At 51.4% G+C, this 46,057-nt stretch carries 45 protein-coding genes and 1 riboswitch (1 of these 46 running past the window's edge); of the genes, 14 read left to right on the top strand and 31 right to left on the bottom strand.

What is annotated here, in order from left to right; all coding sequences use genetic code 11:
* Positions 1-503 precede the first annotated feature (503 nt).
* Positions 504-953, top strand: a complete 450-nt coding sequence (locus L4D79_RS26485; RefSeq protein ID WP_428656135.1) for an RNA recognition motif domain-containing protein — start codon at positions 504-506, stop codon at positions 951-953.
* On the opposite strand, the gene murI is transcribed toward L4D79_RS26485, so the two are convergent.
* The 3 genes from murI to L4D79_RS26470 form a co-directional block, all read right to left on the bottom strand.
* Positions 925-1,716, bottom strand: a complete 792-nt coding sequence (murI, locus tag L4D79_RS26480; RefSeq protein WP_428656133.1) for a glutamate racemase — start codon at positions 1,714-1,716, stop codon at positions 925-927. The genes L4D79_RS26485 and murI overlap by 29 nt on opposite strands.
* A gap of 75 nt (positions 1,717-1,791) precedes the next feature.
* Complete coding sequence (locus L4D79_RS26475) at positions 1,792-2,454, bottom strand: Dph6-related ATP pyrophosphatase (protein WP_428656131.1); 663 nt, start codon at positions 2,452-2,454, stop codon at positions 1,792-1,794.
* Between the two features lie 50 nt (positions 2,455-2,504).
* Complete coding sequence (locus tag L4D79_RS26470) at positions 2,505-4,352, bottom strand: TonB-dependent receptor domain-containing protein (RefSeq protein WP_428656129.1); 1,848 nt, start codon at positions 4,350-4,352, stop codon at positions 2,505-2,507.
* Positions 4,353-4,391: 39 nt separating this feature from the next.
* Positions 4,392-4,617, bottom strand: a riboswitch (cobalamin riboswitch).
* 146 nt (positions 4,618-4,763) lie between these two features.
* Here L4D79_RS26470 and trmA point away from each other — a divergent pair.
* Entirely contained in the window at positions 4,764-5,870 is a 1,107-nt protein-coding gene (gene trmA, locus L4D79_RS26465) for a tRNA (uridine(54)-C5)-methyltransferase TrmA (RefSeq protein WP_428656127.1), read from the top strand.
* A gap of 64 nt (positions 5,871-5,934) precedes the next feature.
* On the opposite strand, the gene L4D79_RS26460 is transcribed toward trmA, so the two are convergent.
* Entirely contained in the window at positions 5,935-6,306 is a 372-nt protein-coding gene (locus L4D79_RS26460) for a YijD family membrane protein (protein WP_428656125.1), read from the bottom strand.
* A gap of 23 nt (positions 6,307-6,329) precedes the next feature.
* Positions 6,330-6,962, bottom strand: a complete 633-nt coding sequence (fabR, locus tag L4D79_RS26455; protein ID WP_428656123.1) for an HTH-type transcriptional repressor FabR — start codon at positions 6,960-6,962, stop codon at positions 6,330-6,332.
* A gap of 317 nt (positions 6,963-7,279) precedes the next feature.
* On the opposite strand from fabR, the gene sthA reads away from it, so the two are divergent.
* Positions 7,280-8,695, top strand: a complete 1,416-nt coding sequence (gene sthA / locus L4D79_RS26450; RefSeq protein WP_428656121.1) for a Si-specific NAD(P)(+) transhydrogenase — start codon at positions 7,280-7,282, stop codon at positions 8,693-8,695.
* 50 nt (positions 8,696-8,745) lie between these two features.
* On the opposite strand, the gene cysQ is transcribed toward sthA, so the two are convergent.
* The 14 genes from cysQ to gspC form a co-directional block, all read right to left on the bottom strand.
* On the bottom strand, positions 8,746-9,582 hold the full coding sequence (cysQ, locus tag L4D79_RS26445; protein WP_428656119.1) for a 3'(2'),5'-bisphosphate nucleotidase CysQ: 837 nt from the start codon (positions 9,580-9,582) through the stop codon (positions 8,746-8,748).
* 8 nt (positions 9,583-9,590) lie between these two features.
* The gene (nudE, locus tag L4D79_RS26440) at positions 9,591-10,142 is read right to left on the bottom strand and encodes an ADP compounds hydrolase NudE (RefSeq protein ID WP_428656117.1); all 552 of its coding nucleotides are present in this window, start codon (positions 10,140-10,142) and stop codon (positions 9,591-9,593) included.
* Positions 10,143-10,286: 144 nt separating this feature from the next.
* Positions 10,287-11,045, bottom strand: coding sequence for a type II secretion system protein N (locus L4D79_RS26435; RefSeq protein WP_428656115.1), 759 nt, complete (start codon positions 11,043-11,045; stop codon positions 10,287-10,289).
* Between the two features lie 2 nt (positions 11,046-11,047).
* Positions 11,048-11,524 carry a type II secretion system protein M gene (locus L4D79_RS26430; protein WP_428656113.1) on the bottom strand — a complete coding sequence of 159 codons (477 nt, stop codon included), beginning with the start codon at positions 11,522-11,524 and terminating at the stop codon, positions 11,048-11,050.
* Positions 11,521-12,807: a type II secretion system protein GspL gene (gspL, locus tag L4D79_RS26425; protein ID WP_428656111.1), complete on the bottom strand. Its 1,287-nt coding sequence runs from the start codon at positions 12,805-12,807 to the stop codon at positions 11,521-11,523. Before gspL ends, L4D79_RS26430 begins: the two co-directional genes overlap by 4 nt.
* Positions 12,776-13,801 carry a type II secretion system minor pseudopilin GspK gene (gspK, locus tag L4D79_RS26420; protein WP_428656109.1) on the bottom strand — a complete coding sequence of 342 codons (1,026 nt, stop codon included), beginning with the start codon at positions 13,799-13,801 and terminating at the stop codon, positions 12,776-12,778. The genes gspL and gspK overlap by 32 nt, the downstream gene beginning before the upstream one ends.
* A complete protein-coding gene (gene gspJ / locus L4D79_RS26415) occupies positions 13,794-14,465 on the bottom strand; it encodes a type II secretion system minor pseudopilin GspJ (protein WP_428656107.1) in 672 nt (223 codons plus the stop codon). Before gspJ ends, gspK begins: the two co-directional genes overlap by 8 nt.
* Positions 14,452-14,829: a type II secretion system minor pseudopilin GspI gene (gene gspI / locus L4D79_RS26410; RefSeq protein WP_428656104.1), complete on the bottom strand. Its 378-nt coding sequence runs from the start codon at positions 14,827-14,829 to the stop codon at positions 14,452-14,454. Before gspI ends, gspJ begins: the two co-directional genes overlap by 14 nt.
* Positions 14,829-15,416, bottom strand: coding sequence for a type II secretion system minor pseudopilin GspH (gene gspH, locus L4D79_RS26405; RefSeq protein ID WP_428656147.1), 588 nt, complete (start codon positions 15,414-15,416; stop codon positions 14,829-14,831). The genes gspI and gspH overlap by 1 nt, the downstream gene beginning before the upstream one ends.
* 9 nt (positions 15,417-15,425) lie before the next feature.
* Entirely contained in the window at positions 15,426-15,860 is a 435-nt protein-coding gene (gspG, locus tag L4D79_RS26400) for a type II secretion system major pseudopilin GspG (RefSeq protein WP_255041650.1), read from the bottom strand.
* 18 nt (positions 15,861-15,878) lie between these two features.
* Positions 15,879-17,099, bottom strand: a complete 1,221-nt coding sequence (gene gspF, locus L4D79_RS26395) for a type II secretion system inner membrane protein GspF (RefSeq protein WP_428656100.1) — start codon at positions 17,097-17,099, stop codon at positions 15,879-15,881.
* A gap of 3 nt (positions 17,100-17,102) precedes the next feature.
* A complete protein-coding gene (gene gspE / locus L4D79_RS26390) occupies positions 17,103-18,596 on the bottom strand; it encodes a type II secretion system ATPase GspE (RefSeq protein WP_428656097.1) in 1,494 nt (497 codons plus the stop codon).
* An 8-nt stretch (positions 18,597-18,604) separates the two neighbouring features.
* On the bottom strand, positions 18,605-20,626 hold the full coding sequence (gspD, locus tag L4D79_RS26385) for a type II secretion system secretin GspD (protein WP_428656094.1): 2,022 nt from the start codon (positions 20,624-20,626) through the stop codon (positions 18,605-18,607).
* A gap of 38 nt (positions 20,627-20,664) precedes the next feature.
* On the bottom strand, positions 20,665-21,570 hold the full coding sequence (gene gspC, locus L4D79_RS26380; protein ID WP_428656092.1) for a type II secretion system protein GspC: 906 nt from the start codon (positions 21,568-21,570) through the stop codon (positions 20,665-20,667).
* A gap of 280 nt (positions 21,571-21,850) precedes the next feature.
* On the opposite strand from gspC, the gene hslR reads away from it, so the two are divergent.
* The 4 genes from hslR to L4D79_RS26360 all read left to right on the top strand — a co-directional run bounded on the left by hslR (position 21,851) and on the right by L4D79_RS26360 (position 27,373).
* Positions 21,851-22,261 carry a ribosome-associated heat shock protein Hsp15 gene (gene hslR, locus L4D79_RS26375; protein WP_428656089.1) on the top strand — a complete coding sequence of 137 codons (411 nt, stop codon included), beginning with the start codon at positions 21,851-21,853 and terminating at the stop codon, positions 22,259-22,261.
* A 94-nt stretch (positions 22,262-22,355) separates the two neighbouring features.
* Positions 22,356-23,234, top strand: coding sequence for an Hsp33 family molecular chaperone HslO (gene hslO / locus L4D79_RS26370; RefSeq protein WP_428656087.1), 879 nt, complete (start codon positions 22,356-22,358; stop codon positions 23,232-23,234).
* 320 nt (positions 23,235-23,554) lie between these two features.
* Complete coding sequence (pckA, locus tag L4D79_RS26365; RefSeq protein WP_428656085.1) at positions 23,555-25,186, top strand: phosphoenolpyruvate carboxykinase (ATP); 1,632 nt, start codon at positions 23,555-23,557, stop codon at positions 25,184-25,186.
* 171 nt (positions 25,187-25,357) lie between these two features.
* Positions 25,358-27,373 carry an AsmA family protein gene (locus tag L4D79_RS26360; RefSeq protein WP_428656083.1) on the top strand — a complete coding sequence of 672 codons (2,016 nt, stop codon included), beginning with the start codon at positions 25,358-25,360 and terminating at the stop codon, positions 27,371-27,373.
* Here the strand turns inward: L4D79_RS26360 and L4D79_RS26355 are convergent.
* Genes L4D79_RS26355 through L4D79_RS26345 form a run of 3 tightly spaced genes read right to left on the bottom strand, consistent with a single transcriptional unit; the run spans position 27,328 to position 29,646 of the window.
* Positions 27,328-28,248 (bottom strand): bifunctional GNAT family N-acetyltransferase/hotdog fold thioesterase, encoded by a 921-nt coding sequence (locus tag L4D79_RS26355; protein WP_428656081.1) that lies wholly within the window; start codon positions 28,246-28,248, stop codon positions 27,328-27,330. The genes L4D79_RS26360 and L4D79_RS26355 overlap by 46 nt on opposite strands.
* Before the next feature lie 43 nt (positions 28,249-28,291).
* Positions 28,292-28,729 carry a D-aminoacyl-tRNA deacylase gene (dtd, locus tag L4D79_RS26350; RefSeq protein WP_428656079.1) on the bottom strand — a complete coding sequence of 146 codons (438 nt, stop codon included), beginning with the start codon at positions 28,727-28,729 and terminating at the stop codon, positions 28,292-28,294.
* Positions 28,726-29,646, bottom strand: a complete 921-nt coding sequence (locus L4D79_RS26345; protein WP_428656077.1) for a virulence factor BrkB family protein — start codon at positions 29,644-29,646, stop codon at positions 28,726-28,728. Before L4D79_RS26345 ends, dtd begins: the two co-directional genes overlap by 4 nt.
* Positions 29,647-29,768: 122 nt before the next feature.
* Between L4D79_RS26345 and L4D79_RS26340 the strand changes: the two genes are divergently transcribed.
* Positions 29,769-30,410: a DUF2959 domain-containing protein gene (locus tag L4D79_RS26340; RefSeq protein WP_428656075.1), complete on the top strand. Its 642-nt coding sequence runs from the start codon at positions 29,769-29,771 to the stop codon at positions 30,408-30,410.
* Here the strand turns inward: L4D79_RS26340 and L4D79_RS26335 are convergent.
* Both L4D79_RS26335 and typA read right to left on the bottom strand, forming a co-directional pair.
* Entirely contained in the window at positions 30,407-30,958 is a 552-nt protein-coding gene (locus tag L4D79_RS26335) for an AAA family ATPase (RefSeq protein ID WP_428656072.1), read from the bottom strand. The genes L4D79_RS26340 and L4D79_RS26335 overlap by 4 nt on opposite strands.
* A gap of 91 nt (positions 30,959-31,049) precedes the next feature.
* Positions 31,050-32,879: a translational GTPase TypA gene (gene typA, locus L4D79_RS26330; protein WP_428656069.1), complete on the bottom strand. Its 1,830-nt coding sequence runs from the start codon at positions 32,877-32,879 to the stop codon at positions 31,050-31,052.
* A gap of 484 nt (positions 32,880-33,363) precedes the next feature.
* Here typA and glnA point away from each other — a divergent pair, with 484 nt between their 5' ends.
* From glnA to L4D79_RS26305, 5 genes are all read left to right on the top strand, one after another.
* Positions 33,364-34,773 carry a glutamate--ammonia ligase gene (gene glnA, locus L4D79_RS26325; RefSeq protein WP_428656067.1) on the top strand — a complete coding sequence of 470 codons (1,410 nt, stop codon included), beginning with the start codon at positions 33,364-33,366 and terminating at the stop codon, positions 34,771-34,773.
* Between the two features lie 122 nt (positions 34,774-34,895).
* Entirely contained in the window at positions 34,896-35,444 is a 549-nt protein-coding gene (locus L4D79_RS26320) for a DUF4124 domain-containing protein (RefSeq protein WP_428656064.1), read from the top strand.
* Positions 35,445-35,563: 119 nt separating this feature from the next.
* Positions 35,564-36,613, top strand: coding sequence for a nitrogen regulation protein NR(II) (gene glnL / locus L4D79_RS26315; RefSeq protein WP_428656062.1), 1,050 nt, complete (start codon positions 35,564-35,566; stop codon positions 36,611-36,613).
* Positions 36,614-36,623: 10 nt separating this feature from the next.
* Positions 36,624-38,039 (top strand): nitrogen regulation protein NR(I), encoded by a 1,416-nt coding sequence (gene glnG, locus L4D79_RS26310; protein ID WP_428656060.1) that lies wholly within the window; start codon positions 36,624-36,626, stop codon positions 38,037-38,039.
* 374 nt (positions 38,040-38,413) lie between these two features.
* Positions 38,414-38,542, top strand: a complete 129-nt coding sequence (locus tag L4D79_RS26305) for a hypothetical protein (RefSeq protein ID WP_428656058.1) — start codon at positions 38,414-38,416, stop codon at positions 38,540-38,542.
* An 88-nt stretch (positions 38,543-38,630) separates the two neighbouring features.
* Here L4D79_RS26305 and hemN read toward each other — a convergent pair whose 3' ends face one another.
* From hemN to L4D79_RS26280, 5 genes are all read right to left on the bottom strand, one after another.
* The gene (hemN, locus tag L4D79_RS26300) at positions 38,631-40,004 is read right to left on the bottom strand and encodes an oxygen-independent coproporphyrinogen III oxidase (RefSeq protein ID WP_428656056.1); all 1,374 of its coding nucleotides are present in this window, start codon (positions 40,002-40,004) and stop codon (positions 38,631-38,633) included.
* Positions 40,005-40,154: 150 nt separating this feature from the next.
* Positions 40,155-40,640: a DUF2489 domain-containing protein gene (locus tag L4D79_RS26295; RefSeq protein ID WP_428656053.1), complete on the bottom strand. Its 486-nt coding sequence runs from the start codon at positions 40,638-40,640 to the stop codon at positions 40,155-40,157.
* 3 nt (positions 40,641-40,643) lie between these two features.
* Complete coding sequence (gene yihI, locus L4D79_RS26290; protein WP_428656051.1) at positions 40,644-41,183, bottom strand: Der GTPase-activating protein YihI; 540 nt, start codon at positions 41,181-41,183, stop codon at positions 40,644-40,646.
* A complete protein-coding gene (locus L4D79_RS26285) occupies positions 41,183-41,824 on the bottom strand; it encodes a class I SAM-dependent methyltransferase (protein ID WP_428656145.1) in 642 nt (213 codons plus the stop codon). The genes yihI and L4D79_RS26285 overlap by 1 nt, the downstream gene beginning before the upstream one ends.
* A gap of 877 nt (positions 41,825-42,701) precedes the next feature.
* The gene (locus L4D79_RS26280) at positions 42,702-43,319 is read right to left on the bottom strand and encodes a c-type cytochrome (protein ID WP_428656049.1); all 618 of its coding nucleotides are present in this window, start codon (positions 43,317-43,319) and stop codon (positions 42,702-42,704) included.
* 158 nt (positions 43,320-43,477) lie between these two features.
* On the opposite strand from L4D79_RS26280, the gene yihA reads away from it, so the two are divergent.
* The gene (gene yihA / locus L4D79_RS26275) at positions 43,478-44,134 is read left to right on the top strand and encodes a ribosome biogenesis GTP-binding protein YihA/YsxC (RefSeq protein WP_428656046.1); all 657 of its coding nucleotides are present in this window, start codon (positions 43,478-43,480) and stop codon (positions 44,132-44,134) included.
* Positions 44,135-44,859: 725 nt separating this feature from the next.
* Here the strand turns inward: yihA and spfP are convergent.
* Positions 44,860-44,907: a small protein SpfP gene (gene spfP, locus L4D79_RS29930; RefSeq protein WP_438616993.1), complete on the bottom strand. Its 48-nt coding sequence runs from the start codon at positions 44,905-44,907 to the stop codon at positions 44,860-44,862.
* 187 nt (positions 44,908-45,094) lie between these two features.
* On the bottom strand, positions 45,095-46,057 hold the end of the coding sequence (polA, locus tag L4D79_RS26270) for a DNA polymerase I (RefSeq protein WP_428656043.1). Its footprint extends 1,809 nt past the window's final position; the window shows 963 of its 2,772 coding nt (coding positions 1,810-2,772); the start codon falls outside the window, past its right edge — the gene reads right to left on this strand; the stop codon is at positions 45,095-45,097.

Raw genomic sequence — 46,057 nt, 5'->3', positions numbered from 1 at the left:
GGCCTGCCGCCAGCGTTCAATCTGAGCCATGATCAAACTCTTCAATTAAAGTTTTGGCTCAATGAAATACTGTTAAACCATTACCGAAGTAATGATTGAATTGACTGTGCCAAATAATAAGTAAACTTACTATTTGTATTGGTCACTCAGTTTCATTGATAATTCTTTTGTTGACTATCATTTCACGAGTGCCCACACAGATTGCATGGTCAAATTGTTAAAGAACAATACTGACTGGTTAGCGGCTTAAGTTGCCGTTCTCCGTGTCAGTGAGGCGGCATTATAGAGACTTGAATCACTCTGACAAGGGTTTTCTTTAAAAAAAATTCCACCCGGCGATTATTTCTACTAATGTGAGATAAACGCCTCTAATTTCAACATTAGAGGGCCGTCACACTCGCTAGCTAGCAATTACAAGTCAATGAAAGTAATATCAATGTGACTTTGTTGTTAAAATAACCATAACGCCTTCTTCTTTTTTCTTATGACGATGTAGTTAACTTATGAAATTATCCAATCAATCTCTAAAACCGATTCTCGCAATCGCCATTGTTGGGGGCTTAGTATTTAGTTTTCTCCCCATCTACCCCGGTATTGCCTTTGCACTTGGAGCGATTTGTACTGCTTTTATCCTGCCACTTATCCCAACTCAATCCTCATCTGCAGAACCAAACACAGCCCACGCCAGTAAAACGCTTTACGTTGGCAACCTGCCTTATCGGGCTAATGAAAGTGAAGTAAAGAAGTTATTCTCTGAACATGGTGAAGTCTTTGCTGTTCGCTTAATGAAAGATAAACGAACAGGAAAAAGGCGTGGATTTGGCTTTGTTGTTATGAGCAGCAACGATGCTGACAATGCGATTGCCCAGTTAAATGATAAAGAATATGGCCAACGCACCTTGAAAGTCCGTGAAGCCAATGAGCCTAAGGCCGGGGATACTGAAGAGTCCTAACTGGCGCTAGTTTCATTTCCGCCAAACTTTTATTGAGTGCCGCTGTGTTATTACCAGCGGCACTATTGTATGTCAGGTTAGGCCCATTACTGATTACTGTTACTTCCCCCAGCAAGTCCTTCACTCTATTTGCTATCGCCCGCCCAGAGTCAACAATAATCACATCTCCTTTGATGGCTTCAATGATTTCATCTTTAATTAACGGAAAATGGGTGCATCCCAATACCACACAATCCACCTTCCCTCGCCATAGTGACAAAATGCCTTCAAGCTCGGTCATAGAAATCGGCTGGCCACGAAGTTTTTGTTCCGCCATTTCAACCAAACGTGTTGATCCCATTCTTAACACTTCACAATGACTGGCAAACTGGCTAATGAGCAGGTCGGTATATTCGCGCTGCACCGTCGCTGGCGTTGCCAGTAAACCAATCACCTTTCGCTGGCTAAGCATTGCCGCCGGCTTTATTGCTGGAACCACACCAACAACTGGGATAGATAAGCAATCACGTAATGTGGGGAGCACAATCGTACTGGCGGTATTACAGGCAACCACGACTAAATCGATAAAATGACGCTCGACTAACAGAGAGACAATATGGCGGGTTCGCTCTATAAGCTCTTCTTCAGGCAATTCGCCATAGGGAAAAGCTGCATCATCGAATGCATAGATATATTGCACGTTAGGCAGTTGTGCGTATATTTCCTGATATACGGAAAGTCCACCAACACCGGAATCAAAAATCAGTACCCGCTTCACTCTCATTCTCTGTCGTGTCACTCACAAGGGGCATCATCATACTGCGAATTTAAGGCTTCACCAAAATAACCACGGTTATTTTTAAGTTAGACAATAGCGCTGGTAATGAAAGCGGCTCTGTTTGTCTATCTCCGTTAACCCAATGTTCAATACCCCACTAAAGCATGGAGCCTCAATCACTAAAGTGTGAAACTCACCATCTTCACCGCACGGGTCAACCCCTGCAGGTAGCGAATCAATAAGGGCATGGCTATACCACTGACCGCAGAAGCGCCCATCAAGCTGACTGGTATCAATCGTGGTTAGCAGTGTTCGGATACCCCGCTGAAGTATTTCGTTAGCCAGCGCGGAGCTTGCTTCTCCCATCAACGGGAAGACACATTGCCAACCCGCAGGTTCGATATAACTGCGGCGATAATCGGCAATGCCATTGCAGAACATATCACCAAAGGCCACAGCCTCTACCCCTAAACAGCTCTTGCGTAATCCTTCAATGACCAACGATTGGTATACATCATTCGCAGGAAACACCTCTGGCAAGGGGATTTCCACCAATGGTAGGCCGGTTAAGGCAGCCTGAGCACGAACCACCTCTAATGGGGTGGCTTGGAAAGGGACTTCATCTTTAACATAGGTGGTATAGAGACCCACTACGTCATAGCGGGGATCTTCCAGCAGGCGAATAAGCGTGAGGGTTGAGTCTTTACCGGAAGACCAGCTAACAATTGTTTTCAATGGACTCATGAGAGTACGGCTCCATAAAAAAAGCCACCAGCAGGTGGCTTTGGGTATAGTTAGAACTGGTAGGTCACAGTTGCGTAGTAGCTACGCTCTTGGACGTTATAAGTTTCTTTCGCGACATAATCTTCGTCGAACAAATTAGCGACTCGTCCACGTAGGATTAGGTTGTCGTTCCAGTAATAGCTTGCTGCCAAATCAACCAAGGTATAAGCATCCAAACTTTTAGTATTGGCTGCATCATCGTAGCTCTCACCTTTGTATAGCGCACTGACATCAAACTGCCATTGGTCAAGCAAATAGGAGACATTCCATTTCGCGTTATGCTTAGAACGGCGGATCAATTGTTTTTTGGTGCTGCTATCTTCAGCATCCAAATAGTCATAACTAATATCGTGGTAGAGCGGCCCCGTATTGAATCCTGCGGTTAGCTCAAGTCCCTTGATCTGCGCTTCATCCACATTCATCGGGATCCAGTCGCTAAATGGGTTATCGGGATCAATCGGCGCCCATGCAATGAGCTGATCGATGTCAGATTGATAAGCAGTAACTCGCCAGTCTAACAACTGATGTGAGCCAGACAATGACACCTCATAGTTGGTCGACTCTTCTGGCTGAAGGTCCGGGTTACCGGAGTCAGGCCAATACAGATCATTGAATGTTGGTGCCTTAAATGCGGTGCCAACATTGGCCGAAATCTGATAGTTTTTCAGGAAAGAATAAGCGGCTGCGGCCTGCCAGGTATTATTACGACCATAACTGTCATTATCATCAGTCCTGACGCTACCCTCTAGCTGCAAACCCGCCTCGTTACGGTAAATAGAGGTAAAATACAGCGCAGTATTGTCACGCTCATCTTGCGAGAGAACAGTCGTACTATTGGATACCGAATCGCGATACCACTCAACGCCACCGCCGAATTCCAGCTCAGAGTTCAATTGGTAGTAGTTTTGCCAATTTACTACATCGCGCTTGGTTTTGATCTTACTGCCTGCACTTATATCACTGAAGTTACGTGCTTCATCTTGGTTCTGCGCAACAGTTAACTCACTGATGAAGTTATCATTGGTGTAACCCGCCTTGGCAGCCACGTTATACAATGATGACTCCGTTTGAGCATTAGGGGTTGAAATGAAGTCTCCCGTTGCAAAGTCGAAATAGCCATCATCGTATTCACTTTCACCGTCATGATAGTAACCTTGAAGACTGAGTTTCCAGTTGTCATTTAGCTGGGTACCAATTTCAGCCACGATGTTACTGTTCTTGAAACCGTCATCATCTTGCTCATACGGATCCTGACGGGCAGAAAATCCGTCAGCCTTTTCACCCTTGAGGGCAATTTTACCCCAACTATTTTGACCTAGCGCCCCAGCAACTGAGCCTCCTAACTGGTAATAGCCATCACTGCCCGCTCCAGCATTAACCTCTGCCAACGTCTCGCCCGGTTGATAAGCCGTAATAATATTCAGTACGCCACCTACCGCATCAGAACCATAAAGTGCCGCTCTTGAACCTCGGATAAACTCGATACGTTCAATCCCCGTCAAAGGGATTTGGCTAAAGTCAGCACTACCCAGCGTCGCACTGCCAATTCGAACACCATTGATCATCACTAATAGATGACGTGAGGTCGTACCGCGAACATACACTTCTGTATTTTGACCATAACCTCCAGATACCACCTGCACACCCGGCAAGCGGCGAAGTACCTCAGCCATGGACTTGGCTTGAATGGCATCAATCTCTTCTTTGGTAACAACAGAGACAGGGGCAATCACATTTTTGACAGATTGCTCAAATCGGTTGGCGGTCACGACCATCACTTCATCAGAAGAAGTCTCGGCGAAAACCATAGACGGCAGGCACAGAGGTGCCAACGCCACTGCTAAAAGCGTTTTTTTCATTATTTAGATACCTTAAGTCGCGTTCATTCCTGAGCCACTGCTTGGCTCGGTACACTGGTCGGTCTTCGGACTTAAGAGCTTGGCCGGACGGCCACCTAGGCAACAACTTCCCACTTCAGGCATCTGCATTGCACAGATTGTAGAAGCAGTGTTCGGAACTTAACGTCCATGTGCTTTCGTTCTCTATCACCGCTGCGCGTCAGTCACGGAATTTCACCGTGTTCCCCAGCCTGCAAGCAGGCTAACCAGCGCAATTGCATGCTAATTATCCTACATCTTAATGTCTAGTTGTTATTGCTTTGAGCGCAAAATAACGGTTGATTCACGATTTTATCCGGTACAACACTGGACATCGGGCAACAATACAATAAAATCTGGCGCTCTTATTTTGAGCAGTTTGAGGCAACCTCTATGGCATCCACCACTATCAATCCAGCTGAGTACCAACCACAGCTAGATGAAAAAGCAGCGCGTATTCAAAATATCTTTGCCGATTTTGATACACCTGAGCTTGAGGTGTTTGCCTCTCCTGCCGAACACTACCGTATGCGTGCCGAGTTCCGTGTCTGGCATGAAGGTGAAGATCTTTACTACGTCATGTTCAACCAAGAGACACGAGAGAAGTATCGCGTAGATCAGTTCCCGGCAGCCAGCCGTCTGATCAACGATCTTATGCCGCTTTTGGTTGATGCACTAAAACCGGTGAAAGCCCTACGCCACAAGCTATTCCAAGTCGATTTCCTATCTACCCTTAGCGGCGAGATTCTGGTTTCCTTGCTATACCATCGCCAGCTAGATGCCGAGTGGGAGAAAGAAGCCGCAGCACTGAAGCAACGCCTGAATGACGAAGGCTTCAAGCTGAACTTTATCGGCCGTGCGCGCAAGCAGAAGGTTGTGCTAGACCAAGAGTTTGTTATCGAGAAGCTGCAGGTTAACGACCGCGTACTAACGTACAAGCAAGTGGAAAACAGCTTTACCCAGCCGAATGGTGAAGTGGCCCAGAAAATGCTTGAATGGGCGGTTGACTGTACCCAAGAAAGCCAAGGCGATCTGCTTGAGCTGTACTGTGGCAACGGTAACTTTTCACTGGCCCTTGCCCAGAACTTCGAACGCGTATTGGCCACTGAGCTAGCCAAGCCTTCTGTTGATTCTGCCCAGTACAATATTGCCGTGAACAATATCGACAATGTCCAGATCATCCGTATGTCAGCCGAAGACTTTACCGATGCAATGGAAGGGCGTCGTGAGTTCCGTCGCCTGAAAGATCAAAATATCGACCTGCAGAGTTACAACTGCAACACAATTTTCGTCGATCCACCTCGTTCAGGTATGGATGAAGGCACCTGCCGCATGGTGCAGGGTTACGACCGTATCATGTACATCTCATGTAACCCGGATACGCTGAAAGAGAACCTAGATATCTTATCAGAGACACACCGCATCACCCGGTTTGCCCTGTTTGACCAATTCCCGTATACCCACCATATGGAAGCCGGTGTACTGCTAGAGCGAAAATAACCTCAATCAAAAACTAAAAAAGGCGCCAATCGGCGCCTTTTTCTTTATGTCACATCAGCAGCAGTTATGCTTCCGTTTGTGCTTTTGGTGTCATGATACCTAACTTGTAAGCAACCCAGAACAGAAGGCCCAACGCTAGGATCAGAGGCAGGAAGTTTGAACCCATATCCGGCACCTGAGCGCGGACAAATGCTGAATAGCCAAATGCGCCCACGAGGAAACAGGCGAATGCAATCGCAGGGGTGCCTTCGGCCATAGGCTTGCTCAAGTACTCCTGATACAAGCAGTACAGCGCCATAGCAAATGCAATCACAGGGAAGATAGAAAACGCCACCGCGCTTGAGGTAAACACTGCCAGTGTGGCGTTACCACATAGGCCAGCCAGCAATGACAACACCAGCGTTTTGCGTTCAGCTTTAGTTTGTTCCTTGTTCATATCCTTTCACCAACATAATAAAGTTAGAGTTTTTGCCTGAGCTCTCTGCGCTCACGCTCTTTGCGGTACCAATAAGCACCCTTTGCAATCATTCTCAATTGCAGAATCAATCTTTCTGCATGCTCTGCGCGAGCATGGTTGTCCAAATCCAGCGCCTCTGCGCCCGAACTGAAGACCAGAGTCACCGACGCTTCTGCCTGGGTAAATGCTTCTTCATGGGTCACACCGGTTTTGGCCACGAGATATTCAGTAAGTTCCGCGACAAAATGCTGGATCTCTCGGGCAACGGCGGCACGAAATGCTGGCGAGGTGCCCGAGCGCTCACGCAGTAACAAACGGAATACGTTCGGACTGCTCTCGATAAACTCCATAAAGGTTTCCACCGAGGTACGGATCACACTGCCCTCTTCAGCAATACGCTGACGAGCCTGGCGCATCAGCTGGCGAAGAATCAAACCGCCTTCATCGACCATTGTCAGGCCAAGCTCATCCATATCTTTAAAGTGGCGATAAAACGAGGTCGGTGCAATACCAGCCTCTCTGGCCACTTCCCGCAAGCTTAAATTAGAAAAGCTACGTTCAGCACTTAGCTGATTGAAGGCAGCATCAATCAGTGAACGGCGGGTTTTCTCTTTCTGCTGAGCCCTGATTCCCATGGGGTTTTTGTTTCTCTTTGAATTATCTTGCGTCACATTGATAGTCACTATACGCGCTTTTTCACTGCCATCAAAACATAGTAAATCCTGACTGGCGCTTAATCAAAGCCGTTCTTGCCAGTTTTTCTAGTAGCTCACAAACTCCACCACCAACAAGGGGACAACCAAAACCGCCACCGACCTCCAAGTTTTACTGAAAAGTTATCCCGGCAACGTGATCCTCCGCTCCCTATCGCAGAACGTTAATTCTACCTTGCTTTAGAAGAAGTTAAAATAACGCGATAGCAATGTTGCCAGGATGATAAACAAGGCCAAACATGACGAAAAGCAAACACTCTTCAACCCAACACTTTGATGCCATCATCATTGGCAGTGGTCCAGGTGGCGAAGGGGCGGCCATGGGGCTGACCAAAGCCGGTTTCAATGTCGCCATCATTGAACGTGAAGACAGTGTTGGTGGCGGTTGTACCCACTGGGGAACCATTCCTTCCAAAGCGCTACGCCATGCTGTCAGCCGGATCATCGAATACAACCAAAATCCACTCTACTGCAAGAACAACTCAACCTTGCACAGCACCTTCAGCCAGATCCTTGGCCATGCCGAGGAAGTGGTCAACAAGCAGACCCGAATGCGCCAGGGCTTTTACGATCGTAATCAGTGCTCCATCATTTTCGGCGAAGCCTGTTTCACCGGCAGCCATAGCGTGATGGTGAAAAAGCCCGATGGTAGCCGAGAGCATTACAGTGCCGACAAGTTTGTCATCGCTACCGGTTCACGCCCTTATCAGCCGAGCGATGTCGATTTCACCCACAACCGGATCTACGACAGCGATTCCATCTTGCAGCTCAAACATGATCCCCGCCATATCATTATCTATGGTGCCGGCGTCATCGGCAGCGAATACGCCTCGATATTTCGCGGGCTGGGTGTCAAAGTCGATCTGATCAACACCCGGGATCGGCTGCTGGAATTTCTCGACAACGAAATTTCCGATTCTCTGTCCTACCACTTCTGGAATAGCGGAGTGATGATCCGCAATGGCGAAGTCTTCGACCAGATAGAAGGCACAGAGGATGGGGTAATACTGCACCTGAAATCCGGCAAGAAAATGCGCGCCGACTGCTTACTCTATGCCAACGGGCGTACCGGCAATACCGACAAACTCAGCTTGGACAAAGTCGGCCTGACGCCGGACTCCCGTGGCCAATTGAAGGTTAACCAAAACTACTGTACCGATATCGAGCATATCTATGCCGTGGGTGATGTGATTGGTTACCCAAGCCTTGCCAGTGCTGCCTATGACCAAGGCCGTTTTGTTGCCCAGGCGATTGCCAACGGTGCGGCAGAAGGCCAGCTCATCGACCATATTCCAACGGGGATCTACACCATTCCGGAAATCAGCTCGGTGGGTAAAACAGAGCAGGAGTTGACGGCCGAAAAAGTCCCTTACGAGGTGGGTCGATCGCAATTCAAACACTTGGCCCGGGCACAGATCGCCGGGACCGAAGTAGGCAGCTTGAAGATCCTATTCCACCGCGAAACAAAAGAGATCCTCGGGATCCACTGCTTCGGTGAACGTGCCGCCGAGATCATCCACATCGGCCAGGCGATCATGGAGCAAAAAGGGGAAGGGAATAATATCAACTACTTCGTCAATACCACTTTCAACTACCCGACCATGGCCGAAGCCTTCCGGGTTGCAGCACTCAACGGCCTCAATCGCCTGTTTTGAGCGAGAGTTCATTGAACGAAAAACGGAGCCGTAGGCTCCGTTTTTGTTTACTAGTCACTGATATCCATCAGCCGGTTATCCGGAGTCAGAATCGATGACCACGGCAAACTCTCATCACCGAGGGTAATAAAGTTTGGGTTTTCCAGCGTATCACGCTCATTGTAAGACAAGGGGGTCAAGTGGGTATTTAGGATCCGCCCACCGGCCTCTTCGACAATACACTGGGTTGCCGCCGTATCCCACTCGCCGGTTGGGCCAAGGCGCAGATAGCAGTCGACCGCTCCTTCCGCAACCAGACACGACTTAAGCGCCGCTGAGCCAAGTGGCACCAAATCATAATTCAGCGCCGGATCTAACCGGCTGGTGATCGCACCGATGTCTTGGCGACGGCTGATCGCAACGGCAATCGACTGGGTAGGTAGTTCATGCTTATGGGTAGAAATACGTACCGTTTCGCCTTCCGGGGTGGTTTTCCACGCCCCTTTACCGTGATAGGCGTAATACACCACACCCGATACCGGCGCGTACACCACGCCCATGATCGGGGTGTTGTTATCCACTAGCGCTATAATCGTAGCAAAATCTCCGCTACCGGCAATGAACTCCTGCGTGCCATCCAGCGGATCCACTAGCCAGTAACGCTGCCACTCGGCACGCTCTGTCAGCGGAACATCCGCATCTTCTTCCGACAGCACCGGTATATCCGGGGTAAGCTCAGATAAACGCTGGACCACCAGCTTATGTGCTGCCAAGTCGGCACTGGTTACCGGCGTATTGTCACTCTTAATTTGCTTTTCAAACTGGCCGCGCTGATAGATATCCAGGATCACCTGACCCGACGATCGGGCAATATCGATAACTTGTGGCAACAGGTTAGATAAATCCATATGCGCTCCTATTTTCCAAGTTGTTTGAGGGCAAGGAACAGGGCCGTAATGCTTCTCGCCTCGGCAAAGTCCAAATGATGCAGCAGTTCTTCAGCTTGGCTAAGCGGCCAGCGGACGATCTGCAATGGCTCAGGCTCATCACCTTCGAGCTTTTCCGGATAAAGCCCCTGGGCCAAGAACAAGGTCATCTTACTGGAGAAGTACGACGGTGCCAGCACCACTTCCTTGAGCGGTTGCAAGTCATTCGCCCCGAAGCCTATCTCTTCTTTCAGCTCACGGTTTGCCGCTTCAGAAGCCGATTCACCTTGATCAATCAAACCCTTGGGGAACCCCAGCTCATAGCGCTCGGTCCCTGCGGAATATTCCCGGATCAACAGTAAATCACCTTGCTCTGACACAGGCACAACCAGCACTGCGTGACGTCCCGAGGGTTTCATTCGTTCATAAGTGCGCTCTACGCCATTGGAAAACCGTAGATCAAGTGACTCAATCTTGAACAGTCGGGATTGGGCAACGACTTCTGTTGCCAAAATTTCGGGTTTGTTGTGTTCCGCAGCCATGTAATGTCCTATTCCTGGGAAAGCGGATTACCGCAAACGACGCGGCAACCAAGACAATAACTGCTATTTAATGGCATGCCGCGAAGGAAATAAAGTAATTTGTGAGGAAAACGTTAACCCGACTAACAAAGTCGGGTATGACGTTTAGAGCCGTCCGTTGTAGGAAATTTTGTACTGCCCCTTAGGATCGGGGTTGCCCAGCCACTTGAGCTGCTGACCGAGTTGAGGAGGGAACTGAGCCCCCGGCTTGAACCAACCCGACAACGAATAGTTGTTACCTGGAGCAAGGGATACCTGCCACTCACTGGCTACATCATCAGAAGACTGGGAGACATCAGCCACCAACTTACCTTGCTCACAGGCTAAATCGGCAATGACCGGACCGGGATCTAACGATCCTAGAGGTGAAGACACCTGCGCCGCCGACCACGCCAGCGCGCCGTCTAACTGGGCACAGTATGGCGCTTCAAACCGGTAATCCCGCAACGTCAGCTCGAGGTTGCCATTGACCAATACCGGCAAGGCGGTCGGTGAGAACTTGATCACTTCGCTGGCAGGCATCGAAACCAACAGGTTCTCGGCAAACGGCCCGCTACTGGCATAGCCCACTAGCCCCCGTCCCTGCAGGTTCATCTCACTGCCCTGACCGAACCGGACATCCAACTTCAGCTTGCCGGTCAGCAGGGAGAATATTTGCATATCCCACTGCACCCGGCCGTAATTCTTACCCTGCCAGCGGATCTGGCTGGCCGATCCCTGCCAAGGCGTTCCCCGGATCCCCGAAATATCCAGCCCCTGGACATTCGGTGCTTGCTGCCATACCCAGCTTGCCGGAATATGTGCCACCAGGCTGCCCACCAATACCGCGCCAAACGAGGCACCCAGTAATAACTTATACTTCACACTTACCCCCGCCCTAACTGCAAGCGGTTAACTTCGACCACACCAGTACGATCGGCTTTCGACACATCCAAGAATTGGGCATCAATACCGTGCTCATCACGCAGGAATGCCAGCCAGTTGATCAGGGTATTAAAAGGCAACGGCTGCACCCACACCTGAACAGATTCACTACGCGGCTGCATCCGGATCAATTCAATATTGAACTGGCGAGTCGTTTCATTGACCACCTGGTTCAACCCTTTATCGCTCACCGAGCCTGTCGAACCGCTAGTACCACGCAACGACAGGATTTCATCAGCCTTGGTTTTAACCCAGCTTAGTAGCTGGCGTTCACTCTGCAGGCGACGCTCGGTATTATCCGCGGACGTTGCCATCGGTTGCCATATTCCCCAGTAGAGAACGGCAACGACCAGGGCTGCTCCCCCGCCCAAGACCAATTTCTGCTCCCGCTGGCTCAACCCTTTCCACCACGCGTTCATGACTTTCTCCTTAGCACGATGGCACCGGTTACCTGGTTCCCCTCACGGTTCAACTGGCCGAGTTCTACCTCGAAGTCATCATCCAGCATGGTTCTCAGCTGCTCGAAATGCTGGAATTCAGAGGCTACCGCCTGAAAGCGCATTTCATTGCGGTTCTGATCATAGCGGAAGTTCTGAACCGATAACTGCGAGACCTTGGCCAATGATGGTTGTAGTTCCGCCAACCAATATAAGATGCCTTCCGTACTGCCTCCGCCACCCAGCCGGGTCAACTCACTGTTCATTTGTCGTTTGAGGTAGCTCTGCGACGGCACACGCTGGAACTGAGGCAGTACCTGGCGGAAAATACGCTCACTCTCGGCTTTGTAGGTCAGCGCTTGCTGCTCCATCGCCTGCACCGAAATAACATGCTCTGCCACCATCACAGCCATCAGTAGTCCAGCGGCAATAGCCACCTTGCGCCATGGCTTGATGTACTTACGCCACGCCGGCTGTTGCTTGTATTGACCTGAGAGCAAATTCACCTTGCTCTCGGCGGCTCCCTGTGCCAGCAGCTGCATCACCAACTCAGGCGTTTCCGCTACCCATTGGCCCGGCATATTTTCAGGGGCCGGGGTATAATAATGCACCACAAGCTCATCACTTGACGCTGTTTCACCCGACTCAGGCTTGTCTTCCGCCTCTACCGTATCAGTCTCTGTGCTATCCGCATCCACGTCTGGCTCGCCCGTAACTCTTTGTGACTCAAGCCAGGGGGCTAACCAAGCACGTTCAGCCCCAATCCCCAAGGATTCCGACTGGCGGATCAACCACATGCCATCGATCTCAGCGGCGGTAAAGCTATGGTCAAACAACGGCAGACACAAGCAGTCAGGGAGCAATGCTTTGATTTCAATACCGGCATCTTCCAGCGCCGCCTGCCATAGTGCGACTTTCTTATGCTCAACCACCGCCACCTGGGCTAGATCACCGCTTTTCTGAAGAAGGTGAACATGCAAGCTGTCCACATCCTGTGCCAGATCTTCTTCCAGCAGGAACGGCAGTACTGCAGACAGCTGTCGGCTACTACCAGCCGGAATGGAGACCTCGGTCAGCAGCACATCACCCGCTGGCATCAACGCATAGACAACGCGCTGACTGGCATAATCGGCAATCTCGCTCAGCTGGCTGATCGCCTCAAGCTGGCCCGATGCAATAACTTCTTTTTGTTGTGGCGACCAGACAAGCCATTGCACCGGCTGATCAGCACGGCTACTTAGCCTGATTGTCAGACATTCGCTCACTAATTCCTCCATAACGGCGACGCACTACCGTCACCGTGTCTTCACTATCTCGTTTGAGCAAGGCCACGAGCCTCACCCTAGACCGATCGACCAATACCTCGGTATCCATCTGAAAATAATCACTGCTGATCGCCAAGAATTCCTTGGCCTGATCTTTTATCGTGGCATCGACACTGGCCAGCTGAGATTCACCGAGAAAATCATCAACATTTTCCCAACCATCATACGGCCGATCGGCTATCAACTTCTGAGCATCAGACAGCGATAGCCGTGGTGAGAACAATGCGACCAAGATAGGCGCCTGCTGCTCGAAAAGCGTATTGACATTAATCGCCAACGTGGTGGTCGGAATAGCACATACCTGATGGCGCACCTTGTCAAAAATAGCCGCCGTCACGCCGTTCACGGCCCGCAACTCACTGGCGTCGGCCATCCAATCTCGTGGGGGGAGATAAGGCGGACGGAAACCTTCATAGGTGCTGTCGCCAGCGCCAAAGGCAGCATTGACCTTTTCATCCGTGTCGACGTATTCCCACACCGAATCGGCAACCACTTCGGCGTCATAGCTTTCGACACCGGTTTCTTCAATCAAGGTCTGTAGTACAGTCACGATGTAGGGCTTGGTACTGCTTCCAGTTGTCGGCTGTACCCCCGATAAGGCATTGAGATTAAAACATGCCTGACGATCAATAATATCGCCGATGGCCTCACCGCCCTCCAGCGGATAACGTTGGCCCTGTGTGGCCCAAGCCTGACTCAGGTTGACTGTATCGCTATCATCAATCCCTTGCTTGATTGCCACCTTGGCCAATTCTTCCATCCCCTGCGCGAACCAATAGGCCTGCTGGTTCTGGATTTGATTTTCGACCCGGTAAAAATTGAGGTGTAACCGTTCGGTCATCTGCACCGCCAACAAGGTCATCATTGATAACAGCAACAGAACGACAATCAAGGCCACACCACGCTGCTGCTTAATCGGAGTGTAATTATTCATCATCACCCGCCTCTAGCGCCGAGGTCGGCAGCATATACACCCGCTCAATATCGCCGTAATCTTCAAGCGTCAGCTTGATCATTACCCCTTCAGGCAAAGCCGCTGGCTTATCCCAGGTTTCCAACCACTTCTTGTCGCTGTAGAACCGGAATGACATCTCCTCAACCCCGGGCAAAATGGCCCTGACCAAAGCTTCAGTACCGACCACACTATCCGGGTAGCGGAACCAGACCCGCTCCAACTGCTCATCGACGATCCGGTAGCCGACTTTAACGTTCTCTCCACGCGGGAACATCTGCTGCGGGTTCTGCCAACCGCTCCGGGTGAACAAAATGCCGTAGCTCGACGAATCAAGCAGGTATTCACTGCTCTGGAATATCCTGTCGCTGACCGTCTCACCCTGATTGCGAACCTTTCGGGCGACCACCTGACGGAAATCATTGTCCATCATGACTATCGCCCGCTGGATATCCTTGAGTCGCTCACTGTGCTCACGCGACTGTTCATCACTACGCTGCACACCGTTCATCACCTGATAGGCCGACAGACTCAGCATGGCAAATACGGCAATGGCCACCAGCACTTCAAGTAAGGTAAAACCCGCTTGTTTCACCTTGTTCTGATACGGCATACGCTGGCGTGAAGTAGATTTAATTCTCAACATAAGTTCTCAGTGACACCACCGACTTCTTGCGCGCTTCATCCGTAGCAACCGTAACATCCAGTGCCCGTAGGAAACCATCTGCTGTACGGGTACTCTGTATGGTCCAATACCACTCCCGCCCAGCCAGCTCTGACTTGCCTCGCTTGGCGGTCGTTGGGATTTCGCCGGACAATCGTTGCTTGGCCATTTCATTGTCGGCCACTATCGCGGCAAACGTTTTTTCCTCCAGGTAACCCAGGGTATTGAGGTGCTGGCTGACCGCTTTCATCACACTGAGTGCCGCCGTGGCAAACACCGCCAGCGCCACCAGTACTTCGAGTAATGTCATCCCCCGATCGCGTCGGGATATCAATGGGTGTTTCACTACTGGGTTTGCTCCTGCACGGTGGCGATAGTCTCACCCGGCGGCAACAGGAACAACTGGCCCAATTCATCGGCCTGTACCCGCCAAAACTGGTTTTCGCCCGTCACTTCAAACTCCAATGTAAAAGGGGTGTATTCTCCACTGGCCATCACTACCACCTGGGGTGGTTTTATCTTGTCTTTATCAGTTTGCTCAGCAAACAAGTCTTCGTTAAACAGCGAGCCGGGCTTGAACAAGCGATCCTTGTCCTGCCAGGAGTAGCTACCTATTTCGACAGCCAAACGGATCTCTTCGGGCATCTCCACTTCGGTGAAGAACTTAGAAGATTCCAATGGCTGCCAGTCTTGACTGGTTAGCTGAAGAAACTGGTATCGGTTACGCTCCACCCTGACACCGTAGTCGTAGCCGTTGAGCAGAGCATCCTCACCCAGTAACTGGACGAGGTAGTGAAAGCGCGCAGCTTCCTCCCTGACTTTATCCTCCTTGCTCTCGGGCAAGGCGACAATAACTGCCACCGCACTGGTTGCCAACAGCACCAGTACCAGCAGTATCTCAATCAGGGTAAAACCCGCTGCACGCTTACTTATCATCACAACTTAGAAATCCAGCATGTTCCAGTTACCGATATCAGTATTGATACCCTCACCGCCTTCCTGACCATCTGCACCCAGGCTGAAAATATCAACAGCTCCGTGCTCACCCGGCATCACGTACTGGTATGGGTTACCCCAAGGGTCGTTAGGCAAACGACGAATATAACCACCATCACGGTAGTTGCGCGGCTCCGGGCTGGATGACGGCATGCTCACCAACGCCTCAAGGCCCTGATCCGTGGTTGGGTACACGCTGTTATCCAATTTGTACATATCCAATGACTGCTCTAACGCACTGATATCAGTCACGACTTTTTGCTGATCCGCTTTTTCCTTGTTACCTAACAGGTTAGGTACCACCAAGCTGGCCAATACCCCAAGGATAACGATCACGACCATGACTTCCAGCAGCGTAAAGCCGCGTTGTTTGCGTTGCATTGAGAAAACCTCCAAAAATTACATTCCGACCATGTTGTTCAAAGCAATGATCGGCATAAGGGTAGCAATAACAATAAACATCACGATGCCAGCCATCGCGACGATCAATAAGGGTTCAAAAATCCCGAGAGCCATATTTACCAGCGACTCGAAGTCCCGATCCTGGTTGTCAGCAGCACGGGTGAGCATCTGCTCGAGTTCCCCACTGCGCTCACCACTGGCTATCATGTGAAGCATCATCGGGGGAAAGATTTTGGTCTGCTCCAACGAGACCCGCAGGCTCGAACCTTCACGCACCTTGTCCGCCGCTTCGCGGATCTGCTGGTTAACCCAGGTGTTAGTCATCACATCCGAGGCAACTTTCATGCCTTCTAACAGCGGGATGGCACTCGAGGTACAGATAGACAATGTCCGGGCAAAGCGTGATGTGCTTAGACCCCGGGCCACCTTGCCAATGACCGGCAAGCGCATGACCCAGCGGTCCCACTTAAGCCGGAAATCCGGCCGCTTGAGGGCCATCTTGAGCAGCATCACCACTGCTGCAATCACCAGCAATACCACCAAGCCCCAGTTCTGGACAAAATCACTGGCGGCCAGCAAGATTTCGGTAATGGTCGGCAACTTCTGTCCCATCTGGACAAACTGATCGACAATCTTCGGTACTACCGTTGCCAGCAAAAAGGCGACCACGGCAATCGCAATCAAGGTCAGCATGGTAGGATAGATCATCGCCTGCTGCAGCTTGCTGCGCATTTTCTGACGATTCTCGGTGTAATCCGCCAAGCGGTTCAACACGGTATCTAAATGGCCAGATTTCTCACCTGCCGCCACCATGGCACGAAACAGTTGGTCGAAGATATGCGGATATTCCGCCAGTGAGTCCGATAGGGTATACCCCTCGACCACCCGGGAACGTACGGCCAGCAGCATATTTTTCAGCCGTGGCTTTTCGCTCTGCTCCGCCACCGCCTTAAGGCACTCCTCAAGAGGCATGGATGCCTGTACCAGCGTCGCCAGCTGACGGGTGATCAGTGACAGTTCAGTGGTACTGATCCCCCGGCGTAGCTGAAAACCGCCACTGGCTTTTTTCTTCTCGCGCTCGCGGGTCTGCACTACTTCAACCGGGATCATCCCCTGCTCACGGAGCTGCTGGCGAATTTGCCGCGCAGTATCCCCTTCGAGGACCCCTTTCTTCTGGCGCCCTTTGGCATCCAGGGCTTTGTATTCAAACGCCGCCATCGGTTAGCCCTCCTTGGTAACCCGCATCACTTCCTCAAGGGTAGTAATACCGACTTTTACTTTGGACAAGCCATCATCTCGAATACTTGGCGTATGGGCCCGAATGGCTTTTTCAATCGCCATTTCACCGGCTTCACCGTGGATCAACTCCTGTACCTGATCATCAATCATCAACAGTTCATGGATACCGGTTCGACCGCGGTAACCTTTGTTGTTACAGGCTTCACAGCCTTTGGCGCGGTACAGGGTCAAGCTCTCTTCTGCCGGTATACCAAACAGTTTCTTCTGCTCGATATCAGCTTCATACGGTTCACGGCAGGTCGGACAAAGGGTCCGGACCAAGCGCTGGGCCAGCACCCCGAGCAGGGAGGAAGAGACCAAGAAAGGTTCAATCCCCATATCCCGCAATCGGGTAATGGCCCCCACAGCGGTATTGGTGTGCAAGGTCGACATTACCATGTGACCGGTCAATGACGCCTGTACCGCAATAGATGCGGTTTCAAGGTCACGGATCTCACCGACCATCACCACATCGGGGTCCTGACGCAAGATTGCACGCAGGCCACGGGCAAAGGTCATATCGACTTTCGGGTTAACCTGGGTCTGGCCGATACCGTCGATATCAAATTCAATCGGATCTTCAACCGTCAGGATATTGCGCTCTTTGCCGTTAAGCTCCTGCAGGCCAGCATACAAGGTGGTCGACTTACCCGAGCCCGTCGGGCCGGTCACCAGAATAATACCGTGTGGGCGGTCGATAATATGACGGAAATTGGCATGGTTGGCTTCGGTCATCCCCAGGCTGTAGAGATCCAACCGGGTCGCGTTCTTGTCGAGAAGACGCAGTACCACCCGTTCGCCATGGGAAGACGGCATGGTTGATACACGCACATCCACCGCACGGCCACCGATACGCAACGAAATACGGCCATCCTGCGGGACCCGCTTCTCGGCAATATCCAAACGGGCCATAACCTTGATACGCGATACCAGCAACGGCGCCAGTTTACGGCTTGGCTGCAACACCTCACGCAGCACGCCATCGACTCGGAAGCGGATGGACAGCACTTTCTCGAACGTCTCGATATGAATATCCGAGGCCGCCTCTTTGATCGCTTCGGCCAACATGGCGTTGATCAGCTTGATGATCGGTGCGTCGTCTTCCGATTCCAGCAAATCCTCTGTTTCTGGCAGCTCTTCGGCCAACGCGAAGAAGTCATCGCTGTCCGAGCCGAGATCTTCCATCAACTGGCGGGCTTCGGAGGAGTCACGTTGGTACGCCTCGGTCAACTTGAGCTCAAACGCTTTATCTTCCAATGGATGGGGGACAAAACTGCCACCTGCCACCCGGCGGATTTCCGCCAGTACCGAACCAGAGATCTGACCGCTGTAATACAGCGCGACGTCCTGATCCAAAGCTTCAAGCACCACCCGGTGGCGCCTGGCAAAAGAGAAAGGCAGCCGGAACAGCGGCTGCTTCTCCTGTTCCTGGCTCATATCATGCATTACTGTTTGCCCTCCAACTGGGCAACAAAGGCGCGGACCTCTGGCGGCAACGAAATATCTTCGCCATATTTAGGCAGCACCGGCAGTTCAGCTTCCGGCATCAAGCGCAAGCCCTGATCCGCTTTGAATAACTGCTCGGCACGGATGTAATTGTACTTACGCTGGGTAATACCATCCGCCGTCACCCCGTCGCGGATAATCGTTGGCTTGATAAACACCATCAGGTTGGTTTTCGCCGTGGTGGTGTTAGTCGATTTGAACAAGTGCCCCAGAATCGGGATATCACCCAAAATTGGGATCTTCTGCTCGCTCTCATTGGTCTGTTCTTGAATAAGGCCACCCAACGCCAGCATCTGACCGTCTTGAATCAATACGTTGGTGGTGAGCTGACGCTTGGAGAAACGCACATCGACGGCACCATCGGCCCCCAGCACGTTAGACACTTCCTGCTCAATTTTCAGCTGGACCGAGTCCCCTTCGTTGATTTGAGGTGTCACATTCAGTTTGATACCCACTTCCTTACGCTCGACGGTCTGGAACGGATTATCATTGTTAGAGCTCGACGTCGAACCGGTCACGACCGGAACTTCCTCACCGACAATAAACGAGGCTTCGCCATTGTCCATGACGGTAATACTTGGCGATGACAGGATATTGGAATTACGGTCTGAGGCAACAGCATTGACCAGCATAGTCCAGTCACCCATCACGATCCCCAACGCTGCACCATTCACCCCGCCAAGAACAGAAGCCAAGGTACTGAAATCACCATCTTCGGTAATGGTTCTAACCTGATCTTGGCCATTTGCATCAACGTAGTTCTCTGTTCGCGTCGTTTCCTGAGCTTCTTCCAAACCTATCGCATACTGGGAGATTGGCACACCGGAGTTACCAAACTGGATCACCCCACCATCAGTGGTTCCCCATTGCACACCAAAGTTCACCCCGTCACCCTCGGCAAGCTCGACAATCATCGCTTCAATCAGTACCTGGGCACGGCGGATATCCAGCTGGGCAATGATATTTTCCAGTGCACGCATGATATCTGGCGGCGCAGTCAAAATCAGCGAGTTGGTATCAGTGTGAGCCGATATCATCACTGCCGATTTGCTACTACTGGCCGTTGTTTTTGCGCCACCCTGCTTTTCAGCTTGTAGGTTATCGGATACACCCGTAAGGACATCGACCATCTCTTCGGCATTGGCGTATTTGAGGTAAACCACCCGGTTGTTACCCGACGAGGCCATCTCGACGTCCAGCTGTCGGATCAGGCGGCGCAGCCGGTCACGCACCTGCGGATCGCCCGAAAGCAATACTGAGTTGGTACGGTCATCGGCCACCAGTTTCGGCTGCAGAAATCCCGGAGTCGATTTTGCATCGACAGTTTTGTTCAGTGCTTCAACAATACGGACCATCTCGGCAGCCGACGCATTACGCAGTTCGACCACATCGATCTCTTTGTCACCGGCACGGTCAACCCGCTCGATGATTTCAGCCAAACGGTTCACGGTCGCCGCGCGACCAGTGATCATAATGATATTGGCGGGGTCATAGTGCACCACGTTACCGGCACCAGCATTATCGTTGAGCTGGCGCAGCAGTGGCGACAGCTCACGAACCGACACGTTACGAACCGCAATAACGCGCGTCACAACCTGATCGCCAGTGATGTTGCTGTCATCACCCACCACAGGGATAGCTGAGATCTTAGCGTCTTTATCACGGACGACCTTGAGCACACCGTTGTCCATTTCCACCACGGCAAAGCCATAGACTTCGAGCACATTCAGGAAAAACTGGTAGTACTGCTCATCATTGAGCAAGTCATAACTGCGAACATTAACCTGACCACGCACCGCCGGATCCACGATGATGGTTTTCTGCAGGTTCCGCCCGACGATGTTAATAAATTCCTGAATGTCTGTTCCCTTGAAGCTGGCACTAAACTCGCTTGCCAGTGCAGAGCTGCACATCAAACTGCCTAATAACCAGAGGGCGCTTTTACCCATCCATTTTTTCACAAAAAACTCCTGCGCTATCGCATGTTCGCTTGGGGCTACTATTGCAGCTCAATATAAATATCGTGTAGCTGACCTTCTCGCTCAACGGTCAAAGTGAAATCGGTGGCACTCGACAGTTCGGTCCACAATTTCGCCATCACAGCGGCATCAGTCAGATCATTGCCGTTGAGACTCACGGCCAAGTCATTGGCCTTCAGGCCCACGGCGTCGAACAACGCCCGCTCTTTACCGGGATTAACCCGGTATCCCACCAACTCGCCATCCCGTTTCACTTGGGACAGGCGAATATAGCTAAATAAGGTTTGTGGTTTCTCGAGAATTTCTTGCTTAATACGGCTCAGATCAGACGTCGGCTCCGGAGCCTGAGAAGCTCGGGGCTCCGGTGGACGGCTTCTTGCCGTATTCTGGGAAGATTTATTGAAATCGACACCATCAAGCATCAGGGTTTCATCACGCCCGCTGTTGCGGATAATCACCCGGTCAGGATATACGGCCTGCAGAGTAGCGCGGGTCCCTTCTATCGCTTCGTTCAGGCCATAGGTATTTTGTTTGCCGCGGTGGGTGATGACCGCTAGGGCCGTTTTCGGGTTGGAGCTAGCCACCAGACCGACGAGGGTCAGGCTCAGGCGGGTCTGAGGGGCATCCTGCTTCACCGGCTGCTTGCGTTCCACGACGACAGGGGCATTTTCCTGATAACGGCCGAACAAATTCATGTTCAACACTTTGGCGATTTCGCCACGATCATTACCGGCACTGGACGATACCGCGACGGTCGATGCCTGCCAGGTGGCGGGAGCGGGAGTTGGCTGCAGGGCCAACCACACCATTCGGCCAATCACCCAAGCGAGCATTACTATCAGCGTCCAAGTAAGGAGGCGGGCCAATGAGGAGATTGAGATCCTGCTTTTGGACTGCAGGGTCCCTAACCAATTTGCTGTTACCATGAAAAATCCATCATCCTGCGGAAATAAAAACAAGCGCGTTATATCAAACTGTAATATGAAAGCGTATGACTGTTAAATCGTATAATTATCTGTCTTAGTTTATCAAAGTGAGCCGAGAAAGTTTCTCCTACTATCAATAGACTATCTATTTTATGTGATTTATTCCTAGATTGTTGTTGAAATCCCGATCCCATATCACCATTTATAAACTCTCAATGCCTGCTGACGCTCTGTCGGCAATGTGGTACTTTTAGCGCCCTTTCGGGTTAAGGAGCATACTGTGGGCCAGCAAACATCGCATTCAGACAACTTTCAGGTCCGTCTTGATAAGTGGTTATGGGCGGCACGCTTTTACAAAACCCGTTCTATTGCCCGAACCATGATCGATGGCGGAAAGGTGCAATACAACGGCCAACGGTCCAAGCCCAGTAAACTGGTTGACGTGGGTGCAGAGATCCGTGTACGCCAAGGCAATGACGAAAAAACCATTATCATAGAGAAACTCTCAGACACCCGCCGCGGTGCACCTGAGGCGCAGACTCTCTACCGGGAGACCGCGGAAAGCATCAAGCTACGCGAAGAGCATGCCAAGATGCGTCGCCTCCATGCCTACGGCGGCCCGAGCCCCGAAAAGCGTCCTGATAAAAAGCAGCGACGCGATATAATTAAGTTTAAAAGTCATTCCGATTAAAGGTATTAGATCAGTGTAGCGCAGAAAAGTTTCGTTATGTTGACGTTAAATACCAAAATTGGTCAATTAGATACCTGCTGGAGAAATCAAGCTAATGACAAAAGATAGTCTATACCGTTACCTGTTTGACGGTGTATCCGTACGTGGTGAACTGGTTCAGTTGGGCGACACCTACCAACAGATCATTTCCAGCAAGGACTACCCAGCCCCAGTTCAGACCCTGTTGGGTGAACTGCTGGTTGCCACAAGCCTGCTGACTGCCACACTAAAATTCGAAGGTTCAATCACTGTCCAGCTGCAAGGTGACGGCCCGGTAAAACTGGCAGTGATCAACGGTGACCATGACCAGAAACTACGCGGTGTTGCCCGTTGGGACGGCAACGTACCAGCCGAAGGTACGATCCATGATCTGATGGGCAAAGGCCACATGGTGATCACCATTACCCCAACCAAAGGCGAGCGCTACCAAGGTGTCGTTGGCCTGGAAGGCGATAGCCTAGCTTCTTGCCTAGAAGGTTACTTCGCAAACTCCGAGCAGCTGAAAACCCGTATTTGGCTGCGCACTGGCGAGCATGAAGGCAAAGCCAAAGCAGCGGGTATGCTATTGCAGATCCTACCGGACGGCCAGGGCGATGAAGGTGACTTCGATCACCTTGAGCAGCTGACAGAAACAGTGAAGAACGAAGAGCTGTTCAGCCTAGAAGCACAAGATGTCCTATTCCGCCTGTACCACCAAGAAACCGTTAAGCTATTCGATCCGCAAGACGTGATTTTCCAATGTGGCTGCTCACGCGAGCGCAGTGCCTCGGCAATCTGCTCTATCGAGCGCAGTGAAGTTGAGCGAATCATTACCGAAGAAGGTAAGGTTTCCCTGCACTGTGACTACTGCGGTACCAGCTATGACTTCGATAGTGTTGATGTAGCAGCCCTATTCGAACAGGCGGCGACAGGCAACAGCAACCAGGTGCATTAATTATTCTGCTTAAAAAAGCCTGAAACTGAATTACAAAAGCCGGACAGTGTCCGGCTTTTTTTTTACCTATCCCACACTTTTGCTGTTTATTTTGTAAACAAGCAACACGCTAACCCTCGCTTTTTTCAGGAAAAATATTAAACCGCACGGGCTAGCTAAAACACTTCACATCACGGTAAAATCACCACCTACAATAAATTAAAGGATTTTACTTACCCTTAACCTTTTAATGGTTAATCTTTGATAAACCTCCCTGAATTACCCCTTTAGGGTTGCTAGCATGGTCAACAGTTAAACAACATCTTACCCAAGGAGCACCTATGACTGTCATGAACGTCGAGAAAAAGGTTGCAAAAACGCTAGATTTGTCTCAATACGGTATCAACAATGTTGCAGAAATCGTTCGCAACCCAAGCTACGAAGTTCTGTTCGAAGAAGAGACCAAGCCAGGCCTGGAGGGATACGAAAAAGGTATCGTTACTGAGCTAGGTGCCGTCGCAGTTGATACAGGTATTTTCACTGGCCGTTCCCCGAAAGATAAGTTCATCGTTAAAGATGACACCACCCGCGATACTATGTGGTGGGCAGACCAAGGCAAAAACGATAATAAAAGCATTGGTGTTGAAGCGTGGAACGATCTGAAAGAGCTTGTGACTGGCCAGCTATCTGGCAAGCGCCTGTTCGTTATTGACGGCTTCTGTGGTACTAACCCTGATACCCGCCTATGTATCCGTATTATCACCGAGGTCGCTTGGCAGGCCCACTTCGTGAAAAATATGTTCATCCGCCCAACGGAAGAAGAGCTGGAAACCTTCGAGCCTGATTTCGTGGTGATGAACGGCGCCAAGTGCACTAACCAGAAATGGGAACAGCACGACATGAACTCCGAAAACTTCACGGTGTTCAACCTCACGGAGAAAATGCAGCTTATCGGCGGTACCTGGTACGGCGGTGAAATGAAGAAAGGTATGTTCGCAATGATGAACTACTTCCTGCCGCTTCGTGACATCGCATCTATGCACTGCTCTGCCAACATGGGTGAAAACGGCGATGTCGCTGTCTTCTTCGGCCTATCTGGAACCGGTAAAACAACCCTGTCTACCGATCCTAAGCGTGCCCTAATCGGTGATGACGAGCACGGCTGGGATGATAATGGCGTGTTTAACTTCGAAGGTGGTTGCTATGCGAAAACCATCAACCTGTCGAAAGAAGCCGAGCCTGACATCTACAATGCTATCCGCCGTGATGCATTGTTAGAAAACGTTACAGTACGCAGTGACGGTGCTATTGATTTCGATGACAATTCGAAAACAGAAAACACCCGTGTTTCTTACCCGATTTACCACATCGAAAACATCGTTAAGCCGATCTCCAAAGGTGGTCACGCTAACAAGGTGATCTTCCTGTCGGCTGATGCGTTCGGCGTATTGCCACCCGTGTCGAAGCTAACGCCAGAACAAACCAAGTATCACTTCCTATCTGGCTTCACAGCCAAGCTAGCCGGTACTGAGCGCGGTATCACCGAGCCAACCCCAACCTTCTCAGCGTGTTTCGGTAATGCGTTCCTAACACTACATCCAACCAAGTACGCAGAAGTACTGGTTAAGCGTATGGAAGCAGCGGGCGCTGAAGCCTACCTGGTCAACACCGGCTGGAATGGCTCTGGCAAGCGTATCTCAATCCAAGATACCCGTGCGATCATCGATGCTATCCTTGATGGCTCTATCGAGAACACAGAAATGAAGAATATCCCAATCTTCAACTTGGAAGTACCTACGTCGCTGCCGCACGTCGACCCAGAAATCCTTGACCCACGCGATACCTACACCGATCCTCTGCAGTGGGAAAGCAAGGCGAAAGACCTGGCCGAGCGTTTCATCAACAACTTTGAGAAGTACACCGACAATGCCGAAGGTGCCGCTCTGGTTGCTGCTGGGCCTCAGCTAGACTAATCGATAATCGCAAATACCTAAGCCCCTCACTCGAGGGGCTTTTTCGTTAATTCAACGCCAGTTTTCCCGACCAGCCCTTGCAGCCTTGGTGAAATTACCGCCTAATAATCATTACCGTCAGTCCTTTTGTACTGAGGGTATATTCAGATCTATAGCATGCAGGGAGCCAATATGCGTTTTATCGGGAAGATCATCGCCACCGTTGCTGTGCTTATCGCACTGGGGATCACCATCGTGCTGGCTCTACTGCATACCCGATATGCGGCGCCGATGATCACCCAAGCAGTCAACCGGTTTACCCCCTATACTTTAAACCTCGATGACATCCGCTATCATATCCGCGATCCGTGGCACCTGACCTTACAACGCCCTGCACTGACGATCACCGATGGGCAACCGCCGATCACCGCCAACCGGATTTCCGTTTGGTTCAATCCGAACTCACTGAGCCAACTGCAGTGGCAATTTGACAGCATACTGATTGACGAGCCCGCCGTTTCCACCCAGCAGATCGACGCCATGGAACCAAGCGGATTTGAACTGCCCGAAGTTCGCAGCCACCGGCTCGCGATCAGTCGTTTTAACGTATCCACCAACTCGCTCACCCTCGAAGAGGGTGAGCTTCAGGTTGATAACTGGCACTATCAACCAAGTACACCCAATGCTTGGTGGCAGCAATTCAATGGTAATTTCCAGCTAGCTGCCGACAGTGCCAAATGGCAGTGGTGGGAAAGCCAGCAGCTACTGCTTGACGGCAGTTACACCGACAACCAGTGGACACTCCATGGCTTTTCTTTCGACTGGCAGCATGCGACCGTCAATGGCCAGCTGGAGGTCATCCCTAACCAACAAAGGGTGGATATCCACCAGCTCACCCTTTCGGGGTTACAGCTACAAGATAACCCGCTCACCAATGCAATCCAGCAGCAAGCCAATGCGCTGGCCTCGCAAGACTGGCAGGCGACCGTACGCCGGGTTGATATTCTCGACAGCAGTCTCGAGCTGCCATCGCTGAGCCTTAACCACGCTAATTTATCCCTGACCAACTGGCATTGGCCCGGCACCGCCTACTCGCAGCAGGATGCCTGGTTATCTTTCAATGCCGAAAGCGGTAGCTGGCGGCAACTGCCATTTACCGATCCCCTGCTTGATTTGAGCTTCACACCCGGCACCATAGTCCTCAACGGTGTCGCCGTTAACGCGCTAGAGGGGTATTGGCGTGCAGACGGCCGCGTTAGCCCTGATGCTTTGCAGCTGGGCAACCTTACCAGCAAAGGGATCAAATGGTTCCTGCCCGCCGACTGGGACGAACAGTTGGCACTGGCCGTTTCGCCTTTCAAGCAGATCCGTATCGATACGCTGGACATCGGTTATGCCCAGCTAACCGCCGCTGACAGCAAGACACCTTGGTATATCAATGGGCTAAACGTCAACGGCCGCGATCTGCTGATCCGCCAGCAACCCTATTTCAGCCTATGGCAAGGCAACCTGTCAGCAACGGCAAGGCAAGCGAGCCTCAATACCATTGACCTACAGGAACCGCTTATCGAGATACGCAGTGAGCAAGGCCAGTGGCAACTGGAGCAAGCCTTCCTCCCATTCAAAGGCGGACTGCTTGAGGCGACAGGGCAATGGGATCTGAATCAAGAAGGTTTCCCTTGGCACGCGGCACTGCAAGGCGATAGCCTGCCGGCCAATATTTTGCCACAGTGGTTATCCCTGCCATGGCCAGCGACCGGTCGCATTGATGCCACCGCCGCCTTGCAGGGACTCGGCCAGCACTATACCGGTCTGGCCCATAGCCTGAATGGCGAGGTCCGGGCAACGTTCCGCGACAGCGAGATAGATCAAGGCTCAACCGCCTTACTGAAGGCCTGGCTGCCACCAGCCACACCGGAGGCTACACCGGCAGCCGCAGATCCTACGATGGCTGGCACAGAAGGGCCAACCTCGCTGACCATTACCCCGCTCAAGATCCGCAGCGACCGGGGCCGCCTCACGATAGCGCCGCTCAATATCAAGGGCAAAGACGTAGACGCCTCATTGAAAGGGAGATGGGATATGGCAAGCCCTGCCGGACAACAGCTTGAATTGGATGCGAAGTTAGGTTGCCAGCACCTGATCCGGCGCTGGCAGGACGGTCAGCAAACGGTGTCTGTTTCGACTTGTGACGGCAATAGCATGTAAGTACCGGTAAACGTCGATGCCAGATCATCACCGCTGTATACGTTAACCTTGACGATAGCTCGGCCTTTGCGGTTGCTGGCAAGGCGTTCGACATCACCCTCGAGATCCTCAACAGTCACCACCGCCCGCGGCCGCTCTTTCACCGGGGAGCGGTAACGGATATGGCTATCGACCAAGATAATATCAGCGTTGAATTTGCGCTCTTTCAGTAGCATCCAGACAAAACCCCACCCAGCTAGCGTCGCCATGGTGAAGATACTGCCAGCAAACATATTGGCTTTGGTATTGAGGTTGGCATTGATCAGGGCACTCACTTCAAAGCGGTAACCGGTGTACTGGCTGATTTTCACGCCCATTCGCTCACTGATCGGGATCTGGGACTGCCACAATTCCTGCAGTTCCTGACACCAGTCCGGGTGGCGGACCACTTCTGCCAGCGGCTCAAGATGCTTAAGCATCTGTTGGTGCCTGACCGGCCCTTTTTCCTCACTCAGCTCCCCCTGGTTGGTAAAGCCGCTGCGTAGGTAGAAGGGGATCGCATCCTCGCGGGCATTACAGACTAATCGCTTTGCCCCTTCCTCACGGGCCAATGATTCCAATGCCATCAGCACGATAGCCCCCATCCCCTGATGGCGGTGCTCTGGGTGTACCGCCATATAGCGGATCTGGCCGTCGTTGTCCGGTGTCATATACAAACGGCCAATGGCAATGGTCTTGCCGTTGTCACTAACGATCATCCGATGACTACTCAAGTCATCATAGGCATCACGCTCAGAGCCAACCGGCATGTGCCAGGGTTCGCGCAGCATCCGCCAACGAAAGTCATAATAACTGGCCAGCTCTTCTTGTGTTTGTGGGGTGACAAGTCGAAACATGAAATCCTTCTCCAGCATTCCTAGGCGATTCGCCTTTCTATTATTATACCTGCAACCAGAAGGTTACCGGGCCATCATTAAGCAATGCCACTTTCATATCGGCGGCAAAGATACCAGTTTCCGTTTTGATCTCTGTTTCCTTGCAACAATCAACAAAGTACTCATACATACGCTCGGCATCTTGCGGCGCGGCACCATTGGAGAAGCCTGGGCGCATTCCCTTCTTGGTATCAGCAGCCAAGGTAAATTGCGATACCACCAATACACTGCCACCCGCCTGCGGGACGTTGAGGTTCATCTTACCGTCTTCATCTTCGAATATCCGGTAGCCCAACACTTTTTCACGCAGCCGCTTGGCCTTGGCTTCATCGTCGCCTTTCTCTACGCCAAGCAGAACAAGCAAGCCCTTACCGATAGCGCCAGTGACCTGGCCATCAACCGTTACGCTGGCTTCGCTCACCCGTTGGATCAGTGCAATCATTCGTTTTTACCTTTTCCTATAATTTCAGTCTGTTGAATTTCTGTATCTTGCTCTGCGGCCTGTTGGATACCTGACAATTCTGCCTGGGTCGGTACCGTGGTTTGCCACCCCTTCGCTTCGGGGTGCCAATGGCTCTTTTCACCGAGGCTAGCGGTGATCTCAGCCCCGAACAACACAATACACCAACACAAATACACCCAGACAAATAAAATCGGCACCACCGCCAGGGCACCGTAAATCACCTGATATGACGGGAAATTGGTGATATAGAGAGCGAACCCCTTCTTGCTCAGTTCAAACAAGATGCTGGCAATGACCGCACCGACCAAGGCATGGCGGAAGCGCACCTTGGTATTGGGTACCAGCAGGTACAGAACCAGAAAGGCCGTACTCGACATGATCACCGGCAACCAGCGCAAAGAACGCTGTAGCAACCCGTTGACCGCTTCGCTGCCGAGTAGGTTAAGCGAACCAAGATAGGAGCTAACCGCAATACTCGACCCAACCAAGATCGGACCCAGGGTCAATACCATCCAGTAAATCGAAAACGAAATCACCGGGCGACGCTTTTCATGGACCCGCCAAATATAGTTGAGCGATTTGTCGATGGAGGAAATCAGCATCATCGCCACCACAAACAGGGCAGCCACGCCCACCGCTGTCATCTTGCCGGCATTGGCAACGAACTCGTTGAGGTATTGTTTCACCACTTCGCCTGCGGCCGGCACAAAATTCTCGATCACAAAGTTTTGTAGCAGCTCTCCCAGCCCGGCAAATACCGGGAAAGACGATAGGGCCGACAGCACCACAGTGATCAGCGGTACCAATGACAGCAGGGTCACATACGCCATCGAGCCCGCTGTCACGGTCAGCCGATCGTGCCCGACCCGGTGGTGTAAATAACCGGAAAACGCCATGAAGCTCCGCGCCCTCTGGCGCCATGTATGCTTGCTAGTTATTGGTTTGTCAGCCATAGTCATGTCATTATTTGCTTGTATTCACAGTCACTTTTCACATATTAGGACACATGGAGTCAACTATGCCCTACCTGCTTGCGATCCTTCTCAGCGTCACCGCCCTGACCGGTTGCCAAAGTGCCTATTATTCTGCCATGGAACAAGTCGGCATTCACAAACGCGATATCATGGTCGACCGGGTCGAGGATGCCAACGACGCCCAGCAAGACGCCCAACAGCAATTTACCAGTGCGCTCAATGCCGTGAAGGCACTCAACCAATTTGACGGCGGCGATCTGGAGAGCGCCTACAACCAAGTGAATGATCAGTATGAGGCCAGCGATGGCGCAGCCGAGAAAGTGCGCGAGCGCATTGCTGCCATTGAAGATGTCGCCGATGCCCTATTTGCCGAATGGCAGGATGAGCTGTCCCTTTATAGCAACAGCAACCTGCGCCGCGACAGCGAGTCCAAGCTCAATGCGACCAAGGCCTCCTACCAGCGGATGCTCACAGCCATGCACCGCGCCGAACAGAAAATGGAGCCAGTACTGGATACCCTACGGGATAACACCTTGTACTTAAAGCATAACCTCAATGCCGCGGCGATTGGTTCTCTACAGGGAGAATTCCAGTCATTGCAACGGGATATCCAGCGGGCAATCACCGATATGGAAGCGGCTATCGCCGAGTCCGAGCGCTTTATCTCCCAGCTGCAACGCAGCTAGCGCGCTTGCTCCTGGGGTTGGTACTGCTTGAGCCGGGCCAGTAACCAGCTGGCCCGCTCTTCAATCTTGTCCCACGGTACGTCGACCACTTCGTAGCCAAGTTCACGGTAAGTCGACACCAATTGGGCGTGGATTTTTTCTGCCTCAGCAAAACTGTGCGGCCGCTCGTCATCCTGTACATAGATATCAGTATGCGGGGCACAGACGAAAACAGTCGGAAAATACCCTTTGGCCATCGTTCGGTACTGCTCATCAACCACCTCACCGCCAATCGTCAGGTAAGCGCAAATATCACCGATCGCTCTATCGACAAATGCCGGCATGGTACCCCGCCGGGCTTGCTCGCGTTGATGGTTCATCAACTCAAGGCACAACGCAGCAAAGCGTGGTAAGTCGGTCCAGGGCAGAACGCCGTCAGGAAAAGCGGCCTGCTCGCGGATCAGGCTACGGGAGACTTCAGGGAAAGTCATATATCCCCGCCGTGCCAACGTATCCAGCAGCGAGGTTTTCCCGGCTCCCGGTCCCCCGGTAATAATTATGGGCTGCATAGTCTGTTCTTCTTTTTTTGTAGGGCCAGATACAACAATCCCCCCATGGTAGCACCGATGGGGGGATTGATTAACGGCAATCAGCTAGCAATTATTTTGCTGTACGGCTTGCGCGCTTACGCTCGTTTTCAGTAAGTAGTTTCTTACGGATACGAATGTTTTCTGGTGTTACTTCTACTAGCTCATCTTCATCGATAAACTCTAGCGCTTGCTCAAGTGTGTGCTTGATTGGTGGCGAAAGTACCTGTGCTTCATCAGTACCAGACGCACGTACGTTAGTCAGCTGCTTACCTTTCAGGCAGTTTACTGTCAGGTCGTTAGCACGGTTGTGGATACCGATAACCTGGCCTTCATAAACTTCATCAGCGTGCTCAGCAAACAGACGACCACGCTCTTGTAGGTTAAACAGCGCGTAAGTTAGCGCTTTACCAGTTGCGTTCGAAATTAGAACACCGTTGTTACGCTGACCAATAATGCCACCTTTGTGTGGACCATAGTGATCAAACGTGTGGTACATCAGACCAGAACCTGAAGTCAGTGTTAGGAACTCAGTTTGGAAACCAATAAGACCACGAGAAGGCATCATAAAGTCCATACGTACACGACCTTTGCCATCTGGAGACATGTCAGTCAGCTCACCTTTACGCAGGCCGATGTTCTCCATGATGCCACCTTGGTGCTCTTCCAGCACGTCGATAGTCACAGTTTCGTACGGTTCCATCAGCTGACCATCTTCTTCTTTGATGATAACTTCTGGACGAGATACCGCTAGCTCAAAACCTTCACGGCGCATGTTTTCAATCAGGATAGACAGGTGAAGTTCACCACGGCCTGAAACACGGAAACGGTCTGGGTTATCAGTTTCTTCAACGCGAAGTGCAACGTTGTGTACCAATTCTTTCTGCAGACGCTCAAGGATGTTACGTGAAGTAACGAACTTACCTTCTTTACCCGCAAACGGAGACGTGTTTACCTGGAAAGTCATGGTTACAGTTGGCTCATCAACAGACAGAGCAGGCAGAGCCTCAACCGCGTTCACGTCACAGATAGTGTCAGAGATTTTCAGCTCGCCAAGACCGGTGATTGCAATGATGTCGCCCGCCGTTGCTTTTTCAACTTCGTGACGCTCAAGGCCAAGGTAACCCAGTACAGTACCGACTTTACCGTTACGTTTCTTACCGTCAGCACCTACAATAGTAACCTGCTGGTTTGGTACCACAGAGCCGCGAGTTACACGAGCAACACCGATAACACCCACGTAAGAGCTGTAGTCTAGCTGAGAGATTTGCATCTGTAGGCTGCCATCAACGTCAACGCTTGGGGCGTCAACCGTATCAACAACCGCTTGGAACAATGGCTCCATGTTCTCGCCAACTTCGCCTTCCTCCATTGTTGCCCAGCCATTAAGAGCTGAAGCATAAACAGTCGTGAAGTCTAGCTGCTCATCTGTTGCACCTAGGTTGTCGAACAGATCGAATACTTGATCCATAACCCACTCAGGACGTGCGCCCGGACGGTCGATCTTGTTGATAACAACGATAGGCTTCAGGCCGTGGGCAAACGCTTTCTGGGTTACGAAACGTGTCTGAGGCATCGGGCCGTCAACGGCATCAACGATAAGCAGTACAGAGTCAACCATCGACATAATACGCTCAACTTCACCACCGAAGTCGGCGTGTCCTGGGGTATCTACGATGTTGATGCGGTAATCATTCCAGTTAATCGCTGTGTTCTTAGCAAGAATGGTAATACCACGCTCTTTTTCGATGTCGTTGGAATCCATTACGCGTTCTTCAACTTCACCGCGAGACTCTAACGTGCCAGACTGCTGAAGCAGTTTGTCAACCAGGGTGGTTTTACCGTGGTCAACGTGCGCAATAATTGCGATATTTCTTAATTTATCGATCTGTGGATTAGACATGGATTCACATTCACTCAGAACATGCAGCGACCGGATGGCGCTACTTGGTTAAAAAAACGGCTCATAATCTAACAGATTTTACTCCAAAACCCACGTAATATGTGATTTATATCACCGCCTTTTTCGTTCTGCCTGCTTTATTCATGCTTTACGCTACATCGGAGGCCGCCAAAGCCCCCCTCCAAACGCCTTTTCCACCCACTTTTCCCTACCAAGCCAATTGACAATATGTCGCGCTGGGCTAATGTAGATACGCGCACCAATAAAGGGATTAAAGCTCACTACGCACCATTTTGGTGCAATAAATCCCCTTAATGGTGCAAACAAAGGACTAATTCAGCCCGGAATACCTGCCAAGTGCGCTATTTTGGGGCTTTAAAAAGTTGGCACAGTTATCGCATTGTATTTTAGCAATAGAGCGAAATACGCTCATTACTATTTTATTGCGGCCTGATGCCCAATCTAACACCGGAGGTTATTCAAGATGTCAGTAGAAAACGTACTTGCGCTGATCCAGGAAAACGAAGTTAAGTTTGTTGACCTACGCTTTACCGATACCAAAGGTAAAGAGCAGCACATCTCTATCCCATCCCACCAGATCGATGCTGACTTCTTTGAAGAAGGCAAAATGTTCGATGGCTCTTCTGTTGCAGGTTGGAAAGGTATCAATGAATCAGACATGGTGATGATGCCGGATGCAGCTAGCGCGGTACTTGACCCATTCACGGAAGATTCAACGCTTAATATTCGTTGTGACATCCTTGAGCCTGCAACAATGCAAGGCTACGACCGTGACCCTCGCTCTATCGCTAAGCGCGCAGAAGACTTCATGCGTTCGACAGGCCTTGCTGATAACGTACTTGTTGGTCCTGAGCCAGAGTTCTTCTTATTTGATGACGTGAAGTTCAACACCGACATGTCAGGCTCTTTCTTCAAGATCGATGACGTAGAAGCGGCATGGAACACAGGTTCTGATTTCGATGGTGGTAACAAAGGCCACCGTCCTGGCGTGAAAGGTGGCTACTTCCCAGTCGCACCGGTTGATTCATCGCAAGATATTCGTTCTGCAATGTGTTTAATCATGGAAGAAATGGGTCTAGTTGTTGAAGCTCACCACCATGAAGTTGCGACGGCGGGTCAAAACGAAATCGCAACACGCTTCAATACCCTAACGACGAAAGCTGATGAAATCCAAGTGTACAAATACGTTGTTCACAACGTTGCCCACGCATTTGGTAAAACAGCAACCTTCATGCCTAAGCCACTCGTTGGTGATAACGGCAGCGGTATGCACGTTCACATGTCTCTAGCAAAAGATGGTCAAAACCTGTTTGCAGGTGACAAATACGGCGGCCTATCTGAAATGGCGCTTTACTACATTGGCGGTATCATCAAGCACGCACGTGCTATCAACGCCTTTGCAAACCCAGCAACTAACTCGTACAAGCGTCTTGTTCCTGGCTTCGAAGCACCAGTCATGCTGGCTTACTCTGCACGTAACCGTTCAGCGTCAATCCGCATTCCAGTTGTACCTAGCCCGAAAGCACGTCGTATCGAAGTACGTTTTGGTGACCCAGCAGCGAACCCATACCTAGCATTCGCAGCAATGCTGATGGCAGGCCTAGATGGTATCCAGAACAAGATCCACCCGGGCGAAGCGATGGATAAAGACTTGTACGACCTACCAGCAGAAGAAGCAGCTGAAATCCCAACGGTTGCTGAATCGCTACAGGGCGCACTTCAGTCACTAGACGAAGACCGTGAGTTCCTAACTTCTGGCGGTGTATTCTCTGACGACTTCATCGATTCTTACATCGAGCTGAAGTCTCAGGATGTTGCGAAAGTCAACATGACAACGCACCCACTAGAGTTCGAACTGTACTACTCAGTTTAAGTAACTGATAAGCAAGTCGATATAATAGATTTAGGCCAGCTTCACAAGCTGGCCTTTTTGATCTTGTTCCCTACCAGCCCCAATGCCAACAATGAGGGATCATCCACCGTCTGATAACAAACATGTACAGAACATCCCGCTTGCTAACAGCACTTCTGTTATTCTCAACCATCACCGCCGCCAGCGACATCTATACCTGGCAAGATGAAGATGGCGTCACCCACTTCTCCGACCGACCCCATCCCGGTGCATCGGTGATAAGCATTCAGGCCCCCAAAAAATCAACGGCTCCCCAACCTCCTGTCGCCGAAACAGACCCTGACACCGAGCCGCTAACCGAGTCCGCCCTGCCGCCCGCCAGCATCCTGCTGACTACCCCATCCGATCAGCAAACCCTGCGCGACAACCAGGGCAATATGACCATCATGGCCTCGTCTAACCGCAAGCTCAACCAAGGCCACAGCGCTCGGTTGCGCCTCGATGGTGACATCTACGGCCGTCCCCAGGCCCAGCTTATCTGGCCTCTTACCAATATTGACCGCGGCAGCCATACCCTACAGGTAGAATTGCTAAAACACGGCAAGGTTATTGCATCATCTGAAGAGATAACTGTCTTCTTGCACCGTGCCCGTATCAACCAGCGCCCGGCACCACTCCCAGTGCCCAAATAACAGGCGTCGCCATTTTTTCGTTCACGATACCAGACAGACAGGCTACACTTGATTGCACCAACGTGGTGCATTAGCGGTTCAGTGCACCATGATGAACTGCACCAACAAGGATGGTAACTGTGACGGCTGACTTTTCTTCCCTGATCCTAGACAACCAAGTCACGGCAATCGTATTACTCGATGAGTCGCTGACCATACGCTACGTCAACCCGGCAGCCGAGCAATTGCTATCGTTCAGCAAGCGTCGACTCAACAACACCTGCTTCCCGGATCTGCTCCAGCATACTTCGTTAGATCTGGGCCTTATTTCCGACACCCTACAAAGCGGGCAAGGATTGGCAGACAGCGATGTCACCTTTGTCATCGACGGACGTCACCACACCCTAGAGCTCAATGCCAGCCCGCTGTCATGGCAGCGCGAGCTGTTGATATTGCTCGAGCTCAAGCCGATTGACCAGCAACGCCGGATCAGCCAAGAGCTCAGCCAGCATGCCCAGCAGCAAGCCGCCAAGGAGTTGGTACGCGGATTGGCCCATGAAATCAAGAACCCGCTCGGTGGCCTGCGCGGCGCCGCCCAGTTGCTGGAAAAAACCCTGCCCGATCCCAGTTATACCGAATATACCCAGATGATCATCGAGCAGGCCGACCGGCTACGCAATTTGGTTGATCGTCTTCTCGGACCACAGCGTCCCGGCAGCCGCCAACAAGACAATATTCACGTGGTGCTGGAAAAAGTCCGCCAGCTGATCAGTATTGATTGCGGCGAGGATATCCACCTGCACCGCGACTATGATCCCAGCCTGCCCGATTTCACCATGGATGCCGAGCAGCTCGAGCAAGCCATTCTCAATATTGTCAGCAATGCTTCGCTGGCACTTAAGCAACACGGCGGCGGCAATATTACCCTCAAGACCCGTACTGCCCATCAGGCACTGATCCACGGTAAGCGCTACCGGGTCGCTGCAAAAATCGACATCATCGACGATGGCCCAGGGATCCCGGGTGATATCCAGGACACCCTGTTCTATCCGATGGTCACTGGGCGCGAGGGCGGCACCGGACTGGGCTTGTCCATTGCACAGAACCTGGTCGACCAGCACCAAGGTAAGATTGAAGTCGTAAGCTGGCCGGGCCATACCAAATTCACCCTGTATTTACCGATTATGTAGAGGATTCACTATGAGCAAAGGACTAATTTGGGTCGTTGATGACGACAGCTCGATCCGCTGGGTACTAGAGCGAACCCTCAATGCAGCCGGACTGAAATGTGAAACCTTCGCCAATGCCGACAGCGTGGTTGAGGCACTGGAGCGCAGTGTCCCCGATGTACTGGTGTCGGATATCCGCATGCCGGGCATGGACGGGTTCGCTTTACTCAAGGTGCTACAGGCTGACTATCCGACCCTTCCGGTGATTATCATGACCGCCCACTCGGATCTCGATGCCGCGGTGAATGCGTATCAGGAAGGGGCCTTCGAGTACCTACCCAAGCCGTTTGATATTGATGAGGCCGTGAGCTTGGTCGAGCGAGCCGTGACCCACAGCCAAGAACAGAAACGCCAACAACAACCGGAAGCCATTGAAAAAGAAGCCCCGGAAATCATCGGCGAAGCCCCGGCAATGCAGGAAGTCTTCCGCGCTATCGGCCGCCTGTCCCGTTCGTCGATATCGGTACTGATCAACGGTGAATCCGGAACCGGTAAAGAGTTGGTTGCCCATGCACTGCACCGTCACAGCCCACGCAGCCACAAGGAATTTATTGCCCTCAATATGGCTGCAATTCCCAAAGATTTGATTGAGTCGGAATTATTCGGTCACGAAAAAGGCGCCTTTACCGGCGCCAACAGCGTCCGCCAAGGCCGGTTCGAACAGGCCAACGGCGGCACCTTGTTTCTTGATGAGATCGGGGACATGCCGCTGGATATCCAGACCCGATTGCTGCGGGTACTGGCAGACGGCCAGTTCTATCGGGTGGGGGGCCATTCACCGGTGAATGTCGATGTTCGGATCATCGCCGCGACTCACCAGAACCTCGAGAGATTAGTGGCCGATGGGGACTTCCGTGAAGATTTGTTCCACCGCCTCAACGTCATCCGGGTCCACCTGCCAGCGCTCAAAGATCGCCGCCAAGATATTCCACAGCTGACCCGTCACTTCCTGATGCGTGCCTCTGACGAGCTCGGGGTCGAGGTCAAAACCCTACATCCGGATACCGAGGAGGCTTTGACGATGCTGGACTGGCCGGGCAATGTCCGCCAGCTGGAAAATACTTGCCGCTGGCTCACCGTGATGGCCAGTGGCAAGGAAATCCTACCTGCAGACCTGCCACCGGAACTGGTAGCCCCGAGCCAACCGGAAGCCAGCGAAGGCGGCCATCAGCACTGGCATCATGCATTGGAGAAATGGGCCTTCGACAACCTTCGTCAAGGACACCAGAACCTACTCGGCGAAGCACTGCCGGAGTTTGAAAAAATTCTGCTCGAAGCTGCCCTAGAACACACCCATGGCCATAAACAGGAAGCCGCTCGGTTACTGGGCTGGGGCCGTAATACCCTGACCCGTAAGCTCAAAGAGCTTAATGTCATGACTGACTAATCCCTTCTCTTTCACGCGGAAAGAAACTCAACAACCCCAATAAACATCAACAGCGTTTCTTTCCGCGTCGACAATTTGCCCCATTACCTATAATGATTGTCACTATCGACTTACGTATACTGCCATACGGGTTCGACGTGGCGGCACCGAAAGACAAAGCGATAAACCGCTAGACTCTCCTGTTCGCTCCTGAGGTTGCTCCTGTTCACCGAGAGTGACCCATGGCTTGCCCCGTGATAAATAAACTTCAATTACTGGTTGTTTTTTGACCTACCCCCATTCCATCCTCGCTCATTTTGCGTACAATACCCCCGGTTTCGGCCATCACTGAAATCACACTACACAACACTAAAAAACACAGTTGGATCCCCACCATGCTGGAAAGTCTATTTTCATTCAGCGTGGCAATGCCTGCTGTCAGCGAGATCGCAACAAATGGCCCTGGTCATTTTGCTGCCGGCATCCTGGCACTGATTGCCGCGGTGAACATGTTTAACGGCTAACCCTTAATTAAGTTAGCCGATACCAAAAAGCCCCCGAACCATAATGGCACGGGGGCTTTTTGTTTATCAGGGCTATCCGCTAAGGGGCTTAGATCACCCGAGAGAACTGTTGCTGGCGAGCGCGGTGGCGCAAATATTTATCAAAGCACATGCAAATATTGCGGATCAGCAAACGACCTTTCAGATCGACATCAATCGCGGTATCACTTACCTCAACCAGGCCATCATCGATAAAGGTCTGTAGCAACTCGATATCTTCAGCAAAGTAGCTATCAAATTCGATATCAAACTGTTGCTCGATCGCGGATTTATCAAGGTGGAAGTTACAAATCAGCGACTTGATCACCTCACGGCGCAACAAGTCATCGGCATCCAGCGACACCCCTTTCCAAAGCGCCTCACGCTTTTCATCAACGCTGGCGTAGTATTGCTTGAGCTCTTTCTGATTCTGGGCGTAGCAATTGCCAATCATCGAAATTGCCGATACTCCAAGACCCAGCAGATCGGTGTCCCCCTGGGTGGTATACCCTTGGAAGTTGCGGTGCAAGATACCTTCGCGCTGGGCCACCGCCAACTCATCTTCCGGCAGGGCAAAGTGATCCATACCGATGAACTGGTAGCCGGCACCGGTCAGGGTCGCAATGGTCTGCTGCAAAATCGTCAGCTTCTCATTGGCCTGCGGCAAGTCCGCATCTTTGATCTTACGCTGGGCGGCAAACAGTGCCGGCATGTGGGCGTAGTTGAAAATCGACAAACGGCCCGGGCGCATTGTCAGCACCTGATCGAGAGTTTGGGCAAACAACTCTGGGGTCTGCTTTGGCAGACCATAGATCAAATCCAGGTTGGTTGAACGGAAACCCAATTCTCGGGCACGCTCTGCCATGGCAAAAATAAACGCTTCATCCTGCTCACGGTTAACCAGTTTCTGCACTTCTTTATTGAAATCCTGCACCCCGATACTGAGGCGGTTAAAGCCCTCGCTACGTAGATGGTCAAGCATATCCAGCTCGATTTCACGCGGGTCGACCTCGATGCTGATCTCGGCATCGGGGGTAAACGAGAACTGCTCGCGCAACAGCCCCATCAGGCGGCTCACCTGTGGCTTGGTCAGGAACGTCGGCGTACCACCGCCCCAGTGAAGCTGGCTAACGGTTCGCTCACCCAGCAGCGTCGAACGCTGGCGGATTTCCTGCTCCAACGCATCAAGGTACTGATCGGCCTTGTGCTGGTGACGGGTGATGATCTTGTTACAGCCACAGTAGTAGCACAGCTTGTGGCAAAACGGGATATGGACATACAGCGACAGGTTGCGCTCAGGGTACTGGGCGCACGCCATGTCAAATTCCGCTGGCGTAAACGCTTCGTGAAACTCCAGCGCTGTTGGGTATGAGGTATAACGCGGCCCCGAATAATTATATTTTTCGATTAAGGCCTGATCCCAAATAATCTGCTCATTTGACATGACTTACTTCCACTATATTAGAGGGGAGAGAATATTGATCTCCAAGTTTGACACAACTTGGTAAAGATGTAGATAGGAGATAACTAAACTGCTATCCCGATCAGAATTCCCCTGTCTCTGAGTATAGACAGGGGAAAACAGGAACCGAAATCAGACAGTTGGCTTGGCCGCCAAGATCAGATCAAGCTCAGACTTGATAGATTCAACCAAGCGCGCTTCGGCCTTCATCCGAATCAAATCCAGCTGCATGCGCTCTTGCTTAGCCAGAGTCTTGCGCGCATCACCGCGCGGCATGTCCTTCACCACTTGGTAAAGCTCATGCATAGCCGGATACTGGTTGGAAAATTCCACCCGATGATCACCTTGCAGTACTTCCATCAGCTTGTACAAGCGGATGGCAATTTCCGACATATCACATTCGTCCTGCTTGCCGGCTGCGGCAATGATCAACACGCTTTCCATGATATTGGCATTGCGTTGCTTGATCCCTTCTTCCTGCTGGCGCTGGGCGCGAGCAAGAAAAGCCTTATGGCGTTGGGTCTGCTGATAGAGCTTAAACAACAAATAACCGGCATAGCTTGCCAAAACGGCTACGATAAGGCCGGCCAGTCCTAGCCACAATGTCATATCCTGCAAGGCTTACTCCTTGTCTAAACCATCAAAGTCCATGTTTTCAAACTGGTCAAGCAAGTCATCATCGGAACGAGGGCCACGCGGGGTCTCTACCTCGTCCATTTCTGGCTCGTCTTCTTCCAGCAGGCCTAGCTGGTTCATCAGTTGCTCGATACGATCCAGCTTCTGGTCAACTTGCTTCTGCAAGCCAGCACCCAGTTTCTCACCCGCCTCAATACGGTCGAGCAGTACCATCAGCTGGGCATCATTTTCCAGCATTTGTAGCTCTTGCTCGGCGCTCATGCGACGCTGTTGTTTGGTCATCGGCTTTTTCGGTTCAACAACCAACGGGATCGCCTTCTTGCTACCGTGGCGCGGATCTTTACGCTGCGCGGCCCTGCGAGCATCTTCCGGCGATACCATCGAGTGGCGGCTACCTGACTTCAGGCCCTTGCGCTTACGATCTTTCTTGCGCTGTAGGCCATCGAGATCATTCTGGTTACGGGTCTTAATAGTGACTACCTGATCGGATGATCCGGTAGCACGGCTTCTTTTCTTACGGGTCATTACTGGGTTTTCCTCAGCAAAATTACATCATTCCCAACAAACTCAACGTCCAAGCCATCTTTTTGGGCTAAATAGTGGAACGTCTCGCGGCTAAAAAAGCTCACATGCGTTGGGTCGTTCTTGTAATGCCATTGCGCAAAGGCATCTGCATCTTTTGCCAGTTTGGTCATCAAGCCCAGCCAACCACCGGGTTTTACCATACCAACCAGCTGCCCCCACTCCTTCGCAGGCGTATAAAAGTGTTCAATTGCCTCGGTACAGGTCACAAAGTCATATTGCGTGTCCAGCACCTCTGGCTTATTGGCAAAATACGGATCATAAATTGCCATGTTGTGGCCCGCTTCAGCCAACATCAGCGATAAGGTCGGGCCGGGGCCACAACCAAAATCCAGGCCATCAAGCGATGTACCGTCAAGACGCTCCATCAGTGGTTCAGCAAGCCGGGCAAGAAAGCGCCGGTAACCCAAGTCTTCCGGGTTATTCTCATGCAAATCATAGTGCGCTTTTTCTTCCTCTGGCGACAGTCTCGACTCGGGATCAGCAAAAATTAATGCGCACTCACCACAGCGGACATACTGCCGACGCCGATCTTCAAAAAACAACGCAGTGCTCTGGCTATGGCACAGCGGACAAGGACTCATCTTCGCTCTCCGGTTAAATCTCTCGCACAGGGCATTGCCACGGCGCTCAATGAAGCCGGGTATCATAGCAGATTTGATGGAGAAATGTGCACTACTAAGGTGGGGGGAGGTAAGTGCCTGAAAAGAAAAAAGCGACAGGTTATTCAACCTGTCGCCATGTGGGGTCGCCATTGCTGGCTATATCCTGTCTAGTCTGTCCGTAACCAGTTATATAACATCCCGGTCTGACAATATCCTTTTGTTATTAGTGCTTCCATGCCAACTTGTTGTTCTTCATCGTCCTGATGTGTTTTTTCCGTCCTTGAACGGTTTTCCCTGTTTAAACGGCTATCCTTAACCGGCTGTGTCCGTCAGCATGTTGCCATCTGGCAACCAGTTCACTATCCGTGTGTGCACCCCGTCCCTAGAATGCTGTTTCCTATGTTGTGTTTTCTTTTCCGTAAGCGTCTTACCTGACAGTCCTTACCATACCTTGCGGCCTACCCGGCTCCTTGCCGGACATCCTGTATTCCTTCGGGCGCCCTGCCCATGCCATCACTGGCGCTTTCCATTCCTGTGCCAACTCCCTGTCGACAAGGCATACTTTACGCCAAACCAAGCTTGAAACAATGCCGCCAACACGGAGCGCTTGGCTGTAACTTTATTTCAGCACTCGCAACGCTTTGTTTTATTGTAGCTTTAAGGCAATAACTATTAACAACTTCATCAACATCGACCGATACGAATAGCCGATCTCTCACAAACCACTCAGCCATTTGCATTTTGCTGTAGAAAACCTGTCATTTTCTTGCAGGTGCTGCCACTCTTCGAGCCATAAAAAAGGCAGCCGAAGCTGCCTCTTTCTCATCACCGACTGGAAGCCAAGCTGAAGTAAAATTTAGTGCAAGCCGCCAACGTACTGTGACAAGGCGGTAATTTCGTCGTCCGTCAACTTCGCGGCCACCGCACGCATCATGGCGTTCATATCATTGCCACGCTGACCGTCGCGGAATTTCTCAAGCTGTAGCTTGACGTATTCGCCATTCTGGCCGGAGATTTTAGGGAAGCCAGACAGGCTAGTACCATTACCCCGAGGACCGTGACAAGCCGTACATGCCGTCACGCCACGTTCGGCATCACCAAAACGGTATAAGGTCTGGCCAAGTTCAATCGACGGCTCGGGTGTGGTGTTATCGGAGATAGGTAATGAGGCATAGAAGGCGGCCAGATCAGCCATATCCTGCTCGGTCAGCGGCATTGCCATACCGCCCATCACAGGATCGTTACGGCCTTGGGCACCACCGGTACTCATCGCGAGCTTAAAATCTTTGAGCTGCTTTTCAAGGTAACCGGCATGCTGGCCGGCAATCTTCGGGTATTGCGCCATTATCCCATTACCATCTGCCCCATGGCAGGCGGCACATGTTGCGGCTTTTGCTTTTCCGGCTTCTGCATCTCCCTGGGCCCAGGCTGAGCAACTGGCCAGAAGAGTCAATATCAGTGCTAATTTCTTCATGACATTCCGTTTATAATTATAGAGCTTCCAGTACCACAAGTAATGCTCAGTAACATGGTATACAATGCGACCACTAACCGAGCTCGGTTTTCGTACATTTTACACAATTTCACATAAAAGTAATCAGTCGACTACATCAAGACTTGACGGAGTTAACAGTGAATCAACCTCTCAACTATAGAAACACAGGATTTATCACAAGTGCGCCTACAATCCGACACTTGCCGAACGACACAGGCGTTGAGATCGCATTTGCTGGCCGCTCCAATGCAGGTAAGTCAAGTGCCCTAAACCGCATCACCGACCAAAAAAGCCTCGCCCGTACATCGAAAACACCCGGACGTACACAATTGATCAACATGTTCGAGGTGATACCCGGCTGTAACCTGATTGACCTTCCGGGTTATGGCTATGCTCAGGTTCCGCTGGAAATGAAATTGAAATGGCAGGAATCGCTGGGTGAATACCTGCAAAAGCGTGAGTGCCTGCAGGGCCTAGTCGTATTGATGGACATCCGTCACCCGCTCAAGGATCTGGATCAGCAGATGATCATGTGGGCGATCGAAAGCCGCCTGCCGGTACTGGTTCTGCTCACCAAGGCCGATAAGCTAAAGAGCGGTGCCCGCAAACAGCAGCTGATGAAAGTGCGCGACAGCGTCAAGACATTCGGTGGCGACGTACAGGTCGAAGCCTTCTCATCACTCAAAGGGATCGGTGTAGACCAAGTCCGCCGTAAACTGGATGAGTGGTTTGCCCCCGAGCTAGAACGCCAACTGGCGATGCTCGAAGAAGACGAAGCGCAAGACGAAGAATAAGCACTTGCCAACCAACCACTAAAGCTCCCACCAGGGGGCTTTTTTTTTGGGCCTGTGGCCGGGTCTTACAAACAGCCGGGCCCAGACATAAAAATACCCCACCAGCAAGGCGGGGCAATGGGAGAGAAATAGGAGGTTTTTATATTTGTCCAGAAAGCATCAGTGATTTCCCCCACCAACGCAAGTTTTTTCTCCCATAATTGTGTATCCGCCGTCACCTAATCACAGGTTACGTCTTGGTTTCCAGCAGATAACTACCAATTTTAAGCGGTTGGGGAATAATAACGGGGAAAGTTGTTTTTTATCAAAAATAAAGAGAACTACAACTCAGTAATGACATCCTAAAATGGAATAAAATTACAGTTTCACGATAAGACGGATAAAAAAAAGCCACCCCAAATCCAGGATGGCGATTTCATGTATTTGTTGGCTAGCCGGCTTGGAGCCCACTACCGAAAACAAATATGAACAAGAAGCAAACAAGATTATAGCGATCTGCAAAATAAAATTAAAGTAATTACTCTAAAAAATCACAAAGAAAAATTTCGCGTACGGAGTAAACGATGGAAACAAAACCTTCCAGTACCGTTATTCAGTATCTAAATAGATGAGATGGCAACCAATCAGCGCCAATATGATCAAAATATACACGGGGGTATTCGGGGGGAATGGATTTTCGGCGCCACAATAAAAAACGCCCTGGCCAAATGACCAGGGCGGCTGAATCAGCCAAATCCAATAACGTGAAACAAAAGGTCTGAAAGATAGAACATCTTACCTCTGTACCCTACGCCTCTAACTGTATATCAATTGCTCAGTCTTGAAAAGTGTTTTTGTAGTTTTTTTTCAAGATCTCGTAAGTAATTTCTAACTTCTGTAATTCACTAAGCGAATAATTTCAGCAAAAAAATAGCCAGCAAAGCTGGCCATTTTTGTACGATTATGAGCTCTCTGGCTAATTTAGTGCGCCTGATCCCAGTTATCACCAATCCCGGCGTCAGCTATCAGCGGAACGGCCAGTTCAGCCGCCAATTCCATCAGGCGGCGAACTTCAGCGGAGACGTTGTCGACCTCCGATTCCTGTACCTCAAATACAAGTTCGTCATGCACTTGCATCAGAAGTCGAACCCGACCTTCGGGCTGCTGGCCAACCCATTCATCCACCAGCACCATCGCCCGTTTGATAATATCCGCAGCTGTCCCCTGCATCGGGGCGTTGATCGCCGCACGCTCAGCCGCTTTGCGGCGCATGCCATTGCGCGACTTAATATCAGGCAGGTGCAAGCGACGACCGAACAAGGTTTCGACATACCCTTGCTCACTGGCCTGGTTACGGGTGCTTTCCATGTATTCCAGCACGCCCGGGTAGCGCTCGAAGTACACATTCATATAATCCTGTGCTTCGTTACGCCCCATATCTAGCTGCTTGGCCAGACCAAATGCGCTCATACCATAGATCAGCCCGAAGTTGATCGCCTTGGCACGGCGGCGCTGTTCTGTGGACACCGACTCCAAAGGGATCCCCAAGATCTCGGCAGCCGTCGCAGCGTGGATATCCTTACCATGGCGGAAGGCATCCAACAGGGCCTGATCACCCGACAGGTGGGCCATGATACGCAATTCAATTTGCGAGTAATCGACCGCCAATACCTTGTAGCCGGTCGGCGCAATGAAGGCCTGGCGGATACGGCGTCCTTCCTCATTACGTACCGGGATATTCTGCAAGTTCGGATCGCTCGACGACAAACGGCCCGTCACGGTTACGGCCTGGTGGTAGGAAGTATGGACGCGGCCGGTTGCCGGGTTCACCATCTTCGGCAGCTTGTCGGTGTAAGTCGACTTCAGCTTCGCCAAACTACGGTATTCCAAAATCAGCTTCGGCAGCGGGTAATCCAGCGCCAGCTCCTGCAGCACTTCTTCATT

The sequence above is a fragment of the Photobacterium satsumensis genome, from assembly GCF_050336935.1.
GTDB classification, from domain to species: Bacteria; Pseudomonadota; Gammaproteobacteria; order Enterobacterales; family Vibrionaceae; genus Photobacterium; species Photobacterium satsumensis.
The sequence above is the reverse complement of the archived record's forward strand: the minus strand, read 5'-3'. Positions and strand labels throughout refer to the sequence as shown.

Excerpts from the sequence above, each read along its gene's own strand:
- L4D79_RS26305 (WP_428656058.1), top strand. The coding sequence starts at position 38,414 with ATGCTGGAAAGTCTATTTTCATTCAGCGTGGCAATGCCTGCTGTCAGC.
- L4D79_RS26485 (WP_428656135.1), top strand. The coding sequence starts at position 504 with ATGAAATTATCCAATCAATCTCTAAAACCGATTCTCGCAATCGCCATT.
- L4D79_RS26335 (WP_428656072.1), bottom strand. The coding sequence starts at position 30,958 with ATGCAGCCCATAATTATTACCGGGGGACCGGGAGCCGGGAAAACCTCG.
- L4D79_RS26430 (WP_428656113.1), bottom strand. The coding sequence starts at position 11,524 with ATGAACGCGTGGTGGAAAGGGTTGAGCCAGCGGGAGCAGAAATTGGTC.
- gspG (WP_255041650.1), bottom strand. The coding sequence starts at position 15,860 with ATGCAACGCAAACAACGCGGCTTTACGCTGCTGGAAGTCATGGTCGTG.
- L4D79_RS26355 (WP_428656081.1), bottom strand. The coding sequence starts at position 28,248 with ATGTTTCGACTTGTCACCCCACAAACACAAGAAGAGCTGGCCAGTTAT.
- L4D79_RS26280 (WP_428656049.1), bottom strand. The coding sequence starts at position 43,319 with ATGAAGAAATTAGCACTGATATTGACTCTTCTGGCCAGTTGCTCAGCC.
- L4D79_RS26345 (WP_428656077.1), bottom strand. The coding sequence starts at position 29,646 with ATGGCGTTTTCCGGTTATTTACACCACCGGGTCGGGCACGATCGGCTG.
- gspK (WP_428656109.1), bottom strand. The coding sequence starts at position 13,801 with ATGAATAATTACACTCCGATTAAGCAGCAGCGTGGTGTGGCCTTGATT.
- L4D79_RS26475 (WP_428656131.1), bottom strand. The coding sequence starts at position 2,454 with ATGAGTCCATTGAAAACAATTGTTAGCTGGTCTTCCGGTAAAGACTCA.
- sthA (WP_428656121.1), top strand. The coding sequence starts at position 7,280 with ATGACGAAAAGCAAACACTCTTCAACCCAACACTTTGATGCCATCATC.
- trmA (WP_428656127.1), top strand. The coding sequence starts at position 4,764 with ATGGCATCCACCACTATCAATCCAGCTGAGTACCAACCACAGCTAGAT.
- yihI (WP_428656051.1), bottom strand. The coding sequence starts at position 41,183 with ATGACCCGTAAGAAAAGAAGCCGTGCTACCGGATCATCCGATCAGGTA.
- glnA (WP_428656067.1), top strand. The coding sequence starts at position 33,364 with ATGTCAGTAGAAAACGTACTTGCGCTGATCCAGGAAAACGAAGTTAAG.
- hemN (WP_428656056.1), bottom strand. The coding sequence starts at position 40,004 with ATGTCAAATGAGCAGATTATTTGGGATCAGGCCTTAATCGAAAAATAT.
- gspF (WP_428656100.1), bottom strand. The coding sequence starts at position 17,099 with ATGGCGGCGTTTGAATACAAAGCCCTGGATGCCAAAGGGCGCCAGAAG.
- gspE (WP_428656097.1), bottom strand. The coding sequence starts at position 18,596 with ATGAGCCAGGAACAGGAGAAGCAGCCGCTGTTCCGGCTGCCTTTCTCT.
- L4D79_RS26320 (WP_428656064.1), top strand. The coding sequence starts at position 34,896 with ATGTACAGAACATCCCGCTTGCTAACAGCACTTCTGTTATTCTCAACC.
- L4D79_RS26285 (WP_428656145.1), bottom strand. The coding sequence starts at position 41,824 with ATGAGTCCTTGTCCGCTGTGCCATAGCCAGAGCACTGCGTTGTTTTTT.
- fabR (WP_428656123.1), bottom strand. The coding sequence starts at position 6,962 with ATGGGAATCAGGGCTCAGCAGAAAGAGAAAACCCGCCGTTCACTGATT.
- pckA (WP_428656085.1), top strand. The coding sequence starts at position 23,555 with ATGACTGTCATGAACGTCGAGAAAAAGGTTGCAAAAACGCTAGATTTG.
- gspC (WP_428656092.1), bottom strand. The coding sequence starts at position 21,570 with ATGGTAACAGCAAATTGGTTAGGGACCCTGCAGTCCAAAAGCAGGATC.
- glnG (WP_428656060.1), top strand. The coding sequence starts at position 36,624 with ATGAGCAAAGGACTAATTTGGGTCGTTGATGACGACAGCTCGATCCGC.
- dtd (WP_428656079.1), bottom strand. The coding sequence starts at position 28,729 with ATGATTGCACTGATCCAACGGGTGAGCGAAGCCAGCGTAACGGTTGAT.
- hslO (WP_428656087.1), top strand. The coding sequence starts at position 22,356 with ATGACAAAAGATAGTCTATACCGTTACCTGTTTGACGGTGTATCCGTA.
- L4D79_RS26340 (WP_428656075.1), top strand. The coding sequence starts at position 29,769 with ATGCCCTACCTGCTTGCGATCCTTCTCAGCGTCACCGCCCTGACCGGT.
- murI (WP_428656133.1), bottom strand. The coding sequence starts at position 1,716 with ATGAGAGTGAAGCGGGTACTGATTTTTGATTCCGGTGTTGGTGGACTT.
- cysQ (WP_428656119.1), bottom strand. The coding sequence starts at position 9,582 with ATGGATTTATCTAACCTGTTGCCACAAGTTATCGATATTGCCCGATCG.
- L4D79_RS26460 (WP_428656125.1), bottom strand. The coding sequence starts at position 6,306 with ATGAACAAGGAACAAACTAAAGCTGAACGCAAAACGCTGGTGTTGTCA.
- L4D79_RS26360 (WP_428656083.1), top strand. The coding sequence starts at position 25,358 with ATGCGTTTTATCGGGAAGATCATCGCCACCGTTGCTGTGCTTATCGCA.
- typA (WP_428656069.1), bottom strand. The coding sequence starts at position 32,879 with ATGTCTAATCCACAGATCGATAAATTAAGAAATATCGCAATTATTGCG.
- gspJ (WP_428656107.1), bottom strand. The coding sequence starts at position 14,465 with ATGTTGAGAATTAAATCTACTTCACGCCAGCGTATGCCGTATCAGAAC.
- L4D79_RS26470 (WP_428656129.1), bottom strand. The coding sequence starts at position 4,352 with ATGAAAAAAACGCTTTTAGCAGTGGCGTTGGCACCTCTGTGCCTGCCG.
- nudE (WP_428656117.1), bottom strand. The coding sequence starts at position 10,142 with ATGGCTGCGGAACACAACAAACCCGAAATTTTGGCAACAGAAGTCGTT.